General features: G+C 42.5%; 44 protein-coding genes, 1 pseudogene and 1 riboswitch (1 of these 46 running past the window's edge). Of the genes and pseudogenes, 28 read left to right on the forward strand and 17 right to left on the reverse strand.

The window, feature by feature from the left end:
* Positions 1-247: 247 nt before the first annotated feature.
* The 3 genes from Q4486_RS02565 to Q4486_RS02575 are packed head-to-tail and all read left to right on the forward strand — an operon-like array spanning position 248 to position 4,690.
* The gene (locus tag Q4486_RS02565) at positions 248-658 is read left to right on the forward strand and encodes a hypothetical protein (protein WP_303518124.1); all 411 of its coding nucleotides are present in this window, start codon (positions 248-250) and stop codon (positions 656-658) included.
* Positions 630-1,832: a hypothetical protein gene (locus tag Q4486_RS02570; protein ID WP_303518126.1), complete on the forward strand. Its 1,203-nt coding sequence runs from the start codon at positions 630-632 to the stop codon at positions 1,830-1,832. Before Q4486_RS02565 ends, Q4486_RS02570 begins: the two co-directional genes overlap by 29 nt.
* A 5-nt stretch (positions 1,833-1,837) precedes the next feature.
* Positions 1,838-4,690 carry a bifunctional diguanylate cyclase/phosphodiesterase gene (locus Q4486_RS02575; protein ID WP_303518128.1) on the forward strand — a complete coding sequence of 951 codons (2,853 nt, stop codon included), beginning with the start codon at positions 1,838-1,840 and terminating at the stop codon, positions 4,688-4,690.
* A 26-nt stretch (positions 4,691-4,716) separates the two neighbouring features.
* Here the strand turns inward: Q4486_RS02575 and Q4486_RS02580 are convergent, their stop codons facing one another.
* On the reverse strand, positions 4,717-5,112 hold the full coding sequence (locus Q4486_RS02580) for a PA2817 family protein (protein WP_303415552.1): 396 nt from the start codon (positions 5,110-5,112) through the stop codon (positions 4,717-4,719).
* 237 nt (positions 5,113-5,349) lie between these two features.
* Between Q4486_RS02580 and Q4486_RS02585 the strand changes: the two genes are divergently transcribed.
* The 6 genes from Q4486_RS02585 to Q4486_RS02610 all read left to right on the forward strand — a co-directional run bounded on the left by Q4486_RS02585 (position 5,350) and on the right by Q4486_RS02610 (position 11,269).
* Positions 5,350-6,282, forward strand: a complete 933-nt coding sequence (locus Q4486_RS02585; protein WP_303415551.1) for an ABC transporter ATP-binding protein — start codon at positions 5,350-5,352, stop codon at positions 6,280-6,282.
* Positions 6,279-7,052, forward strand: a complete 774-nt coding sequence (locus Q4486_RS02590; RefSeq protein ID WP_303518130.1) for an ABC transporter permease — start codon at positions 6,279-6,281, stop codon at positions 7,050-7,052. The genes Q4486_RS02585 and Q4486_RS02590 overlap by 4 nt, the downstream gene beginning before the upstream one ends.
* Positions 7,052-7,876 (forward strand): NADPH-dependent 7-cyano-7-deazaguanine reductase QueF, encoded by an 825-nt coding sequence (queF, locus tag Q4486_RS02595; RefSeq protein WP_303415549.1) that lies wholly within the window; start codon positions 7,052-7,054, stop codon positions 7,874-7,876. The genes Q4486_RS02590 and queF overlap by 1 nt, the downstream gene beginning before the upstream one ends.
* A gap of 12 nt (positions 7,877-7,888) precedes the next feature.
* Positions 7,889-8,446 (forward strand): nitroreductase family protein, encoded by a 558-nt coding sequence (locus Q4486_RS02600; protein WP_303415548.1) that lies wholly within the window; start codon positions 7,889-7,891, stop codon positions 8,444-8,446.
* Between the two features lie 18 nt (positions 8,447-8,464).
* Positions 8,465-8,929, forward strand: coding sequence for a YiiD C-terminal domain-containing protein (locus Q4486_RS02605; protein ID WP_303518132.1), 465 nt, complete (start codon positions 8,465-8,467; stop codon positions 8,927-8,929).
* 102 nt (positions 8,930-9,031) lie between these two features.
* Positions 9,032-11,269: a heavy metal translocating P-type ATPase gene (locus Q4486_RS02610; RefSeq protein WP_303518133.1), complete on the forward strand. Its 2,238-nt coding sequence runs from the start codon at positions 9,032-9,034 to the stop codon at positions 11,267-11,269.
* Between the two features lie 99 nt (positions 11,270-11,368).
* On the opposite strand, the gene Q4486_RS02615 is transcribed toward Q4486_RS02610, so the two are convergent.
* Positions 11,369-11,935, reverse strand: a complete 567-nt coding sequence (locus Q4486_RS02615) for a peptidylprolyl isomerase (RefSeq protein ID WP_303415545.1) — start codon at positions 11,933-11,935, stop codon at positions 11,369-11,371.
* 476 nt (positions 11,936-12,411) lie between these two features.
* Positions 12,412-12,852 carry a hypothetical protein gene (locus Q4486_RS02620; protein WP_303518134.1) on the reverse strand — a complete coding sequence of 147 codons (441 nt, stop codon included), beginning with the start codon at positions 12,850-12,852 and terminating at the stop codon, positions 12,412-12,414.
* Between the two features lie 207 nt (positions 12,853-13,059).
* On the opposite strand from Q4486_RS02620, the gene Q4486_RS02625 reads away from it, so the two are divergent.
* Positions 13,060-14,478, forward strand: a complete 1,419-nt coding sequence (locus Q4486_RS02625) for a PLP-dependent aminotransferase family protein (protein WP_303518136.1) — start codon at positions 13,060-13,062, stop codon at positions 14,476-14,478.
* A gap of 36 nt (positions 14,479-14,514) precedes the next feature.
* Here Q4486_RS02625 and Q4486_RS02630 read toward each other — a convergent pair whose 3' ends face one another.
* Positions 14,515-15,255: a spermidine synthase gene (locus Q4486_RS02630; RefSeq protein WP_303415542.1), complete on the reverse strand. Its 741-nt coding sequence runs from the start codon at positions 15,253-15,255 to the stop codon at positions 14,515-14,517.
* A 143-nt stretch (positions 15,256-15,398) separates the two neighbouring features.
* Between Q4486_RS02630 and Q4486_RS02635 the strand changes: the two genes are divergently transcribed.
* The 3 genes from Q4486_RS02635 to Q4486_RS02645 all read left to right on the forward strand — a co-directional run bounded on the left by Q4486_RS02635 (position 15,399) and on the right by Q4486_RS02645 (position 18,075).
* Entirely contained in the window at positions 15,399-16,718 is a 1,320-nt protein-coding gene (locus tag Q4486_RS02635; protein WP_303518138.1) for a deoxyguanosinetriphosphate triphosphohydrolase, read from the forward strand.
* Positions 16,719-16,795: 77 nt separating this feature from the next.
* Positions 16,796-17,170 carry a translation initiation factor Sui1 gene (locus Q4486_RS02640; protein ID WP_303518141.1) on the forward strand — a complete coding sequence of 125 codons (375 nt, stop codon included), beginning with the start codon at positions 16,796-16,798 and terminating at the stop codon, positions 17,168-17,170.
* Positions 17,171-17,319: 149 nt separating this feature from the next.
* The gene (locus Q4486_RS02645; protein ID WP_303518142.1) at positions 17,320-18,075 is read left to right on the forward strand and encodes a retropepsin-like aspartic protease; all 756 of its coding nucleotides are present in this window, start codon (positions 17,320-17,322) and stop codon (positions 18,073-18,075) included.
* Between the two features lie 16 nt (positions 18,076-18,091).
* Here Q4486_RS02645 and Q4486_RS02650 read toward each other — a convergent pair whose 3' ends face one another.
* The 5 genes from Q4486_RS02650 to Q4486_RS02670 all read right to left on the reverse strand — a co-directional run bounded on the left by Q4486_RS02650 (position 18,092) and on the right by Q4486_RS02670 (position 24,464).
* Positions 18,092-19,288 carry a hypothetical protein gene (locus Q4486_RS02650; protein ID WP_303518143.1) on the reverse strand — a complete coding sequence of 399 codons (1,197 nt, stop codon included), beginning with the start codon at positions 19,286-19,288 and terminating at the stop codon, positions 18,092-18,094.
* 1 nt (position 19,289) lies between these two features.
* Entirely contained in the window at positions 19,290-20,087 is a 798-nt protein-coding gene (locus Q4486_RS02655) for an outer membrane lipoprotein-sorting protein (RefSeq protein ID WP_303415537.1), read from the reverse strand.
* Positions 20,062-22,413 carry an RND family transporter gene (locus Q4486_RS02660; RefSeq protein ID WP_303518146.1) on the reverse strand — a complete coding sequence of 784 codons (2,352 nt, stop codon included), beginning with the start codon at positions 22,411-22,413 and terminating at the stop codon, positions 20,062-20,064. Before Q4486_RS02660 ends, Q4486_RS02655 begins: the two co-directional genes overlap by 26 nt.
* Before the next feature lie 134 nt (positions 22,414-22,547).
* The gene (locus tag Q4486_RS02665) at positions 22,548-23,291 is read right to left on the reverse strand and encodes a TetR/AcrR family transcriptional regulator (RefSeq protein WP_303518148.1); all 744 of its coding nucleotides are present in this window, start codon (positions 23,289-23,291) and stop codon (positions 22,548-22,550) included.
* A gap of 219 nt (positions 23,292-23,510) precedes the next feature.
* Positions 23,511-24,464, reverse strand: a complete 954-nt coding sequence (locus tag Q4486_RS02670; RefSeq protein WP_303518150.1) for a methylenetetrahydrofolate reductase — start codon at positions 24,462-24,464, stop codon at positions 23,511-23,513.
* A 182-nt stretch (positions 24,465-24,646) separates the two neighbouring features.
* Here Q4486_RS02670 and Q4486_RS02675 point away from each other — a divergent pair, with 182 nt between their 5' ends.
* Both Q4486_RS02675 and Q4486_RS02680 read left to right on the forward strand, forming a co-directional pair.
* Positions 24,647-25,171, forward strand: coding sequence for a DUF1285 domain-containing protein (locus Q4486_RS02675; RefSeq protein WP_368389428.1), 525 nt, complete (start codon positions 24,647-24,649; stop codon positions 25,169-25,171).
* 107 nt (positions 25,172-25,278) lie between these two features.
* Positions 25,279-26,448 (forward strand): response regulator, encoded by a 1,170-nt coding sequence (locus tag Q4486_RS02680; protein WP_303518152.1) that lies wholly within the window; start codon positions 25,279-25,281, stop codon positions 26,446-26,448.
* A gap of 172 nt (positions 26,449-26,620) precedes the next feature.
* Here Q4486_RS02680 and nirD read toward each other — a convergent pair whose 3' ends face one another.
* The 8 genes and pseudogenes from nirD to Q4486_RS02720 form a co-directional block, all read right to left on the reverse strand.
* Positions 26,621-26,968 carry a nitrite reductase small subunit NirD gene (gene nirD / locus Q4486_RS02685; RefSeq protein ID WP_303415531.1) on the reverse strand — a complete coding sequence of 116 codons (348 nt, stop codon included), beginning with the start codon at positions 26,966-26,968 and terminating at the stop codon, positions 26,621-26,623.
* Positions 26,969-26,998: 30 nt separating this feature from the next.
* Positions 26,999-29,521 (reverse strand): nitrite reductase large subunit NirB, encoded by a 2,523-nt coding sequence (gene nirB, locus Q4486_RS02690; RefSeq protein WP_303518374.1) that lies wholly within the window; start codon positions 29,519-29,521, stop codon positions 26,999-27,001.
* Between the two features lie 102 nt (positions 29,522-29,623).
* A pseudogene (locus tag Q4486_RS02695) lies at positions 29,624-30,814 on the reverse strand (NAD(P)/FAD-dependent oxidoreductase); the annotation flags it as partial.
* A gap of 373 nt (positions 30,815-31,187) precedes the next feature.
* Positions 31,188-32,078, reverse strand: coding sequence for an ABC transporter ATP-binding protein (locus tag Q4486_RS02700; RefSeq protein ID WP_303518154.1), 891 nt, complete (start codon positions 32,076-32,078; stop codon positions 31,188-31,190).
* A 29-nt stretch (positions 32,079-32,107) separates the two neighbouring features.
* On the reverse strand, positions 32,108-33,073 hold the full coding sequence (locus Q4486_RS02705) for an ABC transporter permease (RefSeq protein ID WP_303415726.1): 966 nt from the start codon (positions 33,071-33,073) through the stop codon (positions 32,108-32,110).
* An 83-nt stretch (positions 33,074-33,156) separates the two neighbouring features.
* The gene (locus Q4486_RS02710) at positions 33,157-34,536 is read right to left on the reverse strand and encodes a CmpA/NrtA family ABC transporter substrate-binding protein (RefSeq protein ID WP_303415529.1); all 1,380 of its coding nucleotides are present in this window, start codon (positions 34,534-34,536) and stop codon (positions 33,157-33,159) included.
* Positions 34,537-34,946: 410 nt separating this feature from the next.
* Positions 34,947-35,969, reverse strand: coding sequence for a CmpA/NrtA family ABC transporter substrate-binding protein (locus Q4486_RS02715; protein ID WP_303518157.1), 1,023 nt, complete (start codon positions 35,967-35,969; stop codon positions 34,947-34,949).
* A gap of 17 nt (positions 35,970-35,986) precedes the next feature.
* On the reverse strand, positions 35,987-36,583 hold the full coding sequence (locus Q4486_RS02720; RefSeq protein ID WP_303415527.1) for an ANTAR domain-containing response regulator: 597 nt from the start codon (positions 36,581-36,583) through the stop codon (positions 35,987-35,989).
* 358 nt (positions 36,584-36,941) lie between these two features.
* Between Q4486_RS02720 and Q4486_RS02725 the strand changes: the two genes are divergently transcribed.
* The 13 genes from Q4486_RS02725 to uca all read left to right on the forward strand — a co-directional run.
* Positions 36,942-39,581, forward strand: a complete 2,640-nt coding sequence (locus Q4486_RS02725; RefSeq protein ID WP_303518159.1) for a nitrate reductase — start codon at positions 36,942-36,944, stop codon at positions 39,579-39,581.
* Between the two features lie 159 nt (positions 39,582-39,740).
* On the forward strand, positions 39,741-40,127 hold the full coding sequence (locus tag Q4486_RS02730; RefSeq protein WP_303415525.1) for a YbaN family protein: 387 nt from the start codon (positions 39,741-39,743) through the stop codon (positions 40,125-40,127).
* A 403-nt stretch (positions 40,128-40,530) separates the two neighbouring features.
* Entirely contained in the window at positions 40,531-41,778 is a 1,248-nt protein-coding gene (locus Q4486_RS02735) for an HDOD domain-containing protein (RefSeq protein ID WP_303518160.1), read from the forward strand.
* Positions 41,779-41,964: 186 nt separating this feature from the next.
* Positions 41,965-42,957 (forward strand): 23S rRNA (adenine(1618)-N(6))-methyltransferase RlmF, encoded by a 993-nt coding sequence (rlmF, locus tag Q4486_RS02740; protein WP_303518162.1) that lies wholly within the window; start codon positions 41,965-41,967, stop codon positions 42,955-42,957.
* 117 nt (positions 42,958-43,074) lie between these two features.
* Positions 43,075-43,869 carry a gamma-glutamylcyclotransferase family protein gene (locus Q4486_RS02745; protein ID WP_303415522.1) on the forward strand — a complete coding sequence of 265 codons (795 nt, stop codon included), beginning with the start codon at positions 43,075-43,077 and terminating at the stop codon, positions 43,867-43,869.
* Between the two features lie 9 nt (positions 43,870-43,878).
* Entirely contained in the window at positions 43,879-44,592 is a 714-nt protein-coding gene (locus Q4486_RS02750; RefSeq protein ID WP_303518164.1) for a hypothetical protein, read from the forward strand.
* Positions 44,593-44,615: 23 nt separating this feature from the next.
* Complete coding sequence (locus tag Q4486_RS02755) at positions 44,616-49,679, forward strand: diguanylate cyclase (RefSeq protein ID WP_303518166.1); 5,064 nt, start codon at positions 44,616-44,618, stop codon at positions 49,677-49,679.
* A gap of 389 nt (positions 49,680-50,068) precedes the next feature.
* Positions 50,069-50,168: riboswitch (guanidine-I (ykkC/yxkD leader) on the forward strand.
* A gap of 62 nt (positions 50,169-50,230) precedes the next feature.
* Positions 50,231-51,310 (forward strand): putative urea ABC transporter substrate-binding protein, encoded by a 1,080-nt coding sequence (locus Q4486_RS02760; protein WP_303415725.1) that lies wholly within the window; start codon positions 50,231-50,233, stop codon positions 51,308-51,310.
* A gap of 48 nt (positions 51,311-51,358) precedes the next feature.
* Positions 51,359-52,189, forward strand: coding sequence for an ABC transporter permease (locus Q4486_RS02765; RefSeq protein WP_303415519.1), 831 nt, complete (start codon positions 51,359-51,361; stop codon positions 52,187-52,189).
* Positions 52,182-52,985: an ABC transporter ATP-binding protein gene (locus Q4486_RS02770; protein WP_303518168.1), complete on the forward strand. Its 804-nt coding sequence runs from the start codon at positions 52,182-52,184 to the stop codon at positions 52,983-52,985. The genes Q4486_RS02765 and Q4486_RS02770 overlap by 8 nt, the downstream gene beginning before the upstream one ends.
* 9 nt (positions 52,986-52,994) lie before the next feature.
* On the forward strand, positions 52,995-53,726 hold the full coding sequence (locus Q4486_RS02775) for an urea amidolyase associated protein UAAP1 (protein WP_303518170.1): 732 nt from the start codon (positions 52,995-52,997) through the stop codon (positions 53,724-53,726).
* Positions 53,727-53,738: 12 nt separating this feature from the next.
* Entirely contained in the window at positions 53,739-54,377 is a 639-nt protein-coding gene (locus Q4486_RS02780; RefSeq protein WP_067863480.1) for an urea amidolyase associated protein UAAP2, read from the forward strand.
* Between the two features lie 120 nt (positions 54,378-54,497).
* A protein-coding gene (gene uca / locus Q4486_RS02785) for an urea carboxylase (protein WP_303518173.1) crosses the window boundary here: on the forward strand, positions 54,498-57,671 show its 5' portion. Its footprint extends 459 nt past the window's final position; only the first 3,174 of its 3,633 coding nucleotides appear in the window; its start codon is at positions 54,498-54,500; its stop codon lies beyond the right edge, outside the window.

A 57,671-nucleotide genomic window follows, 5' to 3' on the forward strand; every position in this document is an offset into this window, starting at 1 on the left:
CCCATTCGTCTAGAGGTCTAGGACACCGCCCTTTCACGGCGGTAACAGGGGTTCGAACCCCCTATGGGACGCCATTTCCTTATTTTTCTTTGTTGTATCGCCCAATAAAATGAATTAATGCTTAGTTTTGAGAAAAATCTCTTTTCTTGAACTAGACTACTATGCGTTGTACCTTGTTTGTTCGAAATAAAGATTTTTTTCTTTCGAGTCTAGGTTATTTCACATAGGATGTGGTTGTATTCATTGTATGATCCGACTTCTGTTATTTTTATTATTGTTAGTGCTTCCTCGGATAGTTTCGTCTGAGGTTATCGTCAATTCAAGTGTTTCACTTGATAGCGTTAGCCGACAATACCTCCTCTCTATTTTCTCGATGCAAACTCGTGTTTGGCCCGATGGTCAGTCAGTTAGGGTTTATATTCTTCCTCCCCATAAAGCAGAACATCAAATGTTTGTTAAAAAAGAATTAAAACTCTTCCCTTATCAGTTAGTGAAAATCTGGGATCGATCTGTTTTTTCTGGCTCAGGACAGTCCCCAATGGTTGTAGAGTCCTTTGACGAGATGCTAGATAAAGTATCTAAAAATAAAGGAGCGATAGGGTATATATCCATGGATAAGGAGGGGAGCAGTGATGCTAAGACTTTACAGGTTAAATAGGTGGTTTAGTGCGCTTCTTTTCAGTCTGCTATGGGTGGATTTTGTTGCGGCAGATGATATTGATTGGGAAGTTAATGGTTTTGTTACCCAAGGGTTTTCCTTAACCGATGATAATAATTTCTATGGTAAGAGTGAGAGCGGAAGTTTTGATTTTAGAGAGCTTGGTATTAGTTCAACTACGCGCTTAAGTGAACGGTTTTTAGTCTCCGGGCAGTTGGTTTCTCGTCGGGCGGGGGAAGTGGATGATGGTAAATTAAGTGTTGATTATGCCTTAGTGGATTATCGTTTCTTAGAGCAGCAATGGGGACATGCAGGTATACAGGTAGGGCGGGTAAAAAATCCATTTGGTTTTTATAATACGACGCGTGATGTAGCGTTTACACGGCCTTCAATTATGCTGCCTCAATCGCTCTATTTTGACCGAGCCCGAAATCTAGAGCTATCTTCTGATGGCTTGATACTTTATGGAACGAAAATGTTGAGCGGTGGACGTATTAAGTCGGAGTTATTAGCCGGCGCCCCGCGCAAAGATAAAAATGTGGAATATGCGTATTTGAATGACGATTGGCCTGGTTCGTTTGATCAGACTCGAGGCTACCTTTGGCGTACAGAGTATAGTTTGAATGACTATAGTTTTATCGGCGCTTTTACTTATGGGAATTTTAAGTTGGACTTTGATCATCCCTCGACTCCGGCTCCAGGAGCACCTGGTGATGGTCGTCTCGATCTTGGCGTTATTGTTTTGTCATTACAATACAATTGGGATAAGTGGAGTTTGACGGGGGAGTATTTTCGGCAAGATGTTGATTGGGGTAGTTTAGGAGGCGTATTTGCACTTAAGCCTGAAACGGCCAGTGAATCTTTTTATCTGCAGTTAGAGCATAGGTTGACGTCTGAGTTATCTATGTTTGCTCGACGAGATGTGTTTTATATAGATAAAGACGATAAAGATGGTAAAAAAGCGGAAGCACTTTTGGGGGTGCCCGCCTATAACCAATATGCTTTCGATTGGACGCTTGGGGTTGGTTGGGAACCTTCGTCTCATTGGCTGTTTCGTGCCGAATGGCACAAAGTAGAAGGGACGGGTTGGTTGGCAACCCAAGATAATCCCGATCAGACCAAGAAAAAAGAGAATTGGGATCTATTTCTTCTCCAGGCAACCTATAGGTTTTAATAAAGATGGCTGATGTGCATGCGAGTAATCGCGCTTTTTTTAGCTTGCGCTGGAAGGTATTTATATACTTAGTTTTTGCATTGACTATGGTGCATCTTATTTATGGCTATTACTCCTATTTAAGCTTAGAAAAGAAAAGTGAGCAACAGCGTCTTGAATTTATAAAACGCGATGTGAATGTGCTAGAAGGGTTGGTCGCTACATCTTATGATCGATTACTCGATTTAGCAGAAATCATCCCCCTCGTAGTAAGTAAACAGTATGAGGGAAACGCTAGGTCGGAGGCATATACGGAGGTTATCGGAACACTCTTTCCTGATCTAGTTATGAGCGGTTCTATGGACGCTATCTATTTTTATGATAGTACTGGTGTGCTCAGTGTTAAAGACGGCATCTTTGTTGATTTTCCTATATCTATTATTACTCAAGTTCAAGCGGTTGAAGAACCTGTTAAGTTTTTTTATTGCGCCGAACAGTGTTTACGCTTTATTGCTATGCCCGTCACTTTGGAGAATAACCAAATTGGTGTCGTTGTGGTGGGGCGAGAGATGCGTGACATCATTCTTGAATTTAACCATCAAACAGGACGAGATATTGGTCTTGCCTTGCAGCCGGCTGAAAGTGTTGATGATGCTCGGTTACAAATGTTGGAGCTTAAGTATTTAACTCAAAAGTCTGAAAATGAAATGTTGTTAAATACATTAGTAAGCGAGCAGCATATCTCTGCCGAAGGTGGGGTGTATGAAGTTGATGCCAATAACCGTCATTACCAAATTCTTTTAAAGGCGCCTGAGGGAACTATTCCTGGGCAAGCTTATTGGATTCTTATAGAAGACCATACAAATACTTATATAGCGGCGAGGGATGATCTAATACAGAGCTTATTGGTTTCTGGGTCAGGACTTTTTGTGGCGGCTCTGTTTTTATTGACCGTTTTGCGCTCACCTTTGAGTGCACTCGCTAAAGTATCGTCGCTTCTACCGCTTCTCGCAAAAAGTTCCTATGAAGATATTCGTTTAGGTATACATACAATCAAACGCAGTAATATTTTTGAGGATGAGCTAGATCTCTTACAAAATAGTACCTTAGAGGTTTCACAACAGCTTGAGTATTTAGAAACGTCTTTACTTGAGCGAGCGGAAAACCTAACTGAGCGATCAGTCCAGCTTGAGGCGGAGCGTGATTTTGTTACTAGCCTTTTGAATACTGCTGAAGCAATTATTATGACCTTAGATGATGAGGGTAATATAGAGACAATTAACCGTTTTGGTTTAAGCATACTTGGGCTTAACGATGAGGAAGTGAAATCGCTTAGCTTTTTTGATCTGCAGCATAATCAGCAAGATTTAAAAAAGCATCAAGCGTTAATGGAGCGTTTGTTAAATAAGCAAGAAAATAAGATACAGATTTCAGCGGGGATTCGAGCTCAAAGTGGTCAAATATTACAGATTTCATGGTTGCATTCTGCATTAAATATCCCTGATTCAGATGTACAGGTTTTATCTATAGGCATGGATGTTACAGAACGACAGCACGCTGAAAAAAGACTTGAGTGGATTGCTAATCATGATCCGCTCACCGCTTTGCCTAATAGATTGATGTTTAATGATCAGGTGGAGCAAGCCCTTAAGAGGCATTCAGGTGGTGAGGATATTATCGCCGTACTTTTTTGTGATTTAGATTCCTTTAAAGATGTAAATGATTCCCTAGGTCATCCGGTGGGGGATGAGCTGTTAAAGCAAGCGGCAGAGCGTATTCAAAATGTCATTAGTACTAGTGACATTTTAGCCCGTTTAGGTGGAGATGAGTTTACTGTTCTGTTGGAAGCGTGTTCCTCAGTTCAAGAGATTGAAGAGGTTGCTGCGCATATTTTAACAGCATTTAGAGAGCCCTTTATCATTGATGGTTACGAAATATTTAGTACTTTGAGTATTGGTATTGCGATCTATCCTGAACATGCGGTCGATGTGACTACGCTTGTGCAGTATGCAGATGTGGCTATGTTTGATGCGAAAGAAAGAGGCAAAAATCAGTTACGTTTTTATCATGATGAACGGGGTAGTGAGCGCTACGAACGCTTCTCTTTAGTCAATGATCTACGCCGAGCATTAGAACGTGATGAGCTTAAGGTTTATTTTCAGCCTCAAATTGACACGAGTTCAGGTAGTGTCATGGGAGCGGAGGCGCTTCTGCGTTGGCAGCATAAAGAGCTTGGTATGATCTCTCCCGCCAAATTTATTCCTTTAGCTGAAGAACAAGGGTTGATTGTACCTATTGGCGAATGGGTGTTGCGCGAGGCTTGTAAGCAAGGGAAGATCTTGCATGATGAAGGTATGTATATTCGTATGGGGGTTAATGTTGCTGGCCAACAGATTATGCATGAAAGCTTATTGTCGACGGTGAAACAAGCAATAAATGAAACTGGTATAGACCCTAAACTAGTTGATTTGGAAGTGACTGAGAACTTTTTATTACGTCAGCCTGAAATCACGATTCCTAAACTGCAAAAAATTAGAGAGATGGGTATGTCTCTCTCCATGGATGATTTTGGTACAGGTTATTCCTCTCTTAGTTATTTGAAGAAATTACCGCTCAATACCTTAAAAATTGATCAAAGCTTTGTTCGCGATATAGGGGTTGACCCCGAAGGTGAAGCAATTGTTAAAGCGATTATTGTTTTGGCAAAAAGTTTAGGTTTAAAAGTACTTGCCGAAGGGGTGGAAACAAGTGAGCAACTTGCTTACCTTAGATTGCACGGTTGTCATTTAATCCAAGGGTATTATTTTAGTCGGCCACTGCCGGCCGCAGAACTTGTTAATTTTGTTGCTAACCAAGCAGTGGATATCACATTTGAATAAGAGTGCTGGGGATTTATACCTGTACGCTAGTTCTGGCCAAATATACTTGCGCGTTTGTTCAGGTAGTCAAACTCTTCATTATTTTCTTCAGCGCTGAACCGCAGTTCATCTAACTGTTGAAATTTCTCTATCTCGTCGTCGGCCATATTATGTAGACAGCTACCTCCAAAAAACCAGAGGAGATCCCTAGCGATTAAGTGAGCTAGGGCTGGGTACATTCTAAAAGCACGTTCTAGAATTTGTTCTCCAGTTATATAGATATTTTCGTTACCTGCTTCAAACTCTTCAATAAGTTGCTTCAGGCTAAGAATAAAGGTTTCGTCTTCTGGTGTGATCTCATCATGCGTAAAGGGCTCGCACTTTATCAAATTGTTATATGCAATTTTCAGGAAATTAAGATGGTGAATTTGGTAAGATGTCATTTCGGGCTCCGATATCATGGTGAAGCTATTTTATAAGGTGGAACTTAAGCCTGCTAGTTTGATCTGAATAAATAATCCATTGAAAGCAAAATAGAGTTACTTACAATGTACGGCCGTTGTTCGTTTATATAGTTTATGGATGATATGGCGGAACTGCGTCTATTTGGTGTAGATAGTAGAACCTATACTCTTTCAAAAATTCACGTTCACCCCCTTATTTTAAGTCGGGATAGCTAGATGACATTAGCGTTAACAGTTGAAAAGTTACATAAAGTATATGGCAATGGTTTTGAGGCGTTAAAAGAGATCTCTTTTGATGTGGCTGAGGGCGATTTTTTTGCACTACTTGGACCTAATGGTGCAGGTAAGTCCACGACCTTAGGTATTGTCTCCTCATTAGTTAATAAAACGTCCGGCAAGGTATCTATTTTTGGTATTGATATTGATGACAATCTGACGGGAGCAAAGCTTAACTTAGGTGTTGTTCCGCAAGAATTTAATTTCAATATGTTTGAAAATGTTAAAGATATCCTAGTGACGCAGGCTGGATATTATGGGATTAAGCGATCTATAGCTTCAGAGCGCGCTGATTACTATCTTAAAAAGTTAGGCCTATGGGAAAAGCGCAATGGCGCAGCTCGTATGTTGTCAGGAGGAATGAAGCGTCGCTTGATGATTGCACGTGCGTTAATGCATGATCCAAAATTACTGATATTGGATGAGCCAACGGCAGGTGTTGATATTGAGTTGCGCCGCTCGATGTGGGAGTTTCTTCGTGAGCTAAATGCATCGGGTACTACGATTATTTTAACGACACACTATCTGGAAGAAGCAGAAAGCTTATGTCGAAATATCGCTATTATCGATAAAGGTCAGATTATTAAAAATACCAGTATGCGTGCCTTACTGCAGCAGCTCACGACCGAGACGTTTATTTTAGATGTTGATGCCAGTTTGTCTGAAGCGCCGCAATTAGATGGGTACGTCGTTCGTTTGATTACAGATAATGTTTTGGAAGTGGACGTTGAAAAGGAGCAGGGCTTAAATAGCTTGTTTGAACGTTTACAAGATCATAATCTGTCAGTGCGAAGTATGCGAAATAAATCAAATAGGTTGGAAGAGTTATTTGTATCGCTTGTGGATAAAAACCTTAATCAGGATAAAGCATGAACGCCAACGATCTTTTTATCGCTTTTTGGACTATTTTTCGCCGTGAAGTGCGTCGTTTTACTCGTATTTGGGCGCAAACTTTACTTCCGCCCGCAATCACTATGACGCTGTATTTTATTATTTTCGGTAATTTAATCGGCAGTCGTATAGGAGAGATGGGCGGCTTTAATTATATGGAATATATTGTTCCAGGTTTAATTATGATGTCCGTTATTACCAACTCATACAGTAATGTGGTCTCCTCATTTTATAGTACTAAGTTCCAACGTAGTATTGAGGAGTTACTCGTATCGCCTGTTCCAAACTGGATTATTTTAAGTGGTTTTGTTCTTGGTGGCGTTGTACGAGGCTTAGGTGTGGGCTTGATCGTAACCTTGCTGTCCCTATTCTTTACGGATCTTCAGGTACAAAACCTATTAGTGACTATCGCAATCGTTTTCTTGACCGCTGTTTTGTTTGCTTTGGGAGGGTTCATTAATGCGGTGTTTGCCAACTCGTTTGATGATATCAGTATTATTCCTACCTTTGTTTTGACACCACTTACCTATTTAGGTGGCGTCTTCTATTCAATTCAGTTATTACCTGAATTTTGGCAGGGCGTATCTCAGCTGAACCCTATTCTTTATATGGTGAATACCTTCCGTTACGGTATTTTAGGGGTTAGTGATATAAATGTTGGGTTCGCTTTTATGATGATCTTGCTATTTATTGGCGGGCTCTTCTCTTATGCACTTTATCTGCTTCAAAATGGCAAAGGAATTCGTAGTTAATGAATACAAATGATGATGTAAAAAACTCGCCGCTTGGCCAAGACACTGAGTATATTAATAGTTACGATCCCTCAATATTATATCCAATAGCACGTGACCTAAATTGGAAAGAACAGGGCGTTGATCGCAGTACGTTACCCTTTAAAGGGGTCGATATTTGGAATGCTTATGAGCTTTCTTGGATAAATCAGCGAGGAAAGCCGGAGGTTCGTCTTGCTGAATTCCGCGTGTTTGCTGATAGTAAAAATATTATTGAATCTAAATCCTTTAAGCTTTATTTAAATTCACTGAATTTGAGTAAGTTTGAATCGCAGAAAGAGGTTGAGGCCTTATTGATTAAAGACCTTTCTGAAGCGGCGGGAGGACGAGTTAATGTAAGGATCTATCATCCTGATCAGGCGCCAGAGTTTGGCCAATTTACCGGCTTCTGTATTGATAACCAAGATGTTGAGATTACACAATACACACCAGATCCCGAGCTTCTATTTACTTGTGAAGATCAGGTTGAAGAGGTTCTATATAGCCATCTCTTAAAATCTAACTGTCCTGTAACAGGGCAGCCAGATTGGGCAACTTTAGGTATAAGCTACTCTGGTAAGGAGATTGATCGAGAGGGTTTACTTAAATATATAATTTCCTATCGTGAACATGGTGATTTCCATGAACAGTGTGTAGAAAATATCTTTATGCATATCTGGGAGCGTTGTAAACCAGATAGTTTAAACGTTTATGCTCGTTATGTGCGCCGTGGTGGATTGGATATAAACCCATTCAGAAGTAGTGAAATGGAAGATATCGATAATCTACGTTTAAGTCGACAATAACTGGAGCTGTTTATGGATGCATTAGAACTCTTACATAACCGTGTATCTTGTCCCGCCTTGGCTGAGCCAGGGCCAACTAAAGCGCAGCTCGATAATATCTACCAAGCGGCGCTTAGAGCACCGGATCATGGAGCGATTAGACCTTGGCGTTTTTTAACAATCACAGGGTCTTCTCGTGAACGTTTGGGCGAATTATTTTTACAAGCGGCTTTAGCTGACAACTCTGAGTTGGCGCCAGAGCGTCAAGAGAAAACACGTAAGATGCCGTTGCGTGCACCTACTTTGATTGTCGTTATAGCGGCGGTATGTGATCACCCTAAAGTTCCTCAGCTTGAACAAGAGGTTTCAGCAGGATGTGCAGCACAAAATATTATTTTAGCGGCCCATGCCCAAGGTGTTGGAGCAATGTGGCGTACCGGTGAGATGGCTTATCATCCGCTTGTAAAATCAGGATTAGGTGTCAAAGAAGAAGAAACGATTATTGGTTACATCTATTTAGGTACAGCTAAAAAATTACGTAATCCACCTCAACATGATCAGGAAACTTATGCCACTGATTGGCATGGGTAAAGTGAAAGGCAGCCGTTTTTGACAGATTATAATCAAATAGCAGAAGAGTTCCTTGTTAAATTGAAGGGACAAATTCCATTGATTAATCATTTGGGACTTTTTCCTCTCAAATGGGATGGGACAAGGCTAGAGATGAAGGCCTCCCTCGCACCTAATGTGAATGATAAAGGCACAGGTTTTGGTGGATCTTTAGCAACGGTCGCCACCTTGTGTGGTTGGAGCATCGTTACACTTTATCTTAAGTCTCAGGGGCGGAATGATGATGTTGTCATCCGTGATAGCCATATAGAGTATTTTCTGCCGATTACCACCGACTTTACAGCAAGTACCTCTTTGCCTGATGAGGGGGCTGTTAGCCTGTTTTATCAGAAAATGTTAGAGAAAGGACGCGCTAGAATGGATCTTATTATCGACATTAAGCAGGATGATAAGATCGCTATGCGTTTGACGGGTAGTTATATTGCTTTAGAAAAAAGACGTTAATACAAATAATATTCCTATCTAGTCTTGTCCTTTAATACAAACTAATCACTTAGTTTTGAGTGGTTAGTTCTTCTATTTAGTTTCTATTTATTGGATACCATCATGATATACCGCTTCTCGTTACAAGGTGTTAAATGTGCTGGCTGCGTCCGTTCTCTGGAAAAGGGTTTAACTGCGAGCAGAGTGATCGATGACTTTTCGGTGAATTTTGCGGATCGTAGTTTAACGGTTTCTTCTATGGAACCTGTTGAGCAGATCATCAGCACGGTAGAGGAGATTGGTTATGGTGCGATAGAGATAACGGACACGGATAGTTTAGAGAAAGTTCAGCTAGCTGAGCAGCAGCATTACCGAACAACGTTGATACGTAGCCTTGTTGCCTTAGGTTTTGGGGCTTTATTAATGGTTCAGATGTGGCTTGGGTGGGTGCCACCTATTAATCAAACCAGTGGGATTTTGTTGGGTGTTATCACCGGCTTATTATCACTTGTTATTATGTTTGTCTGTGCAAACCATATTTATAAAGGTGCTTGGCGGTCTGCACTTAAGTTAAATTTTAATATGGATAGTTTAATCGCACTGGGAACAGGTGCGGCTTGGTTTTATTCCACAGGTATTGTTTTAGTCTCCCTGTTTGGCGTGGTTCTTCCTGAACCTGCGACCCATCTTTATTACGAAGCTTCAGTGATGATTTTGGGGTTTATCTTATTAGGGCAAGCGCTCGAAGCAAAAGCGAGAAAGAAAACCGGTGATGCTGTGCGTAGTTTAATGCAGCTTCAACCGAGTACTGCATTACGGATACGTGGTGATGATGAGCAAGAGGTCGCCATTGAATTACTCTCGTTACAAGATTTAGTGCGAGTGCGTCCCGGTGAGAGCATTCCTGTTGATGGCGTAGTTGTATCGGGTGACAGCTACATCGATGAGTCGATGCTAACGGGAGAGTCAGAACCTGTACATAAAGTACAAGGTGAGATGTTGGTAGGAGGGACTCTGAATGGTTCAGGTAGTCTGCTTATGCAAGTTGAGCAGGTGGGTTCTCAAACAGTATTGGCACAAATTATTGAATCAGTCAGAGATGCACAAAACTGTAAGCCTGATATTGGTAAATTGGCGGATAAGATTGCCTCTGTTTTCGTCCCTTGTGTAATGTTTATTTCTGTTTTAACGGCGTCTATTTGGTTTGTTGTTGGTCCTGAGCCTCAATTCACCTACGCTGTCATTACGATGATGACCGTTTTGATTATTGCTTGTCCTTGCGCTTTGGGATTAGCAACACCTATGTCGGTCATGGTGGCGGTAGGACGGGCAGCGAGTGAAGGTGTCTTGATTCGAAATGCAGATGCGTTGCAATTGGCTGAACGAGTAACAACGGTCGTATTTGATAAAACAGGTACAGTGACAGAAGGTAAGCCTGTAGTTACTGACCAAGAGTATATTTGTGACAGTCAAAATATTAGCCAAGTCCATCAAGCAATTTTAGCGATACAGTCTCGCTCTGAACATCCTCTTGCCGCAGCCATATGTACTCATATGCAAATGACGTTAGATCATGGTGGTGAAAACCTCAGTGTTGAATCGTTTGAAAGCCTCTCTGGATTAGGGCTTTCTGCTTGTGTAGCGGATAAGCATTGGGTTATGGGGAATGCCGCTCTTATGGCTGAGCAGGGTGTTCGTTGTGAGGAGGTTTTACCTCAAGCTAAGCAATGGGCATCAGAAGCGAAATCCTTAGTATATGTTGCTTGTGATAAGGAATTGATCGCTTTATTGGCTATTGCTGATCAGGTCAAAAGTGATTCCAAATCGGCTATCGAAAAGCTAAAAAAAGCAGGGCTGAATATCATTCTATTATCAGGGGATAACCAACTTACTGCAGAAGCTATTGCTCTCGAAGTGGGAATCGAGCGAGTGATTGCAGATGTTAAACCTGAGCAAAAGCAGGAGGTTATTAAAGACCTTCAAGCACAGGGAGAGGTTGTTGCTATGGTTGGAGATGGTGTTAATGATGCTCCTGCATTAGCCCAAGCTGATTTGGGCTATGCGATTGGTACTGGGTCTGATATAGCGATTGCGAGCGCGGATGTAACGTTGATTTCAGGGTCTATATCGAGTGTCTCTAAAGCGATGTCAATCTCTAAAGCCACAGTGAAAAATATCAAACAGAATTTGTTTGGTGCGTTTGTTTACAATGCGGTAGCGATTCCTATCGCTGCAGGCGTGCTATTTCCTTTTATCGGAGTGTTATTAAATCCGGCGATTGCTGGAGCTGCGATGGCGATGTCGTCCATTACCGTTGTCAGTAATGCCAATCGACTTAGGTGGCTTAAGATAGATGGTTAAAGCTAGATAGCTAAAGGGGATTGAGTCTTACTATAAAAAAATCTGCTATCAGAATAAGCGAAAGCATAGGATCTTAGTAAGACTCAATACAGCGCTTGTTTATTCGCTGATGCGGCTAATTTTTTCTATTATAATAGGTGTTTTTGGTACGTCTCTGTGGCCGCTTTTTTCTGTTCTAGGTGCACGACTTATTTGAATCGCTAAGTCCATACCATCGGTTACTTTACCAAAAACGGTATAGCCAAAGCGGTTGCCTCTTGCATCTAAATTTCTATTGTTGACTGTGTTTATAAAAAATTGGGAAGTTGCGCTATGAGGGTAGTTTGTACGTGCCATCGCAATGGTTCCGGTGGTGTTGCTTAGGCCATTTTTAGATTCATTCTTGACCGCTTCTTGGGTCTCCTTCTTTTCCATATCTTGTGTAAAACCGCCACCTTGAATCATAAACCCTGCGATAACACGGTGAAAAATCGTGCCTTCGTAATAGCCACTATCCACATAGTTTAGGAAGTTTGCGACCGTTTCAGGAGACTCATTAGGAAATAGCTCAATGGTTATATTACCTAAATTGGTTTGCATAATAACCTTAGGATTGTCACCTTCGGCGAATGCAGGTGAGATCAATAAGATAGGTAAAAGGATGGTTAGCAAAATCTTTTTAAACATAAGAGGTCCATTAGTTTTTATTTATACGTATAGACGCTAAATCTACCGTTTATTCTTTGTCCTGGGTAGGGAAATTTTTGTGATTGCATAAATCACTTTAAGTGAGTGATTAGGGTTCCTTATCTAAGTGTATAAAGGCAATCAATGAGATGTTTAAACTAGAGACTCGTTTGAGTTCTTCTGTCAGGAAGCTCAAAGTGTAAGCTGATTGCTTACAAGGTTAAAAGTGGACATGTAGTTTGCTTTTTATCTATTTTGGTTGAGAGGTAAATTTTTCGATTATGGCAAAACCAAATAAAAAGGGCCCATCAACAACGGTTAATGTGTATTGCAGTCAGTGTCGAACGCGCCTTTTTAATTACCGAAAGGGAGGAAAAGGTGCACTGGTAAAATGCTTCAAAGAAAGGATTAATGAAGATTGCACCAGTACCCCTTGTGTTTGCCCTACATGTGATCGACTGTTTGCCCGTGAAGTATTAATTCGTGGCACGCCCGCTTATAAACTGATCGGTGGTAAGGTGTTTGCTAAGTAAACTATTCTCTTTAGAAGCTGTTTGTTCAGCGTAGTTTGGCGCCAAGCAGTTTACCTCTCCCTCGAGTAAGTAGTAATTATCATCTTTCGGTAGAAAGTTACTATTGAGGTTTGAAGTGTTTATGTTTTTGCGTTTTGTTGGCGTCAGAAAAGCATGTTTATAAGCCGCTCCTTTACACAGTTCCCGAGCTTTATGATGCCACATAGTGGTTACATCGTTTAAGCTGCTTTCTTCATTACCGTAGTATTGGATTGTGAAGCGACTAGGATTGATCGTTGCAAATTTATACCCTGATAGACCATCAAATAAATGGTAGTTACTATCACAACCATTCAGTAGGCAGCTTCCTACTATAAGTAATACCCCTTTTTTAAATCTAAACATGATTCTGCTCCGTATCTAAATCGTCAATGCTTGTTTTTTAGCATTACAGATTGGTTTTTATCCCGATATTTAGAATAAATTAGGTTGATTTTTCATTACAGATCTAGAATTATTTAATTACTTGTATACAGATGCGATTTATTAGAACTGTAATGTTTAAAAAATCTATATCTGTATTACTTAGGCGATGTGTAATGGTGTTTTACTATGAAACTGTATGAACAGTTGTTGGAAGCGTTAAGTGTGCGTATTGAGCAGGGGTATTATCCGGTCGGCAGTAAAATGCCTTCTATTCGCACGCTAAGTAAGGAACGGAGCGTTAGTATTTCAACGGTTCAAGAAGCCTATCAGCGATTAGAAGAGCGTGGGCTTGTCGAGGTAAGACCTAAATCCGGATATTACGTGCTGGGTCGTTCAACAACGCCTACATTGCCAGAGGTGAGCCGTCCGGCACAAAGGCCGTTAGAGGTCTCACATTGGGAGCAGGTCTATCACCTATTAAATACAGAGAAAGGTGTGGGTCATTTATCCTTAGGTACAGCCATGCCTGATGTCAGTTCGCCGACGCTTAAGTTATTGAAAAAGGCTTTAGTGGATTCTGCGAAAAGAACTGAAGATCCTTTTATCAACTATTGTGATCTTCGCGGTTCTGAGAAATTGAGAAAACAGATCGCTCGTTTGGCCTTAGATTCCGGATGCAAACTTCACCCTGATGAGATCATTATTACATCAGGTTGCCAGGAAGCGCTGGTTTGTAGCTTAAGAGCGACGACCAGCCCTGGTGATGTGGTTGCAACGGATTCACCTAGTTTTTATGGTTCTACGCAAGCGATTAAAGCACTTGGCTTAAAAGCACTAGAAATTCCAACTCATCCCGAAACTGGTATCAGTCTTGAGGCGTTAGAACTCGCTTTAGATCAATGGCCGATAAAGGCGATCCAAGTAACACCTACCTGTAATAACCCTTTGGGATACACAATGCCGGAGGATCGACGTAAAGCTTTATTACGCTTAGCGCAGCAATTTGATCTACCGATTATCGAGGATGATATTTATGGTGATCTATTTTATACATCACCTCGACCAAGGACGATCAAATCATTTGATGAAGAGGGCCGTGTACTTTTATGCTCCTCATTCTCTAAGACACTGGCATATGGTTTACGGCTAGGTTGGGTAGCCCCTGGGCAATGTACTGAAAGGGTACTGCATAAAAAGTTTGTATCGACCGTGAGTAATCCACCGATCCAGCAAGCCGCTGTAGCAGAGTTTATTGCGCAAGGAGGCTATGAGCGCCATATGAGAATTATGCGAGCTCAGTATCAACAGGCACGAGACTTGATGATTGATCTTGTTGAAAGAAATTTCCCCGAAGGGACGCGTATTAGTTATCCAGAGGGTGGTTATTTGCTGTGGGTTGAGTTACCTATTGAGGTCGATACTATTAAGCTCAATAAATGTTTAGAAGAACATAACATTAGTATTGCGCCTGGGGTGATTTTTTCTGCTTCAGGTAAATATAGAAACTGTATGCGTTTAAGTTTTGCTAAAAAACCAGATGAGGCTGTTAATCAAGCAATCAAACTTATGGCAAAACAGATCTATCAATTATTGGCTGAGGCTTGATCTGTTTTGGCATGAGGCTAGTCGACTTGTTTCTATTTAATACTGCTTTAGGCGGCTTAATGATGATGATAGTGAAAAACCTAGCTTTAGATTAAGCTCTTTAGCATGTTGCTTTAGCTGTTTGCTGGTCAGTGTGTTTTCTGCTTTACCGGCAAATACAACCCAGTTGCCACAGCTCGTGCTGCAGCCTCTTATATCGGTAAATAATCCTCTTAGAATATCCAAGCAATCGCTAGATTGATGCTCTTTCCAACAATTCAGCACCAGCCAACCGTTCTCTTTTAGTAACGAGTGGGCAGCAGTTAAATACTCTGGAGAGAGTTGTTTAGCATCTAAGCCTTCTTCGCTGTATATATCGCTAAAGATTATATCAACTTTGCGTTTGTGCTCATCATGCAAAAAGTCGTAAGCATCCATATTAATAAGTTCTAAACGCTTACTTCTTGGTAATTGGAAATACTTATAAGCGGTGTGTATGACATCGGCTCGTAGCTCAACAATCTGCTGCTTTAATTCTGGGTAATGATGATGTAAACAGCTATTTAGCGCACCTGCACCTAAGCCCAAAGTGATACAACGTTTTGGCTCGGTCATTAGCAGTGCAATTAACATCGCCCGCGCATATTCATGTTGGGGTACTAAAGGTTCGCTTTTAAGCCAGCAACTTTGTTCATCGGTATCACCAAATGCAAGGTAGCGTTTGTTACCATCATCAATGACGCGTATTGCACCATATTCATCATAGCTACGATGTATCTCTTTCCCGGGTATGAACATTTGGCTACCTTGCTTGATTAGAGTAGAGCGGGCATTCTATAGCGGTCTTATACTATTATGCTACTTCAGTTTTGTCTTTGAAGATCGACAGAATAGGCTGCAGCGAACTAATTTATATTAAAAATTCTTTTGGAGAGTTGTGCATGGAGATGCAATGGCCACGTTTATTAACGACTAAGCGTTATGGACATGCTGAGCTTGCAGATGAAGAGATCGGCCGTAGTCATTTTCATAAAGATCAAGATCGCATTATTTTCTCTAGTGCTTTTCGGCGCTTAGGACGAAAAACACAAGTGCATCCGATGGCTTTGAATGACCATATTCATACACGTTTGACTCACTCTATTGAGGTTGGCAGTTTAGGTCGTAGTTTAGGCATCCGTGTCGGTGAACAGATTCAGGATCAGTTACCCGAGTGGGCGACCGCTTATGATATTGGAATGATTGTACAGTCAGCCTGTCTTGCCCATGATATTGGTAATCCACCTTTTGGTCATGCGGGTGAGTATGCAATAAGGGATTGGTTTAAGCGTCGCGGTGATAGTGAGCTACTCAAGAGTTTAAGTCAGGAGGAGCGACTAGATCTGATGACGTTTGAGGGTAATGCTCAAGGATTTAGAGTCGTCACGCGGATTGAAAATCACCTGTTTGATGGCGGTTTACGTTTAACTTACCCAACATTAGGTGCCTTACTTAAATATCCGTGGAGTGCACAATATTCCGGCTCAAAGGGGAAGTTTAGTGCGTACTTAACAGAGCTAGAAATCTTGAATAAGCTAGGGCAGGAATTAGGTCTAGTCTCTTTGGGAGAAAACCGTTGGTGCCGTCACCCTTTAGCTTATTTAATGGAAGCCGCTGATGATATTTGTTATGCCATTGTAGATCTAGAAGATGCGATAGAACTTAATATACTGAGTTTTAATGAGATCAAACCTATACTTCTTCAACTTTGTGGTGATACCTCATTTGATGATGAGATTTTTACCTCTCAAGCATCTGCGCGGCGTAAAATTTCTGCCTTAAGAGGTAAGGCGATGGAGTTTATGGTCTCTTCTGCAGTGCAGGCTTATATGGATAATCAGAAACAGATTATGCGTGGTGAGTATCAAGGTGAATTACTGAGTGATGGAGACCCTGATGTCCGTGATGGTCTTTATGCCGCTAAAGCCTTAGCAAAAGAACGCGTGTTTCCAGATACACGGAAAGCTGAGCTTGAAGTTGGGGCTTACACGACTTTAGGTATTCTACTTGAAGCGTTTTGTCATGCGGTCTATGACAACCATTATCTCGAAGGTGAAAAGCTTAGCTATCGTAGTGAAAGAATTATCAGCTTAATGGGGATACATGCTCCCAAACCAGAGCTCCCACTTTATAAGGCTTATATGCGGGCATTAGATTTTATTAGTGGTATGACTGACAATTATGCGACTTATCTGGCTCGCCAGATTGGCGGTTTGAGTTAGAAGTTTACTCAAGTAGTTGAGCTCAGGTTAGGTAACTAGCTTATAATGAGCATTTAATAAAGATTAGGGAAAGTTACGTGGCTTCGTTAAAAGATCAGTTGAGTGGTTTGGTGTATTCAACAGAAAAAGGTGATCTATGCCCTGGTTGTTCTGAGGCGGTAGATGCATGTATCTGTGCTTCGTTAGATGATCAGCAGCGTTTGGCTAGTTTGGATGGTATTGTGAGAATCCGTCGTGAAACTTCTGGTCGAAAAGGCAAAGGTGTTACGACAATTACAGGTGTCCCATTGGCGGATGCTGAGCTAAAAGTCTTGGCGAAAAAACTGAAGAAAATTTGCGGTACCGGCGGGGCGCTTAAAGAGAGTGTGATAGAGATTCAAGGGGACCACCGCGAAAAATTAAAAACTGTTTTGGAGAAAGATGGTTTTAGCGTCAAGTTGGCGGGGGGCTAATATGGCGAAGAAAAAGCTATGTACTCGGTGTATCGCTTTACGTTTTGCTTTGCTGTTTATGGCTGTAGTGGTTTTATTTATGCTTAATGGACTTTCCCATTTTTTCTCATAATCTGTAGTGATACTAGAGTTACAACGAGGTGGACTCCATGTTTGGCCTGTTGAATAAACGATCTGTACTGCTTTTACTTTTATTTACACCTACGCTTAGTGATGCAAAAATCTATCAGTACAAAGATGATTCAGGCCGTAATGTCTATGTAGATCGACTTTCCAAGGTGCCTGCAGAATATAGAGATCAGCTAGACGCTCGGGATGAAACAAAAGATCGCCTATCGAGTCAAGCATTGCAGCAGTTATCGAAAGAAAGGGATATTAAAAATCTACAGCTTAAAATCACTACTGAGCGCTCTAGAATAAAAGAGGCGATGAAAAAGTGGGTTACTCCCTTTACCTTTCACTCTAACCGTATTCAGTTACCGATTAAGTTTGTTTATGGCGCACGCTCAGTCATACTTAATTTAGTGATGGATACGGGCGCGTCATTCACCGTTGTACATAAATCTGCTATTGGTTCATTGGGTGCGCAATTGATTGATGCTGGTGCGGCTCGCGTTGCTGATGGCGGCATTGTGCAAACGCAACGGGTCAACTTTGATCGAGTCGATATAGGACCCTATCAAATACCCCATGTGTCTGCGGCGGTTATCGATTATCAAGGGAATTCAGGCGGTAGCCATGGTTTACTAGGTATGGACTTCCTATATAACGCGCAGTATGAGTTAGATAGAGAGAATCAACAGATTATTTGGGCACCAGTTAAGTATCAAAAACTACAAGGTGATCTGTTGGAGTTAGATAAACTAGAGGAGCGGCTTCTGAATGAAACCGCTGCTTCAGAGTAAGCATGGCTGGCTGTTATTAAAAGTAATGTTCAACCGTTAATTGCAGATGATCATCTTGCTTAATGCTATAGCTTAGATCCATAGGATCGTTGCTACTAAAAAAGCGTCCATCTAAACTTAGTTTCCAGTTATCACCATATCGACGACTCGCTTCAATGATGAGGCTATGGCTGTGATAGTCAAAGTCGTGGCTAATGCCCGCAAGCATTTCGGTACTACTTGCATCGTTGAGTGTTAAGCGTGCGCCTAAAAACAGATCGTTTTGTCCCGCAGCATCGGCATCTTCTCCACGCTCATCCCAACCATATTCCATTAATACGCCGAGATCAGCGGCACTCTCTTGGATGCCGTAAAAGGTATACTCAAATCCACCTTGGGCAGCCCAGTAGTTTTCGCTACTAGTATCACGGTTAATGGTTTCTAGTTTCCATAGCCAGCTATCTATAGTGGCTTGTAGATCAAATCCTATTTGATCCATCTGCTCATAATAGGGCGCTAGGTAGGTTGTACCTTCACTATTCTTGAGTAGAAATTTTGGGTCACGATTGGTTCCGTGGAACCAGTAAGCACCTAGATCAAAGTCGCCTAAGGTGTGGCTCCAGCGTATAGCAGTGTCTAAATGATGCTCGCCTGCTGAGGATTCGTAGCTGGCAAGGTCTCTGTTGACAACAATACCTGAGCGAACTCTGCCATCTTCACCGACAAAAGTTCTTTCTCTAAAACCTGGTAATAGATAAAGATCGACAATACCCCAGTCTCTGACGAGGGAGAGGTTAATCATCTGTTGGCCTAGTTTATCTTCGCCATCAAAATCTTCTACGCTATCGGTTTGGTTTATAACATCCACTAAGTGCTGAAACTCAGTAACACCCCAAAATACTTTGCGTAGGCCTGTGCGTAGTTCCCAATCTTCACCAATATGGATCCAACTCAGCTCGCGTATATCGCCGTGAGTACGTTCGTTATCGTTCTCGTCGACACGAAGGTAGGGGGTGAAGGTAAGATTGTCTATGCCATCATTCCACTCCCAATAGAACTCGGGCTCTACAGTGAAAGAGAGGTTGGAGCTATAATCCTGATTTTGGAATTGCGCATCTTGAGTAAAGTAACGTGCTTCTGCCGTTATTTTGCCCGACATCTCATAATATGTTTCAGCTTGAGCGGGTAGGGCGGTTATCAGCCCCGCCGCTAGCAGTAATCTTTTACTGTTCATCTTAACGCGCCCGTTTAAGGGTGTTTTTATTGAAATCGTTTTCGCCTAAGCCTGTTTTAAAGGTGTAATCGCTATAGGTTAAATCTGTGCTTTTCCCCGATTGATGGTTAACCATTTTCATTAGGTTAGGACGCCAATGCTTACCTTCGTACTCATTGTACTCATGGTAAGTGAGAGTTTTTAAAAGTGAGTCTTTACGATCAAAGAATTCAATCTTCCAAGGACGATATTCTGTTTGATCTAACCAAGCGATACGGCGTGTATAACCTGAGTTTTTATCAACAGGGTATTGCTCAACAACATAGCAAGTGCCCCCTTCACAGGCCTCATCACGTAAAAATTTATAGGTATATTTCTCTACTTCGAATGATGATAAATCTTCGTAGGAGAACTCAGAGCCCATAAACGGGCCGGACTTGTTACGTGAGGCGATACGTTTAACACGCTTTAATTTAGGCAGATATAACCACTGCTCATCAGCACCTACCGCATGGGAGAAACTGAGGAACGCTGTACCTTTCACATCTTTTGGTTTGTCAAAAACCGATAAACTTTTGTCACCATCGTTTTCAATTTCTAGAGATTTAAGGCGAATATCACGGACACTCTCCTGTCCTTGCTTGTTGCGAAGGATCATATTCATGCTGGTTTGCATATCTTGCCAACCTTTATCGCTTGCTTTTGCTTCTACCGCGATGCGGGTGCCTTTCTCTTCAGCGGTTTCTGCTGAAGCGATCAATGGTGCCGTCATTAGGCCTAATACGACTAACGAATTAAGCGATTTTTTTAACACAATCATTGTTGTCTCCTTCAGCAAGGTTGCTAGTATTTTCGGTGGTTGGATGATCATTTTTATCCAGCTTCATTAATAAAGCCGGTAGGAATAAGAAATCTACAATTAGTGCGATAAGAATAGTAATGGCTGTGAGTAAACCCATATCTGCATTTAATTTAAAGCTAGATTGGGCGAGTACCATAAAGCCAGCCACCAGCACAAAAGTAGTGACCCATAATGCCCGGCCTACACTGGCAAATGCATACTCTACAGCGGCTTTAGGGTCTTTATTTCGATCGCGACGGGCATGTAGGTATTTACTTAAAAAGTGAACGGTATCATCGACAATAATCCCTAATGTCATACCGGCGACTACAGATAAGGCTAAACCAATTTGGCCATCAATAAAGTACCAAATGCCGAACCCCATCGCTGCGGGAGCAATATTGGGAATAAGGCTGATCAGGCCAAATTTTATGGACTTTAAAGCGAACCCTAAAATGAGGGAGATTAAGATCAAAGCAACCGTTGTACCGAGCAGCATGCTTTTGATATTGCGTTGTCCGATATGGGCAAACATTAAGTTAGGGCTGGCAATTTCTACTTGATAGTCTGGAGCATTGTCTGTAAACCAGCTGTAGATACGCTCTTCAATTTCAATTTGTTCTGTACTGGTTAAGTTACGAAAAGTGGCTATAACGCGAGCGGATGACTTATCCACATTCAATTGGTTATTAAGATCTAATCCGTACGGCAATGACATCTCATACAGTAGTAAATATTGTGCGGATAGCTCGCGGTCTCCGGGGAGAGTGTAATAGCTAGGGTCATCGCCATGCATGTTTTTATTAAGGCGTTTTATAATGTCTGACAGTGAGCTGACATGGTCTGTTTCAGATTGTGTACGCAGCCATTCGGTTAAGTCACCTACTGCTTGAAGGAACTTAGGGTCATTGATACCACTAGCTTCGCCGGTTTCAATAGAGATCTCCATAGTGGACAGGCCAGATATATTTTCTTGCATGTAATCTGTGGCTTGTCTAAATGGTACGCTGGTATCAAAGTATTTAACAAAATCATCATTTAGGGTGTTTTGCGGCATAAAGACGATCACGCTGATCATAATAGCGGACATGCCTGGCAGTAGAACTTTACGGTTCTTAACTACAAAACCCGCAAATCGGTGCATAAAGTCATGCTTACCGTCCTTCGTCGCTTTCACACGCAGGGGTAACAAACTTAACATCGCAGGGAATAAGGTTATGGAAAAAATAAACGCAAGCATTACGCCGGCCGCTACCATATTACCTAGATCTCGAAAGGGTGGAGAGTCGGAGAAGTTTAAACTTAAGAAGCCTATCGCTGTTGTGACACTGGTTAGAAATATAGGTTGGAAGTTTATACGCAGACTGTCGAGTATAGCTTTTCTTTTTTCAACACCTTGGCGCATCTCATAGAACATAGTGGTCAAGATATGGATGCAATCCGCCACCGCTAATGTGAGAACCATAATGGGAGTTGTTGAAGAAGGGCCTGTTAAGAAGAAGCCCGTGTGTCCCGCTAATCCCATAGTTGAAACTATAGTGAAGATGATGATTATTACAGTAGCAAATGTACCGCTGAAGGTACGTAGCAAAAAGATCATCCCTAGTAGTACAACAGCAAACATAATAGGCACTAGCACCGCATTATCGCTTAAGGAAGATTCAGCAAAGCTGTTATTCATCATCACCATGCCGGATAAGCGAACGCTAATATCTGGATTTTTTTCAATAAATTGAGCTTGCATCTCCCGTATTTTGGAGACAACTTGTGGGATCTCTTCTACAGGATTAATGCCTGGTAGTTGTACCGTCACATTAACTAAAGTGACATGAGCTTGTGGTGAGATAAGTTTGTGGAGTAAGAGTGGTTCATTAATCGCAATCTCTTTGAGACGGGGCATATCCGCATCGGTTACCGTCTCAGCATCTAATACTAGATCTTCCACAAACATATCGTCTTCTTCAGACCATGTATGCTGAAAGTTAGTAATTGAATCAACACGGGTAGAGAAGGGCACTTGCCAAGATTCAGTGGTTAGCTCTTGAATTGCTTTAAGTGTTTTAGGTGTAAACACTTGGCCATCATTAGGTGAGATGATAAACGCAACATTATCACTTTTACTGTAGATCTTTTGCATCGATTCGAATGCAGTTAGCTGAGGGTTTTCCTCACTAAAAAACACTCTATAGTCGCTTTTAAAGACTAAGTTTTTAGCACCATAGGCAGAACCAAATACGAACAGCATAGTGAGTAAGATGACCCAGACTGGATGATCCAGCACAAATCGGAAAATACGGTCTTTCATTTTCCTTCTCCAGTTTCCCTTATCAGGGTTATGTTGCTCTGATTGGCAACTTTAAGGTTATTTTAATTATTCATAATGACGAAACGTCATTTCTGAGTTTTAAAAAAACGATGAGCACATCGTTTTCTGTTGTCTTAACTTGTTTGCTGTAACTTTAACTGCCGCACTTCATTTGGATACAGTTCGGTTTTATATTTTTTAATGGTTTCAGCCCAGTCATGTTCTTGTGTATAGGGCTTCCAGTTCAAACCATCTAGTAGCAAATTTGAATGGTTAATTAATTCTCTTTCTAGCTTCATTTCAGTTCGAACGCTACAGCGGTCTAAACTTTCATGTAATAGAACAATTGTCCCAAAGCACATAGACCAGAGGGAGAAGGCCACTTGGGCCGGACTTAAATGATTTTGCAGCTTAAACTCACCGTTGCTGAGACCTTCTGATATAACCTGTAAAAGACTATCGAGTAGTTTGCCTTCAAGTATTAGATGTTCTTCGCGCCGTTTTTCAGAAGATTTTTCAAAGATAGAGGGGGTTTTAGCGGAAATAACCAGCATAAACTCGGTGGGACTTAGTAGTGAATGGAGCATGTAGGCATAGCCTATGGCAAGAATCTTTTCTCGGCTAGAACCATTGAATGACATTGCGTGGCAGAAAAGATCATATAGATTTTGGATGCTGCGGTTACATAAGGCCGTTAGTAGATCTTCTTTACAGGTAAAGTGGTTATAGATAGTGCCTTTTGAATAGGGAACTTTAGCCGCTAGCTTATCCATGGTTAGCCCCGCCACGCCTTTAGATGCCATCATCTCTAAGGCAGTATTCATGATATTTTCTTCGCGCGCTTTTAATGCACTGTCGTGAGTATTCTTGGGGCTCATTTGATCTTTTTCGATAATTGACGAATCGTCAAAATATATTGGATGCATATTTTTTTCAAGGATTAAAAATGCAACAAACTATCTTATAAGTTGTTCTGAAGCGGCGGATGAGCTGTTATTTAGCCGTCTTAGCTGTAAATGGAAGGGTATTATCAGTTCACTGGACTGCCTCGCTTAGGTATAAACGAAGGCAGTCGGAACAAGATGGGAGAGAAAGGGTTATAAATTGGCTTCAGCTAGTTTTAGATCCACTATGGATTTAAGTAGCTTAAATAAACGAATAGATGCATCAATTTCCTCTTTTCGGTTAGTTAAACTTTCAATATTTAAACCGATGGGAATATTAAGTGGCATTACCGCTTCTAATATCTGCTCCAAATTATTACGGCAGATTTGGGTTGATTCCTGTAATGGGTTTTCAGCATCAATAATGCGGAATTTAGTTGCTTCAGGTACAGAAATACCAAGCCACTCCATAAATTCTAGTGTTTTAGCGCTTCCGCATGGGGTGAATGTGAGAATAACTCGTTTCGGCGTTATATTATCTTGACGACATTTACGCGCATAGCTGCTTAGCATATCAATGGTTGCTTGCGCGTTGTAAACCGCTTGCGAAACAAAAAACTCACAGCCGTTTGCTGATTTATTTATTAAACGTTCATGCTCATTTCCTTTTACGGCATGGCGTTCTGCAATAGTAACGCCACCTAGCTGGAAGTTAGCAGGATGTTCTGAGATGGCAGCGTAAGCATCATTTAAGCTGAGTTGTATCTCCCCTTCAGAGGATGGGCTGCCAACCAATACGGTATCGCGTACACCATAGGTATTCCAAGCGCTATCGAGCCATTTAATAAAAGTGCTTTTATCTCGCTGCGAGACGCTTTTATAAGTGATAACAGGTTTTTCTGCTTTTTCACGCAATAGCTTTGAATAGGCAAGTGGATCTAAGGTGCGCATATATGGAAAGGGTCTAGGTATATCAATGCGACTACTTTCATCTTGAATGTCATAAACAATCAGACCGTCAAATTCTACATGCTGAAGACGATTAAGTAATTTGTCTGCGATCTCTGATGCTGCCTCATCAGTTGTTGTCGCTTTAGGTGGAGTGGTGCCAAAGAGATAAACTCCGCGACTAATGTCAGCAAACTTGCTTCTTAAATCCTGTTTCATGGTATTTTTTACTTTTATCACTAAGCTTTAATTGCTGGCTATTCTAACAATTAATCATTTTCATGTAGTTAGCTAAGAGCATGAAAGTTTTTCTAATAGTGATGAGTAAATTTAATAACAGATTTAAATGGAGCAAGTATTTGTCGGATACTAATTTTGATTTAGTAAAAGTAAGCAAGACTATTGAGGGTGCGTCAGATGAAATTCCACCGTTAGAGCGCTGGAACCCTACGTTCTGCGGTGATATTGATATGCGTATTGCCCGAGATGGTCGTTGGTTTTATATGGGGACACCGATAGGTCGCCCAGCGATGGTCAAACTATTTTCTAAAGTGCTATGGATGGAGGAGGGTAAGTACTTTCTTAAAACACCGGTAGAAAAAGTTGGGATTGAGGTAGAAGACGCCCCTTTTCTTTTCATCTCTGTTGAGCAAAAAGAGGGGAATAAAGGGACCGAGCTGATCTTTAAGAGTGTAACGGATGATGTTGTGACTGTGGGGGCTGAGCATAAACTGTGGGTTGAGCAGTGCCCTGAAACAGGTGAGCCTTCACCTTATATTCATGTGCGATTTGGTATGAAGGGGCTATTACATCGTAATGTTTTTTATGAGCTGGTGGATAAAGCTCAGGAGGTTATAAGGGCGGGAGAAACAACATTGGTCGTGACTAGCCAAGGTATTGAGTTTGCTTTAGGTTCATTCCGTTAATTTTTTAGTTATTAAGTAACTTAATTAAGTGATTTTAAAGAAATTTTTTCAGATTGTATTAAACTTAAGGGATCAATATGACGTATGTGCCGCCAGGGGATGAGTAGATGAGTTCAGGAAAAAGGTTTTCTGTGCTTTTAATTATTAATTCAACAGAAGAGATTAAATCTCTTTGTAATATGGTTAAAAGGCATTTTCCTCGCTTCTATACAGCTTCTACCGAAGAGGAAGCACTTCGTCTTATTGCTAAGCATCAGATCGATGTGCTTCTTTTAGGCCTTGACGGAATTCAAAAGAATGAAGTGTTTTATCTACATCTTCTCAGCGCTAAACAGGATGTAGATAAGATTATTTTTAAGAAAATGGTTTTTTGCAGTAGGGATGAACTGAAAGAAGCGTTTGGCATCTGTAACAAAGATGTTTTTGATGATTACTTTATTATTCGGCCTCTTTACGATCCTTACCACCTATTACTCCGCTTGCGATTTATACGTCGTGAAATGACAGAAAGAGATGATAGAGGCCTTTTAGGGGCTGGAGATTGTAGTGTCGAAAATTTATGTGGATATTTTGATCAGATCATTAACTGTGATAGTGAAATAGCTGATCTCAATGAAGATAACTACGCTAAATTGATGGAGCTTGTCTCTTATTCAATGAAGCATATGAAAGATAAAATCATTGATGATGGCAATATTACGGAACAATCCCGCCAAAATATTAGCAGCCTGATTGATACGCACGCTAAAGAGCATATACAGGAAGTGGGTGTGCATCAGAAAAGTGCTAATGGGCAGATGCAAAGTAAATTGAATGCTGTTGCTGAAGAAGCGAAACAGAAAAAAGCACGTTTAGACGCTGAAAAAGATAATCCTATCGTCTTTGATGATAGCAATATCCTTTTGCTAGAAGATGAAGTTGAAGAGCGCGATAAAATTAAAATGATTTTAGAGGACGCTGGATATAAAGCTCAGATATCAGGTAGTGCAATTCATACAATGAAGTTATTAAAGAATTGGAAGCCGGATATTATCTTGCTGGATTTAACGCTGCCAGATATGAGTGCGTTATTTGTTATTGATCAGATAAAGCAAGATCCTGAGATGAGTCATACTCGGATTATGGTCTTGGCTAAACCGGGTGACACCCAAAATGCTCGAGAAGCGATGAAGCAGGGTGTACATGAGGTCATGTTAAAACCAGTAGATAAAGATATGCTGCTCTTTAAAATGGGTCATAACTTAGAAGCGATTAAACTCGAAGCTAAATCATCTTAATCTTGTGGTTATAAAAAAAACCGCAGGGTAAAACCTGCGGCAAAAACTCGGATGGAGTTGTAGTTAGTACAATGCAGTAATGGCAATCTAGTTAATCAGATTCTATTACTTAATCTTAAATTTCAGCTTATTGTAGAGCGCAGTTACACATCCTTGTGTACAAAAATCACGTTTATGATTGCATAATCTCTACACTCTCACCTTGTAAGCGTATAGGCCAAACGGGTACTTTAATCTCTGTATCTTCTAAGCAGCTACCAGTATTTAAAGAGAAATGTTGCTTATATAGAGGTGATGCCACCATAAGCTCTCCCTTTATATCGCCGACTAAGCCACGAGCTAATACATTGGCACCACTAAATGGATCTTGGTTGCCTATGGCAAAGACTTCCTCTTTATATTCAGGAATATAGAAGATAGCGATCTGTTGGTCTTGGTATAAAGCAGCAACACCTGTATTAGGTACTAAGTCGCTTTTGTTACAGAGTTTGAGCCATTCTGTATTTGGATTCGTTGTCATAACTTTGTCCTCTATTTTCAGCGTACTTAATTAAGCGGGTCTAACTTGATTGCGCTCGATAATGTGCACAATTTGTGGGTCAGTTTGTTCTTCTGTATTCACAAGAGTTCTAAACTGTTTTAGTTTCTCTTCATCTTCAAGTGTGGTTTTCCACTCACACTGATAAGTATCTACAACATGCTGCATCTGGGCTTCTAGCTCTGTAGCAATATTTAACTTATCGTTTAGAACCACTTCTTTGAGATAATCCAAGCCACCTTCTAAGTTTTCCATCCATACGGATGTGCGCTGTAGGCGGTCGGCTGTTTTTACGTAGAACATTAGAACCCGGTCGATATATTTAACGAGAGTTTCATCATCTAGGTCGGTAGCAAATAGATCCCCGTGGCGAGGTTTCATGCCTCCATTACCGCAAACATAAAGGTTCCAGCCATTTTCCGTAGCGATAACACCAATATCTTTGCTTTGTGCCTCTGCGCATTCACGGGTACAACCAGAAACAGCAAATTTGATCTTATGGGGAGAGCGTAAGCCCTTGTAGCGATTCTCAAGCTCGATCGCCATGCTTGCGCTGTCCTTCACACCGAAACGACACCAAGTACTACCGACACAAGATTTAACTGTACGAAGAGACTTGCCATAGGCATGACCGGTTTCAAAACCTGCATCAATTAACTCTTTCCAGATAAGTGGAAGTTCATGCAATTTTGCACCAAATAGGTCGACACGTTGTCCACCCGTAATCTTGGTGTATAAGTTGTATTTTTTACCGACTTGGCCTAATACGATTAGTTTGTCAGGCGTAATCTCACCACCGGCGATACGGGGGACAATAGAGTAAGTGCCATCTTTTTGTATATTGGCCATGAAGCGATCATTGGTGTCTTGTAAGCCTACATGGGGTTCATCCAATACATGTTCGTTCCAGCAAGATGCGAGAATAGAACCGGCCGTTGGTTTACATATTTCACAACCTAAACCTTTACCATGCTTGGCAAGTAGATCGGAGAAGCTACGAATCCCTTCAACACGAATAATGTGGTAAAGCTCTTCGCGGGTGTAGGCAAAGTGTTCACAGAGATCTGTACATACCTCTACACCCCGTTTTTCTAATTCATGGTCAACGATGGTTTTCAACATCGCTGCGCAACCACCACAACCTGATGCTGCTTTGGTAACCTCTTTAACATCGGCAACGCTCATAGCGCCGTCATCTATGGAGCAACAGATTTGGCCTTTAGTAACATTTAGACATGAGCAAATGGTTGCTGTGTCTGGCAAAGCATCGGGACCTAGTACGGGCGCTGACGATCCGTCTAATGATGGTAGGATAAGAGCTTGCGGTTTGTCTGGTAGATCTATGCCATTGAGTGCATATTGAATCAGCGTATCGTATTTACTGTTGTCACCTACTAAAACAGCACCGAGCAGTTTTTTACGATCTTCAGATACAACGATACGGTAGTAAACCTGTGTGTCTTCATCTAAATAACGGTAGCTAATACTACCTGGCGTTTTACCATGGGCATCGCCAATAGAGCCAACATCTACGCCGAGAAGTTTAAGCTTAGTGCTCATATCCGCGCCGGTAAATGTAGCCTCGTTTTCTAGATCGCCGACAATGGCTGCAACGGCTGTTTTCGCCATAGTGTAACCGGGCGCCACTAAACCAAAGATTTGATTGTTCCATAATGCACATTCGCCGACGGCATAAATGTTTTTATCAGAAGTTTGGCAGTAGTTGTCAACAATGATGCCACCGCGCTCGCCAATTGCTAGAGCGCTACTACGAGCTAGGGCGTCTTGAGGACGGATACCCGCAGAGAATAGGATTAGGTCTGTTTCTAAGAAAGTGCCATCACTGAAGTTCATACGGTAGGTATGCTCTTCACCTGGGACAATTTCGGAAGTTGCTTTATTGCAATGAACGTCTACATCTAAGGCTTCTATTTTTTTCTTTAAAAGCTCGCCCCCATCTTCGTCTAGCTGTACTGGCATTAAGCGCGGAGCAAACTCAACAACATGGGCTTTTAAACCTAGAGATTTAAGCGCGTTAGCCGCTTCTAGCCCCAGTAAACCACCACCAACAACAACGCCGACGGAGGCCGCTTTTGCACACTCTTGGATTTTATCTAAATCTTCCAAGGTGCGATAAACAAAGCAGGCATCACCATCATTTCCCGGAATGGGGGGGACAAAAGGGTATGAACCGGTAGCGAGTACTAGCTTGTCATAGGGATAGCTAGCTTGCTCGGTGATCACCTGCTTTGTATCGCGATCGATCTGCGTAGCACCTTCGCTTAAGTGAAGCTGCACGCCATGTGTTTCATAAAAGTTATCTTCTACTAGGCAGAGGTCTTGGTAGGTTGAATCACCAAAGTACTCTGAAAGGTGGACGCGGTCGTAAGCTGCACGTGATTCTTCGGCCAATATATGAATTTCATATTCGCCTGCAACTTCGTTAGCGACAAAGTTTTCAATAAAGTGGTGGCCCACCATACCGTTACCGATAACGACCAACTGCTTTTTGTTTGAGTCCGTTGAAGTAGTCATAGAAGATATACCCATGTCTTGTGTTTGAGTGTCTTGAGAGCAGAACGGACTGCCAAATAGCAGTTGTTGTCTGTTCGCACTCAAATCGATGTTTTGTTTTAGCTGATCGAAATACCACTGCCCCTCACGGACATCACCGTATAAAACGGCGCCGACTATTCGGTTATCTTTCAGCCAAAGTTTTCTGTATTCATTGTGTTGAATATCGTGATAAGTCAGTGTTTCTGTCTCAGGAGAATCCTGAAGCGAACCACATGAAAAAAGGTCCACACCGCTGATTTTTAACTGAGTCGCCACCGGTGCTTCTTGATAAAATTTGGTTTCGTTGAGAAGGCTAGAGACAAGAACATCCGCCTGCTGCCAGATAGGGGCGACTAAACCATAAGTGAATGATTCAAACTGGCAGCACTCCCCTAACGCATAAATAGATGAATCTTTAGTGCGCATTTGGGCATCGACCAATATGCCGCGCTGGTAATCAAGTCCTGCTGTTTCGGCTAATGCCTTATTCGGTGTTACACCTATAGCGGTGACTACAAGGTCGGCGGGTAGCGTTTCGCCTGTTGCTAGTGCTACCGACTCTACCGAATCATTGCCTTGGATCGCTTGAGTGTTAGCTTTAAGGCGGAATTTCAGGCCTCGCTCTTCAAGCGCGTTTTGCAACATTTTTCCGGCGGTTTCGTCCAGTTGATGATCTAGTAGGTACTTGCCACGATGAAGAAGCGTTACATCCATACCTTGCACACGTAGGCCTTCTGCCGCTTCAAGGCCTAAGAAACCACCGCCAATAACAACGGCACGTTTCTTTTCTTTGGCAATACGTTGCATCTGCTCAACATCTTTAAATGTCCTAAAGCTCATAACCCCGTTTAGATGTGCGCCTTCTACAGGTAGAGGGGTTGGGTATGAGCCGGTCGCAATAACCAGTAGATCGTAATCTACTTGGACGCCTTGCTCGCTAATGATTAATTTATTAGCGCGATCAATCTGTATAGCGGGATCTTGGCTGTGTAATTTCACACCATGTTCTGCGTACCACTCTGTGGGTAGGGTGATCACTTTATCTTTATCCAGTTCACCGCTGAGTAAGTTGGATAGCAAAACACGGTTATAGCTACCGCCCGGCTCTTCACCAAAAACAGTTACATCAAGCGAGTGCTCTGCACGCTCAAATAAGCGTTGCAGTAACCGGCCTGTTGCCATTCCGTTTCCAATGATGACCAAACGTTTTTTCATAAAAATCCTAAATCCCAAAAATAAAAAAAGGCGTTCACATTCAACATGTATGAGCATGTTGATGTAGAACGCCTTTGTTCTCAGAGCTTGTTGTAGATAACAAATACATTAATATTTGTTACATGTTTTTATCAAAGCATTTAGTGTGCCATTTATTTTTATCTATTGTTTTTCAATATGTTAGGTTTTTTTAATCAGTATTGCCAGGTTTTAATTCAGCAATCTGGCTTTGTTTTGATGCGGATTAGGCTGGTGGTGAGCGGTTTTGGTGCGATTGTTGGGAGTGATAGGGGTGTCGAGATGGTTTGGGTCTAGATAGGCTGTGATTGGTCGTTCAGGTTAGTGCTTGTAGAAGATAAATAGGCGTTCATACCTTTCCCTATGCAATCGGGAAGGGTGTAGAACGCCTATTATAAAGTGCTGTTAGTAACTAGGCGGCTTTATCTTCGCCCTTTGCTTTTGGTTTGTGCTCATCAGTGGCTACTTTAAGCGTTGCTTCATCCTTTTTTTTACTGCTAAGACCGCTATCAGGAGTCCGTTGTTTTTCATAAAGAAAGGTCAGTACTTCGTGACGATAGTGGTTATATTGAGGGTCATCGGCTAAGGCGATGCGATCGCGAGGACGGGGCAGATCTATATGTAAGATCTCACCTACTGTCGCGGCTGGACCATTGGTCATCATAACGATGCGATCAGAAAGTAATACAGCTTCGTCGACATCATGGGTAATCATAATTACGGTGTTATTCAGGTCTTTTTGGATCTCCATTAAGGAATCTTGCAGGTGGGCTCTTGTTAGGGCGTCTAAGGCACCAAAGGGCTCATCCATCAACATAACGGTAGGCTCCATTGCTAACGCACGTGCAATACCTACACGCTGCTTCATACCACCTGATATCTCATCTGGGCGCTTGTCCATTGCGTGATCCATATGAACAAGTGATAGATTATGTTCTATCCATTCGCGCATTTCGGCTTTGCTTTTTGATTTGCCAAATACTTGTTTTACGGCAAGCTCGACATTTTCATAGGCCGTTAACCAAGGCAGTAATGAGTGGTTTTGAAATACAACCGCTCGTTCTGGACCTGGAGCGTTTACCTCTTTTCCATCGAGTAGGCAGCCGCCATTGGTGGCTTGATAGAGGCCGGCTACTATATTCAATACAGTCGATTTACCGCAACCTGAGTGACCGATCAAAGAGACAAACTCCCCTTTGTTAATCGTCAGATTAATATCCTGAAGCGCTTTAAAAGGGCCATTAGGTGTAGGGAAGTCTATATCGACTTTAGTTAGCTCTAAATGCTGAGGAGGCTGACTCATGATAATTATCCTTTTTCTAAGACCACTAATTAACGAAGTACTACTGTTTTGTCCCAAGACATTTTGCGCTGTAGAAACAACATGCAACGGTCTAATAGGAATCCGATAAATCCAATAACGAGTACGGCGACCATAATACGACCAAGAGAGTTGGAGCTACCGTTTTGGAATTCATCCCAGACAAACTTACCTAGTCCAGGGTTTTGAGCCAGCATTTCTGCTGCGATTAATACCATCCAAGCGATACCAAGGGATAAACGTAATCCGGTAAACATCATTGGAATGGCTGATGGTAGGACGATCTTAACAATATGAGTGAACCAGTTAAGACGGAGTACTTGTGATACGTTTTGTAGATCTTTACTTATTGATGATACGCCCACTGCTGTATTCAACAGTGTTGGCCATAAGCTACAAAGAGATACAGTGATCAATGAGGTAATAAATGATTTAGCAAACATTGGATCTTTGCTGACATAAACCGCACTTACAATCATTGTTACTAAGGGTAGCCAAGCAAGGGGCGACACTGGCTTGAATAGCTGGATGAGCGGATTAAACGCTGAATAGAGTGTGCTATTTAAACCTATAAGTATGCCCGCAGGTATGGCGATAAGTGAAGCGATCACAAAGCCAGCTAATACGGTAATAAGGCTTGTAATGATCTGATCAAAAAACGTGGGTTTGCCTGTATATGGGCGCACTTTTATTTTAGCATCAGGGTTTTTAGCCAATTTTTTCTCGTTGCGCACATCTTGGCGTTCGTAGAATTTGACCTCTTTTATGCGTTCAGCTTTATGCTCTTCTATTAATGTTAGGGATTGCTGGTAGACAGCCGCAGGGCCTGGGAATGTACCCAAAGATGTGTGAACATTTTTTGCGCCGATCTCCCAAATAAACAAGAAAATTAACAGGCCAATAAGAGGTATAAGTAAAGACTTTCCCAACTGACTGAAATTTGTTTTAGGGTTCTCAATAAAGCGACTAAGACCCATGGTGGCTAAAATATTACTCATAATGTATTCCTCTCGTTGATCTGTAGCCCCTCCCGTTTAGGGGAGGGGCCTTTATTGTTAGATCAAAGTTTCTGATCTGGCTTCAGACCGATTGAGAATTTTTCTAGGTATGCGTTTGGTTGTTTACCATCAAAGGTGATGTTGTCGATAAAGTGTGTCTGTGGTGCTTTGTAGCCATCTTCGGAGACAAAGTCAGGGAACATATCAGTTGTCATTTTCCCTTCTTCGATAAGCTCTTTGGCAGCAACTGCATAGATATCTGGGCGATATACTTTTTTAGCTATGTCCATAAACCACTGATCTGATTTAGGTTCAGCAATTTGACCCCAGCGACGCATCTGAGTTAAGTACCAGATCGCATCAGAGTAGTATGGGTAAGTTGCGTTATAGCGGAAGAATACGTTGAAATCAGGCACTTCACGTTTATCGCCTTTTTCGTACTCAAAAGTACCCGTCATTGAGTTAGCGATAACATCGTAATCCGCACCGACATAATCAGACTTTGATAAAATCTTCACCGCTTCTGGGCGGTTAGCATTATTGTTGTCATCTAACCATTTAGCGGCACGAATCATCGCTTTAACAACACGGATATGGGTATTAGGGTTTTCGTCCGCCCATGTTTTAGATACCCCGAAAACTTTCTCTGGGTTGTTTTTCCAGATCTCATAATCGGTTACGACTGGAACACCAATACCTTTAAACACGGCTTGCTGATTCCAAGGTTCGCCAACACAGTAACCATAGATAGTGCCTGCTTCCATTGTTGCAGGCATTTGAGGTGGCGGAGTCACGGATAAAAGCGCATCTGCATCGATTGTGCCTGATGTATCACCGTTATGAGGCGCGTAATAACCAGGGTGAATACCGCCTGCCGCTAACCAATAACGTAGTTCATAGTTATGGGTAGAAACAGGGAACACCATACCCATGTTGAAAGGTTTACCTTCATCTTTATATTTTTCAACAATTGGCTTTAAGGCGTCTGCTTTAATTGGGTGAACTGGTTTTCCATCAGGCCCTTTAGGTACGTACTGTTTCATCTGATCCCAAATGTCATTGGATACAGTGATAGCGTTACCATTTAGATCCATGCTGAATGCAGTAATAATGTGGGACTGAGTACCAAACCCTATTGTTGCGCCTAAAGGTTGTCCTGCAAGCATATGGGCGCCATCAAGTTCTCCATCAATAACGCGGTCTAAAAGAACCTTCCAATTAGCTTGGGCTTCTAGTGTTACGTATAGGCCTTCATCTTCAAAGAAGCCTTTTTCGTAAGCGATCGCCAAAGGCGCCATATCCGTTAACTTAATAAAACCAAATTTAAGGTCTTCTTTTTCGGGCTCGCCTGTTACTGCCCATGCAGGGGTAGTAATCAAGGCGGCGGCCAAAACCGTACTACTGATGATTTTGCTGAGTAGAGCCGTTTTCTTATTAAGCATGGATCGCTTCTCCAATCTTGAAAAACAAAAAGGCGCCTAACGTAACCACAAATTCGTGATTCGTTAAGGCGCCTTTGCCATAAAATAAACTGTCGGGTTTTTAGGCCCTTGTAATCTTTTGAGAGTGCCCATCATTGAGCAATTCTTTGTGGATTAATAAAGCATGTGCTGTGCCATTAATTATAAATTCTTTTATAAACAGATAGTTAGTTTTAATTTCTTGGTTTTTTGTAAGATTAAACAGAGCTGCCGCGCTGCACAATAGTGCGTGAGTGGTCATAAGAGGTGCGTATTGATGCAAAAAGGGTGTAAGGTTTGTTTCTGACATTATGGGTAGGTTTTCGCTCTTACTGTCGATAAAGCCTAATCAAGAAAAAGGTAAGGCAGAAGATGTGCTTCTGCCTTTAATTTCAGCTGATCCAGCGCTGAAAAAGATCATGGCGGTAGACTGAGAGGCTAATCTCGGAGAAATCAGCTTCTTGGTTTGATAGTTGTCCACACTGCTTCATCTGCTCCAGTATAAAAATACCCTGTTTAGGATCTGGAATGTTAACCGTCGCGCCAGCGAAATGCTGCTCCATTGCCAAGGGTGGTGTGTAGTCAGAAAGCTTAGTGGCGGCTTGATCTAGGTATGGAGGTAGCGCAAGGAGTTGGTAGAGCTCCTCTTTATTGTTGATATCTTCAACCCATTGGCAAGCTTCATATAACGCTTTTACTAATGCTTGGTGGGTATTAGGGTAGGCCGCTGCCCACTCTTGAGTCACACCAAGAACCTTTTCTGTATGGGCTCCCCATATTTTGTGCCCGGTCGTCAGTAAGCCGCCGATCTTCTGAATGAGCGCTAAACTGTTCCAAGGTTCACCTACGCAATAACCATCTATAGCGCCATTAGATAAGCTTGGTATCATCTGGGTTGGTGGAACAGCGATTAATTGCACATCATGTTCTGCATCAATCCCATGTTGTTCAAGCCAGTAACGAAGCTGATAATAATGGTTTGAGTATGGATATACCGTTGCCATGACCGGTTTGACTGAGCTGCTCTTTACCTGTTTTTTAAATTGCTCACCGACTAGTTTGTCGTCTTCCCAGTTATCAATTGTTTTGGATAAGAGGGTATGGCACTCTTTAGATAAAGTGATTGCCGTACCGTTTTGGCTGAGGGATAGGGCGGTTAACATTGCTGTTTTATTGCCATTTAAGCCCAGTGTAGCGGCTAATGGCATAGGTGCGAGCATGTGGGCGCCATCGTAAAGACCGAAACTGACTTTATCCCGTATCGAAGCCCAGGAGGCTTCCTTACACAAAACAACGTTGAGATTATACTTCTCGAAAAAGCCTTTTTCCCTAGCAACAACTAAAGGTGCACAATCTAATAGCGCGACAAAACCGAGCTTTAGTTTGTTTTTTTCAACTGTCAGTAATTCTGACATAAATTATCCTCTCATCTCTACTTGCGCAGGCCGTTCGTTAGTTCCAGAACATCAATAACACTCTGAGCGACATCAGGTAGTTTTTGACCTCGATCCATGGCTAATTTTCGAAGCGTTTCAAATGCTTGTTTCTCATCGCACCCTTGATGCTTCATTAGCATGCCTTTGGCTTTTTCAATAACTTTCCTATCCGCTAATTGAGTTTTAGCTTTTTCGAGTTCTGCGCGTAGTGAACTGTGAGCATCGAAATGAGCAATAGCGGTATCCATAATGGCTTTAACTCGCTCGGGTTGTAATCCGTCTGCGATATAAGCACTGACACCGGCATTGATAGCATCACACATGGTTTTGCGATCGTTTTGCTGCTCAGCGAAAAAAATGATGGGTCTTGGATTGTTCTTACTCATCGTAGACATACTTTCGAGCGTGTCTCGATTAGGCGAATCCATATCTATAATCACGATATCAGGATGAGTATCCTCTACGCGTTTATTGAGATGGGTAGTATTTGGTAGTTGGCAGACGACATAATGGCCTAATGAGTGTAGCGCTTCTTTGAGCGCTTGGACTCTTTCCGGTTCGTCATCTATCAATAAAACATTTAAACGATTCACGTTACTTATTAATCCATATCCGGAGTTGGATAGGAATTAAATAAGCAATAAATGTTCCATTATGGGGCGGTTTTAAGTTTTCTCTATTTTCGCTGCCCATTTGTCTACTTTTAACAGTTAATTGGGCGGCTGTGAAATGAGTTGAGCTTAGCCTGTATTATCAATTGGCACATTGCTTGCTGAGTCACTCATCATATTTATTGATAAAAATGTACAGCATGTTTAGTACATAAAAAATTATAGTAGCGCAACGGAGCGCACTTATCTGGCAACTAGCAGATATGTGGCTCCGTGCCGTGTACGCTGTAAACTGGAAAGTGCATCTGGATTTGTGTGTTACAAAGCAGTGGAGGTTTAGATGCACAAAATGACAACGTGTCCATACTGCGGTGTGGGCTGTGGTGTTGATGCTGATATTCTGGATTCCGGTTCAATCGGTGTTAAAGGCGATAAATCTCATCCGGCTAATTTTGGCAGGTTATGCGTTAAAGGCTCAGCCCTGCATGAGGTATTAGGTGCGGGTGGTCGTCTACTTTCCCCTCTTATAAATAATGTCCCTGTTTCTTGGGATAGCGCACTAGATGAGGTCTCTTCTAAATTTCTTCGCACTATATCGGAGCACGGGCCTGACTCTGTAGCTTTTTACTTATCCGGTCAATTGCTCACAGAAGATTATTATGTAGCCAATAAACTGATGAAAGGTTTTATTGGTAGTGCCAATGTGGATACGAATTCACGTCTTTGTATGTCGTCCGCTGTAGCGGGTTATAAACGTGCCTTTGGTAGCGATACAGTGCCATGTTCCTATGAAGACTTGGAAAAAGCGGAACTATTGGTGCTGGTCGGCAGTAATACCGCGTGGAACCACCCTGTTTTATATCAACGTATGCAGGCTGCTAAGAAAAAGAACCCCTCCCTTAAAGTAGTAGTGGTTGATCCTCGCCGAACAGCAACCTGTGATTTAGCGGATCTTCATTTAGCGCTTAAGCCAAGTACCGATAGTGAGTTATTTTCAGGATTATTGAGCTATCTGGCTGATCAGGATTGTTTAAATCATGATTACATTGAGCAATACACAGAAGGTTTTGAGCTTGCTTTAACTTCAGCCCAGCAGCAGTTTGACTCAGTTTCAGCGGTAGCTAAGTATTGTGACCTAGAGAGTGATATTTTAACAACGTTTTATGAGTGGTTTGCCCAGACTGAAAAAGTTGTGACCTTTTATTCTCAAGGAGTAAACCAGTCTTTTAGTGGCACTGATAATTCCAATGCGATTATTAATAGCCACCTTGCTACCGGTCGTATAGGTTTTGAAGGAGCGGGCCCGTTTTCTATTACTGGACAGCCTAATGCTATGGGTGGGCGTGAGGTTGGCGGTTTAGCAAATCAGCTAGCCGCGCATTTGGACTTCTCTTCGCCTGAGTATATAGATCTTGTCTCGCGTTTTTGGAATGCACCGAATATTGCTCAAACCGAAGGTTTAAAGGCGGTTGAGCTTTTTCAAGCTATTGAAGAGGGTAAAGTTAAAGCGGTTTGGATTATGGGGACAAATCCTGCAGTGAGTTTACCTAATACCCATCAAGTGACACGGGCGTTGGAAAAGTGTCCCTTAGTGGTTGTTTCTGATTGTATGGCGAGTACTGAAACCCTTAAATATGCTGATGTTTGCTTACCCGCAACAGGATGGAGTGAGAAAGATGGCACAGTCACTAATGCAGAGAGAAGAATTTCACGTCAGCGTAGTCTCTTAGCACCTACGGGGGAGGCTAAACATGATTGGTGGATTATTAGTGAAGTGGCCAAGAAAATGGGTTTTGAAGATGCATTTTCTTATCAACATCCAGCAGAAATTTTTGCAGAGCATGCTGCGCTCTCTGGTTTTGAGAATGACGGCAACAGAGATTTTGATATTAGTCTGTATCAAGATATAGATATTGATACTTATAATTCTTTTAAACCGGTTCAGTGGCCGGTGACTCAGGAAGCACCTTACGGGACTGCGCGTATGTTTTCCGATGGCCGCTTTTTTACGCCATCAAAACGGGCAAGGTTTATACCTATTCAGGCTTCAAGCCCTATTCAGCAAGTCACCCCTGAACTGCCTTATATCTTAAATACAGGCCGTATTAGAGATCAATGGCATACCATGGCAATGAGTGGACGTGCGCGCCGCTTGTTTCAACATAGGGATGAACCTTTTGTGGAGCTTAATCAGGCCGATGCGCTAAAAGAGCAGATCTCTGATGGCGAGTTGGTTAAGCTGAGCCATCCTCAAGGGGATTATATTGGCCGTGCTCGAGTTATGGTATCGGAGCAGCGTAGGGGCGAGCTGTTTGTGCCTATGCATTGGAATAATGAATTTAGTTCCTTGGCTAAAATGGGCGCTTTACTGGAACCCGTGACGGACCCTATTTCAGGGCAGCCTGAGTCTAAACATGGACGAGTCAGTCTTTCTAAACTTAATCCGAGTTGGCAAGGGTGGCTAATGTGTCGCTCTGATTTGGAAATCAATTTACCCGTTGAATACTGGTCCAAAGTACCTAAAGGTGATGTTACTTTTTATTATCTTGCTGATAGTGTTGAGTTGGTTGACGGTATTGCTTGGTGCAAAGAGCATTTAGGGGATGTGTCTATCTGGTTAGAAGATCCGAATAGCCAAAACTTTAGAGCAGCGGGGCTAAAAGGCGAAGCACTTGAATGGACTTTTTTTGTTATGCCTTATGGAGAGATACCTTCTACACGTTGGTTGGAGGAGATGTTTTCTGAAGCGGAATTGTCGATTGATCAACGCCGTTTTATCTTGAGTGTAACCGGATGTGAAATTGAAAATCCCGGTGAGATGATCTGTAGTTGTTATCAAGTAGGTAGTAATGCCATAGTAGAAGCGATAGGGTTAGGTTCTAGGACGGTTGATATGCTAGGGGATAAGCTTAAGTGTGGAACTAACTGTGGATCCTGTATTCCTGAATTGAATGCTATATTGGCAAAAGAGCTGAAATAAACAATGATAACCAGAGAGGGGCCATTGCACTGAGTGTAGAGCTTTTCCAGAGTAGAGATAATTATAGGCATCGTTAGGTGCCTTTTTTTTACTGACTATCTTATTAGATAGGTTAAGTATCTACTTAGGCTTTAGGTTTATGCTGTTAAAGGAGGAATAGTGAAAGCTAAAATTATACGTTCTATATACCTCATAGTCGGTTGCTTATGTGTCGTTCTTGGATTTATTGGCGTAATCCTACCGCTTCTTCCTACAACACCTTTCTTGCTTGTCGCTACTTTCTGTTTTTCACGTAGTTCTGAACGCCTGCATCAGGCTTTATTAAATAATCGGTATTTCGGTCAATATATACGAGATTGGGAAAATGGCGGTGTTATCCCAACAAAAATGAAGATTCTGGCTACGACAATGATGTTGTTAATGGTTATTTATCCTCTGTTTTTTAAATCATTTCACTTAGGTTTAAAAGCGGGAGTTGTTGCTACGATTATTATTGCGCTGCTGTATATCTGGTCGCGCCCTTCAAAGTTAGAGTTACAAGAGTAGTGCTTCTTTTATTTTGTATAGAGTTCGTTTTATGGGTACTTTTTATATGCTCAAGAGCAGCTTTTTTCTATAAAAATAAATATGGAATAATTAGTAAAAAACACTTTGTTTTTACAAAGTTTAATGGATGTTTATTGAATTGTTTTTTTATATTTTGATCTTATTTAGTGATTTTAAAATGAAATATACTCATTAAAAGTTCGATAAAATTTTAATCAAAACAAATGAGTAATTAATAACCTTTGTTTTGTGGGTGGTTTGCCCTGTTTTTCAAACAGCTTTTATTTTATTCGTTTTAATTAGCTAAAATTTTAATAAAAACAGACTTTTAAAACGCCTTATACTCACTATTTTACAGGTACAAGGTTTGTAATGATTAACTCAATAATTGTGAGTAAAGGCCATGAGCACGATCACTAATAGTTCTTTACATAATTTCAAAGTAGTCATGTTGGATGCTGAATGCCGATATACTAATTGGACTAGAGATGTCACGGCGTCTAATCTTGCGTGGGATTTTGTTCGCTTTGATTCTAAAGACAGTTTGCTTTTATGCTTAGATGAGCAGATTTGTGATGCGGTGATTATCCCTTGCTCTATGCGTGCTCAAGTTGATATTGAGTTGATGGCTCAAATAGCTAAACGCCATCCTACGTCTGTTCGAGTGTTTATGGGGGCAGAATATTGGAATGCTGCTCAAAAAGCGAAAGCGGCGGATGTGGCACACCGAATTTATCCTAGCGCTGTAACGATTGAAGACTTAGGGGCGTCGCTTGAATATCAAATTAAATTACTCCACTTACTTAATCGAAGCTCCTTACAAGCTTATGTAGGGTCTGTTGGTTGCTTGCCGTCACCCCCTAGTATCTATCGTCAACTTACTGATGCTATTAATTCTGATCGAGCAGATTTGGCTGATATTGGTGAAATTGTTGAGCAAGATCCCGCCGTTGTCGCGCAAATCATGAAGCAGGTAAATTCTGCTTTCTTTGGTTTTGAACGCACTATCATTGATTTAAAAGAAGCGATCTCTATGTTAGGTGTTCGTAACTTACGTAGTCTTGCCTTGAGTAGCCAGTTAAATAACCAGTTTAAAAGCCCAGATGATTGGAAGGCATTTTCATTTGAGCAGATGAATGCGCGCTCCTTAGTTGTGGCTCGTTTGGCACAGACCATCTGTCGTCGAGCAGGTGCCAGCAAAGTGATGCAGGATCAAGCCTTTTTGGCGGGTTTACTGCATGATTTGGGTATATTGATAATGGCATCTCATAATCCAGAGCAATATAAAAAACTATTAAATTATGCGGTTAAAAAAAGTAAACCTATTTATTTGGTAGAGAAGGCCGCTTTTGGCTTTTTCCATGGTGAGGTGGCGGGCGCTTTGCTTGCTTTATGGAACTTACCTCCTCAAGTGATAGAGGCGGTGATGTTACATCATGTCCCACATCTATCTAAAGATCATGATTTTAAAGTACTAACTGCCGTGCATGTTGCTGATGCAATGATACCCTCAGTGCATGTGGAAGGAGAGTGTAATCTCGCGAGTAATTTATCACTACGTTATTTAGATCAAGTGGGCGTTATGGATGAAGTCCCACAATGGCGGATTGTCGCCAATGAATACCGTGTTCGCATGGTATCCAACTTATAAGAGAGGATCTCATAAAATCGCTGGTAACTTTGGCCAAGTCTTGCAGGAAACATACGTTTGGGGTCTGTAGTCGGTAAGACTTGGCGATTTTTTTAGCCTAGCAGGGGTAACTTTCTTAAACCCTTTTCACTTATCTTGCTACAATCTCACTGATAAATATGAGCTGATATTAGAATGTGAGGATGTGTGAGTAAACCTTTGAAAAGTAGCAGTGATCGATCTGTAGTTAAAACCTCACTGCACGCTCGCAATCTCCATCGCTCACGTTATGATTTTGATCAGCTGTGCAAAGCATCTCCAGAGCTGCTATCCCACGTATATCAAACGCCTAATGGGCAAGATTCCATTAACTTTTCTGACCCGCAATCGGTTAAATTACTTAACCAAGCTCTTTTGAAAGTATTCTATCAGATAGCATTTTGGGATCTTCCTCAAGGTTATCTTTGCCCACCTATCCCAGGACGAGCAGATTACATACATCATATAGCGGACCTGCTAGCGGAGAGTAACGGAGGTCGTGTACCTGTAGGTACAAAGGTGCGTGGTTTAGATGTGGGCGTGGGGGCTAACTGTATCTATCCCATTATTGGTAGTCAGAGCTATGGGTGGCAGTTTGTTGGCTCTGATATAGATCCTATCTCCATTGCTGCGGTGGGTGAGATTGTTAGATCAAACAAGGTGATGAAGAATAAATTGCAGTGCCGATTGCAGCCCTCGTCTGATCGAATCTTTGAAAATATTATTCAGCCGAAAGAGTTCTTCCATTTCTCTATCTGCAATCCCCCCTTTCATGCTTCGCTTGCAGAAGCTAGCGCGGGAAATAAGCGTAAAGTGAGAAACTTAAATCGAGCTAATGGAAATGCGGATAAGGCTAAAGAGAAACTCAATTTTGGCGGGCAGGGCGCTGAATTGTGGTGTAAAGGTGGTGAGATCGCTTTTGTACGCCAAATGATTAAAGAGAGTAAACACTTTGCAGATAATGTGCTTTGGTTTACGACGTTAATATCTAAAAAAGATAATCTTCCGGCTGTTTATCAGGTACTTAAGCAGGTGAATGCTAAAAAAGTTAAAACGGTTGAGATGGCGCAAGGGCAAAAAGTTAGCCGCTTTGTTGCTTGGAGTTTTTATACTGCATCGGATCGTGAGCTTTCCTTTCTTGATCCTTCTTCTGCTTCCTAAGCTATTGATTTTGAGTCCTATCTCTGTATTGTAAAGGTCTTGCTGTCAGCTAAATAACGTCGATTTAGGTTAAGTGCTGGCTTAGTGTATTGCCCCTAATAAGGTGGTTTATATCACATGTTTCGTTATTTCGGTTTTGGCTCCAATATGAATCAGCTCTCCCTACGAGCTAAAGGTGTTGAGCCTTTAACATCACAGCGAGCGGTTTTGCGCGGTTGGCGTTTGCGCTTTAATGTGCAGCACTTCTTCCGGCAGGAGGGCGGTGTTGGGAATATTGAATGTACCGGTAATCTGAGTGATTGTGTTTGGGGTGTGCTTTATGAGTGTCCAGATGAAGCGCTTGCACCTTTAGATGCGGTAGAAGCTTGCGGCCATGGTTATGACCGAGTCAATGTTGATGTGGAAACAGAAAGTGGAACTATCACGGCGTTTGCCTATATTGGCATAGCTGAGTTTATCAATGAGATGTGTTTACCTAGCCAGCGCTACCTTAATATTATTGTTGAGGGTGCCCGATCAGCAGGACTTGATGCTGAATATGTAACAGCGCTTGCACGTCACCCTGTGCATGACCCCGGCGTATACCCTCCTTTTCAGCCTCCCCAAGGTGATTATCCTCAATTTAATAGAACTTCTTTAGCTCAGTATCCATTGTATACGGTGTTGGATGGGTCTGTTTTTGATATGTCGGAGGCGCGACGACAGCATGAATATTTAAAAGGTTTCTTCGGGGGTAAAGATATGACATTGTTTCATCTAAAAAGGCTAGATTGTAGCGATCATAGTGAAACTATGGATGATGTGAGGCACAGGCGCTTTAATCAGGCCCAGCGGCAATATTTAGACGCGTTTCTACACGAATATGCTCGCGAGTACCGTTATGTTGGACGCTTTGATTACAGCGAAGAGTAAGGAGTATTAATGAATCATTTTCCCCCAGCGCTTGCCCATGGTGCATTAGAAGAGGTATTTCCAGACCTGTTTTTTGTTAGTGGTGCTATGGAGACCGTTTTACAGGAGATGGACTGGGCGTTTAGTCGTAATATGACGGTGGTTCGGGATGGTGAGCGCCTGATCCTTGTTAATAGTGTACGTTTAGACGAAGAAGGGCTTGCGGCATTAGAGCGTCTAGGGAAGGTGACAGATGTTATCCGTCTAGGATGTTTACATGGGCGTGATGATGAGTTTTATGTGGATCGGTATGATGCTGACTACTGGACTTTACCTGGTATGGAAAGCGATAAAAGTGTGAAGGACGCACGTGTGCTTACAACAGAAAACCTACCTATCTCAGATGCTTCGCTATTTATCTTTGAGACTACAAAAATACCCGAAGGCATTTTACACATTGATCGAGCAGGTGGTGTTCTTATCGCCTGCGACGCACTACAAAACTGGTTAGAGCCAGATCAATATTTTTCCGATGCCTCTAAAGAACTGATGCAAAATATGAACTTTTTTGTGCCCGCCAATATAGGCCCTGTATGGGCGCAAGCGGCTGAACCTTTAGGGGATGACTTTAAACGCCTGTTAGCCTTGCCATTTAAACATGCTCTATGTGGTCATGGTGCCCCTGTCTCTGATACCGCGTTCGATGATTATAATGCGACATTTCAACGAATGTTCTCCCTTTAGTGCCCAGTGCTAGGGAGCATGGAGTGAGGGGCGTCGGCTTAAAATTACCCGGTTATATCATCGGTTCAGTACTATGGCGGGCTGATGGGCGGGTCGTTTACCGTGCGCGCTGCTTATCCAATGATCTTCCTGTTGCTATTGAGACACTCGATACTGAATTTCCAGAACGTCATCAAGTGGCAGGTATTCGTCGAGAGGGATTAATCGGCCAACATCTATCGGAGGTTGTAGGGGTTCGAAAAGTCCATGAAGTGCTACCCCATGGCAGCGGTAATTTAGCCTTAGTCGGCGAGTTGTTTGATAACACCCTTAAAACATTGCTCATTCGTGAAGGGCGATGGGGATTGCCTGTAACTGATGTGCTCAATATAGCTTTGAGTATAGTTCGAGCTTTGGGCGGTATACATGAGAAGGATATAGTCCATAAAGCATTAACGCCGGGCCATATATTGTTCGATACCTTAACAAAAGGTGTTTCTATTGCCGGTTTTGGTATTGCCTCCGAATTAGATCAAGAGCGTCAAGCGGTGCAGATGTCTCGTCGTCTCGAAGGGCCTTTGCCCTATATCTCCCCTGAACAGACAGGGCGGATGAACCGTGATGTAGATTATAGGTCGGATTACTACTCGCTGGGTGTGCTGCTGTTTGAGTTATTGACAGGTAGGCTGCCCTTTCAAGCGGATACCCTGCTGGAGTGGGTTTATAGCCATATGAGCTGTTTGCCGCCTGCTCCAGACGAGCTAAGACCTCAGATCCCTAAAGCTGTATCAGCGATTGTTCTTAAATTACTCTCAAAAGAACCTGAAACGCGTTATCAAAGTACCGAAGGTCTTATCTATGATCTCGAACGTTGCGCGGAGAAACTATCGATTGAAGATCACAGCATCGAGCCTTTCGAGTTGGGAAAGAATGATGTAGTACAGAAGTTTCTAATACCGCAAAATTTATATGGCCGCGAAGCTGAATTGGCTCAATTATTTGAGTTATTTGAAAGTGCAGTGATGGGACGAACTGAGTTTTGTTTAGTTCATGGTTATTCTGGGGTTGGAAAATCCGCGCTTGTTAATGAGATTGATCGTCCGCTGGTACGCGAACGAGGCTTCCTTGTTCAAGGTAAATTTGAACAGTTTCAGCAAGGGGAGGCTTATACCGCTTTAATAACGGCCTATCGAGGCTTAGTACAACAGCTATTAGCTGAACAAGAAGTGGGACTGGGTGAGTGGCGGAAGAAGTTGCTTGACGCTTTAGGGCCTAATGCTCGTTTAGTGACAGATTTGGTACCCGAATTAGAAATTATTATTGGTCATCAGCCTGAGGTAGCGGCACTTCCTCCCGCTGAAGAGCGCAACCGTTTACAGATTCTATTAACTGCGTTTCTCCGAGTATTTGCAGGAGAAGGGCACCCAGTTGTTCTGTTTCTTGATGATTTACAGTGGAGTGATGTGCCCACGTTGGCGCTGTTGAAACGCTTAGTTACCTCAAGAGAGATGAGCCATTTATTGTTAATTGGATCATATAGAAGTAACGAAATTGGTAGCGGTCATCCTTTAGGTTTGTTGCTTGATGATTTGAGCAATCAGCATAATATTCGTCAACTTCCTTTAGGGGCGCTCGATCAACATTCCGTAAGGCAGTTAGTGGCTGATGCATTGTGTGGTGAGCTGGATGAAACTTATATATTGAGTGATATGCTTTTTTATAAAACACTCGGCAACCCTTTTTTTATCAATGAGCTATTGAGGCAGCTGCATAAAGAGGGGGCTATTACAGCAGATAAACAGAGTGGCAAGTGGTGTTGGGATCTTGATGCCGCCCGTTGGTCAAATGTAAGTACAGATGTTGTTGAATTTATGGTGGGTAACCTCCGTCAGCTTCAGCCTGAGACTCAGAATGTTTTACAGTTAGCCGCGTGCATTGGAAGTACGTTTGATCTTCAAACCTTAGCGGCTATTTCTGAACAAAGTATTGATGATACGGCTATAGCACTTTTACCTGCATTGAAACTTCATACAGTGCTGCCTTTGCATAGTGATTATCGTTTGGTCGGGCGAAATTCGGAGGCGTTAGGGTTTAATCCAATTTATAGGTTCCAGCATGACCGTATACAGCAAGCTGCTTATACGCTTATCGACGTTCAGCGTTTACCTGAAGTACATCTTTCTGTAGGGCGTCGCATGTTACGTCATGCTGGTGAAACTGTACCTAATGATCGCTTAATTGATATTGTGGAGCATTTAAACGAAGGGCGTTTGCTGATTGAGTCGGAAGCGGAACGTTTATATCTTGCTGAACTTAATCTACGTTCCGCTGTGCGAGCGAAACACACTTCGGCTTATGAGGTGGCACTGAATTATCTACAAATAGCTATTGGTTTATTACCTGCTAATCCTTGGTGTAGCGCGCCAAAGTTAATGCAACCTTTAGCTATAGAGATCCAACAATGTACTTATCTCACAGCTCGAACGGAGCAGGCAGAAGAGTGGATCGAAATTTTATTAGAGCATGCGCATACTGGTTTGCAGAAAAGTGACATTCTGGCCACACGAACACGACAGTATTCGACCCTTGGAAAGATGGAGGCATCGATTCTCTCTGCTATTCAAGGCCTTGCGCTTTTAGGTGTGGAATTTACCGATAATCCAACAGATGAAGAGGTTGCCGAGGAGCGGCAGAGGGTTAAGATTAACTTAGGTGAACGCCAAGTTGCGGAGCTTGTGGATGCTCCGTTAGTTAAAGATGAGGCTGTTTTAACCGCGATACGTCTTATGATGGAAATTTTTCCAGCCACGTTTCTTTCGGGTTGTGGGAATCTATTTCCGTATCTGGTCTTAAAGGCAGTCAATCTTTCGTTACGGCATGGAAATAGCCCTGAATCCGCTTTTGCATATGCCGCTTACGGCATGCTCTTGTGTGGTGATATTGACGAGCCCGAAGAGGGTTATCAATATGGGAAAGTTGGTTTAGCCTTGAATGACCGTTTTGATGATCAGGCGCTACGGACACGCGTGATTTATGTTTACGCAATGTTTGTTCATCACTGGAGTAATCATTGGTCTACGTTGACCCCTTTATTTCGTAAAGGTATTGAATCGGGTTATCAATCCGGAGATCTGCTTTACCTTGCATACAGTGCTCAAGACTGTGTGATTTGGGATCCTACTCTTGATTTAGAAACGGCCCATCGTCTACATGCGGAAAATTTAGAGATTGTTCGAGAGTGTGCTTATCAGGACTCATTAGATTCTGGCACCTTATTTTTGCAGTTACAGCGTAATTTGCTGGGACTGACGCATACACCGTTTACCTTAAGTGATGATGACTTTGATGAGCAGCGCTGCTTAGAGGGTATGCGTGAACGTCAGTTTATGACAGGGATTGCCAATTATCAGATCTATACTGCGGAGATCTGCTTTTTGTATGGCGATTATGATCGTGCGTTGAGCTTTGTTCGTGCACAGGATTTGATGATCAAATCTTCCATGTCACTACCACAGTTAGTGCGTTTTTATATTGTATCTTTTCTGACGCTTGTAACACATTTTCCATCAATGGGAACTGACGATCAGGCTGAAACAGGTCAACGTTTAGAGCGTGATCTTGCCCGTATGCGGCGTTTAGCAGATAACTGTGCTGAGAACTTCCGTCACCTTCAATTTTTAATGGAAGCAGAATTAGAAAAGATCTATGGCTGCCCGGAAAGCACCTTAGAACTTTATGATGTGGCGATTGATGCAGCTAGAGAAAGTGGCTTTTTGCGTGATGAGGCGACAGCATGCGAACGTGCTGCCCGTTTTCTTATCGGCCTTGGCCGTAGACGATCAGCGGAAGGTTATTTGAGAGCGGCCCATCGTATTTATGATCGCTGGGGGGCACACCGTAAGGTGGAATTACTTGAGCAGGAGTTCTCTATATTAACTGAGTGCTCCGCTAGTGCTTATCTGTCAACGGCCAAGCAGGAGGTGACAGATCTTGATTTAGCCTCAGTTATGAAAGCGTCTCGTGACATATCTGGCGAAATTTTATTAGACCGATTACTCAAAACCAGTATGAGCATTTTACTAGAAAATGCAGGTGCTCAATGGGGTTGCCTCGTGGTTAAGCACGAGGGGGAATTAGTGGTGGAAGCGGTAAAACTGCCAGATCATTTGTCGGCAGAGGGATTAGCAAATCATTCACTTATTTCAACGGTTGCTGGTGAGAAAATACCTTTACCTGTCACTTTGCTAAGCCAAGTATTTCACAATGGTTCTGCGATCGTACTTCATAATGCACTAGACGATGGCTGTTTTATCCATGATCCCTATATACAGACATTTAAGCCTTTATCTGTGTTGTGTGTACCTATTCAAAGAGAGCGCTTTGAGGCTGTGCTTTATATGGAAAATAATCTTGCAAGCGGCGTTTTTAGACATGATCGTGTTGAGGTTATTCGCCTTTTAGCTGCTCAAGCATCTGTGGCCATTGAGAATGCACGCCTTTATGAGCAAGTGCAGGAGCACTCTAAAACCTTGGAAGATAGAGTCGCTGAACGAACGGCTCGTTTAGAACAAGTCAATCAAGAGCTACAAGGGCTAGCTGATCGGGATGGTTTGACGGGGGTAGCCAATAGACGCAGAGGTGATGCTTATCTAGCTGAAGTTTGGGAGCGTTTACGCAGAGAAGCACACCCACTCACGATTATTATGCTTGATGTTGATAATTTTAAGGCCTTCAATGATAACTATGGACATCAAGGCGGAGATGATTGTTTGATTGCCGTTGCCAAAGCGGTGCAATCTCAACTTCTTAGACCTACTGATTTAGTGGCACGTTATGGGGGAGAGGAGTTTATGCTCATTCTTCCGGATACCGATTATAAAGGCGCAGCACTTATTGGTGAGAAGGTTCGTTGTGCTGTGCAGGATATGACGATTGAGCATGCTCATTCATCAGCCAGTCATGTAGTGACGGTCAGTGTAGGTACCGCCACTATGATTCCGGTAATAGAGCAGGGGGCTGATAGCTTGCTTCGTGAAGCGGATATTGCTTTATATCGTGCGAAAAGGATGGGGCGAAATCAATTACAACAAGCCTCTAATATTAGTTAATTAATAGCACTAAATAACGTTCTATTAGCAACGACCGAGGACAGCATCACTTAACTTTGTAAGCTTCATCCCAGTAAACCCTATCGGTTTTTCTCTTAATCTCTAGTCAAAGTTCATTCACCCTATATAGTTCGAGTCGTCTAGCTGCTTGCGGCTCAGTACAGGTAAGTTTGTAAGGATAATTTGCCTTTTTTTGGGGCGTGGATGCTATTTTTGTTTTCTTTTGGGGCAGGCCAAGTGTTCTTTGAGTCGATTTTATATTTTTAACTTTTTGTTTTTAAAGAATTTAGTTTGTTTGGCCCTTATTTTGCTTTTGTATAAAGCAATATGCACAAGAGCATACTTAGGTTGGTATTAATTATGGTTAATACCGCTTATGACAATTTGATCAAATGGGTATCTAGGGTTCCGACTACAAAGATGTAGTGTCTGGACCGAGAGTTACCAACCTCACCTGAGGTCACACGGAGGGATAAAAGCCCGGGAGAACAAAACCTATTGGTGATGTCTCTTGTGCTTAATTTTCGTGAAACTACAAAGGTGAAGTTATGATGAATACCATTCGATCTTTCATGCGAACGCTGCTGATGTGCGCTTCAGTGTTCTCCCTTCTACTAAGTTTTTCCTCAACTCTTCAAGCTGAAGAAAAAAGCGAATTTAAAGTTGCTTGGACGATCTACGTCGGTTGGATGCCATGGGATTATGGCGCAGCGACAGGGATTGTGGATAAGTGGGCTGATAAATACGGCATTAAAATCGACGTTGTTCAGGTCAATGACTATGTTGAGTCTATTAACCAGTTCACGGCAGGCCAGTTTGATGCCACTGTAATGACTAACATGGATGCATTAACTATCCCTGCAGCGAGTGGTGTTGATTCAACAGCGCTTATCGTTGGGGATTTCTCAAACGGTAACGATGGTGTTGTACTTAAAGACGCTAAAACATTGGCAGATATTAAAGGCCAGCAAGTTAACCTAGTTGAATTAAGTGTTTCCCATTATTTACTAGCACGCGGCCTTGAAACAGTTGGCATGACAGAGCAAGACGTTAAAGTGGTTAATACCTCTGATGCCGATCTTGTTGCTGCTTTTAGTGCTGACGATGTGACAGCAGTTACCACTTGGAACCCTTTGCTAAGTGAAATAACGGCTATGCCGAATGCAAGCAAAGTATTTGATTCCTCTATGATCCCAGGTGAAATTATTGACCTGATGGTTGTTAATACTGAAACCCTTGAAGCGAATCCAAAACTGGGTAAAGCCTTAGTCGGTGCTTGGTATGAGATCATGACAACCATTGCGGCTAATGATGAAGGCTCAATTAAAGCGAAAAGCTTTATGGCTGAAGCATCAGGTACTGATCTAGCGGGTTATGAAGCTCAGCTTGCCTCTACAAAAATGTTCTATACCGCTGCCTCCGCCCTAGAATTCACAAATAGTGACAGCCTTACAAAAACGATGCAGAAAGTGAGTGAATTCTCATTTGAACATGGTCTTTTGGGTGAAGGTGCACCGGATGCGAAGTTCATAGGTATTGAAACACCCGCAGGTGTTTACGGTAACGCAGCGAATATCAAACTTCGTTTTAACCCAGCGTATATGAAAATGGCTGCCGACGGCTCTCTGTAATCTCTTAATACATTAATTGCTTAATCCAATAGAGAACTGGAGCCTAGAATGACACGCCTTATAAACCGTCAACCCAGCCGCTATTCGCGGTTGGTACTTGGGTTGCTGCCCTTTATCATTCTGTTTGTCATATATCTTGTGACATCAGATGCACGATTGGCTGAAAACCCAAGTGATAAATTGCTCCCATCGATGGGAAGTTTCGCGGATGCGATTATTCGTATGGGGTTTGAGCCTAGTAAACGAACAGGTGAATATCTGTTGTGGCAAGATACTTTCGCCAGTTTACAACGGTTAGGTATCGCTGTTGGGTTAAGCGCTATGATCGGTTTAGTGATTGGCGTATTTAACGGCATGATTCCCTATATCCGATCTCCTTTATCGCCTCTAGTGACTGCATTATCACTGATTCCCCCCATGGCTATTTTACCGATCCTCTTTATCACATTTGGGTTAGGTGAGCTGTCCAAGGTGGTGTTGATTGTGATTGGCATAACGCCGGTGATTATTCGAGATATTCAGTTACGTACCGATGCGCTGCCATCAGAACAGTTGATTAAAGCGCAAACCTTAGGTGGCAATAGCTGGCAGATTATTCTTAGGGTGGTTTTACCACAGACGATGCCGCGTTTAATTGATGCGGTACGTCTGACCTTAGGGAGTGCTTGGCTCTTTCTTATTGCCGCTGAAGCGATTGCAGCGACAGAAGGGTTGGGTTACCGCATCTTCTTGGTACGACGCTACTTAGCCATGGATGTGATTTTGCCCTACGTTTTTTGGATTACAACACTCGCGTTTGCGATGGATTGGTCTTTAAAACGCATCTCTATATTAGCTTTCCCTTGGTACCACTCAGCGCAAGGAGCTCGCAATGACTAAAACTGAGCCCCCCATTATACAGATCAATAATCTGTGGAAAGAGTACGGCGATAACGTTGTGTTAGAGCGCGTAAACCTTAGTGTTCAAGCCGGCGAATTTGTCAGTATTGTCGGAGCCTCAGGGTGTGGGAAAACAACCTTTCTAAACCTGCTATTAGGCATTGAACAACCGAGCCAAGGCGAGATTCTACTGGACGGCGAACCTTTAGATCCTGAACCGAGTGTCGAACGTGGCATTGTCTTTCAGAAATACTCCGTCTTTCCCCATATGACGGCACTGGAAAATGTGATGTTAGGCCAAGAGTTTAGCGAAAGCTCTCTGAGCAGTCGCTTACTCGGTCGCTTATTTGGTTCGGCGCGCCGTGCTGCAAAAGCGGAAGCGCTGGATATTTTAGAAAAAGTAGGTTTAGGACCCGCCGCAGATAAATACCCTAGTGAACTATCAGGTGGGATGCAGCAGCGTTTAGCTATAGCTCAAGCGTTAATTCGTAAACCAAGAATTTTATTACTTGATGAGCCTTTTGGCGCTCTAGATCCTGGTATTCGTAAAGATATGCACAAGCTTACCCATAGTTTGTGGGAGGAACAGAAACTAACTGTTTTTATGATTACTCATGACCTAAGTGAAGGATTTGAGCTAGGGAGCCGCTTATGGGTGTTTGATAAAACTCGCCATGACCAACAGGCTCCAGAACGCTTTGGTGCCAATGTGACTTTTGATATTCCATTGAGTACAGGACAAGAAAACCCAGAACAACTCGCTAAATTACAGGCTGTTAAACCGAACGCAGCTTGAGGAGGAAATATGAACGAAGCAATCTTTACTGATCGTATACCGGGGGCCAGCCATTGGTCCTTGGTTGTACCTGCCGGTCATAGCTTAAAACTGACCGATTTAGAAGGTGGGGCGAATGTCAGTATGTTGTTTTATAACCCGCAAAATCTACTAGAACGCTATAACGCACCGGACTCACTTAAGTGCCAACACACGTTTAAATTAACCACAGGTAACTGCCTCTACTCTGATATGGGGCGGATCTTCTGCTCTATTGTACGTGATGATACTCAGTGGATTGATACAGTGGGTGGTGTGGCCAATAAAAGCAAAGTGGCCGAAAAGTGGGGCGCACGTGATTATCAGAAAGACCGTAATGCATGGTTGCAAAACGGTTATGACAGCTTGTTGGTAGAAGTCGCTAAATATGGTTTAGGTAAACGGGATTTAGCCGCGAATCTAAACCTTTTTAGTAAGGTCTTTACTGATGACGAAGGCAACTTAAGTTTTGCCGAAGAACACAGTAAAGCAGGCGACGTGATTGAACTACGTTTTGAGATAGACACTTTAGTGGTGTTTACAACCTGTCCCCATCCTATGAATCCTGCGGCTGAATACCCTAATCATCCTATTGAAGTAAGCATGTATAAAGCGGCGCCGTTGACGTCAGACGATACCTGTTTAAATCATCGTCCAGAAAATGCACGCGGATTTGAAAACAATCAGCGTTATTTAGCAACGCCTCATGCTTGTTCGCACTAAGGGAGAAATATCATGATTAAAGAGAGTTCATTAGCTGCTGAACAGGCGAGTCAACGGGAAACTATTGATGCCGGTGACTACTACATGAAAGTGGTTAAAGCGGGTCAGGTTTTGCGCATCTTGGATTTAGAGGGTAACCAAGCCGCAGATACCTTGTTTTACAACGCAGATGATCCTTCTGAGCGATACAGTGCAATAGATACGGTGCGAGAGCAGGGTAATGTTTACCTTACCGCAGGCAGTAAGCTGTTATCTAATGAAGGCAATCTAATGCTGGAAATTGTTGCTGATACCTGTGGTCGTCACGATACCTTAGGTGGTGCTTGCGCAACAGAAAGTAACACGGTCCGTTATGATCTAAATAAAAAATGCATGCATGCTTGCCGCGATAGTTGGTTATTAGCGGTTGCTGAAAATGAGCAGTTTGGCATGAGTAAACGTGACATTACTCACAACATTAACTTCTTTATGAATGTACCTGTGACAGCCGATGGCGGATTGAGCTTTGCGGACGGGATCAGTGGTGCTGGTAAGTATGTTGAGATGAAGGCTGCCATGGATGTGATTGTACTGATCTCCAACTGTCCACAATTGAATAACCCTTGTAATGCTTACAACCCAACGCCGGTCGAAGTACTGATTTGGGATTAGTTTTTCGCTTTGTGTAGAACAAAGTGCTGTCTACTTATTGGCAGATAAAATGGGCGGGGACGACCCCAATTAAGCCCTTAGAGTGTTGCTGGGACGACCCAGACATTCAGGTGAATACATATGTTTTCTAAAGTGCTAATTGCTAATCGTGGTGCCATTGCTTGTCGTATTATTCGCACACTTCGCAAAATGGGTGTTACTAGTGTTGCCATTTATAGTGAAGCAGATGCGGATAGCTTACATGTACTTCAAGCGGATGAGGCCTATTCCTTAGGTGAAGGGGCTGCCACCCAAACTTACCTTGATCAAGATAAAATTATCGCCATAGCTAAACAGAGCGGTGCTGAAGCAGTACACCCCGGTTATGGTTTTTTAAGTGAAAACCCAAATTTTGTTGCGCGCTGTGAAAGTGAAGAGATTACCTTTTTAGGGCCAACACCTGAACAGATGAATGACTTTGGTCTTAAGCATTCAGCTCGTGAGTTAGCCGAGCAAGCGAAAGTACCCCTTCTACCGGGTACAGGTCTATTAGATAGTTTAGAGCAGTCGTTAGAAGAAGCAGAGCGGGTTGGTTATCCTGTTATGTTGAAAAGCACAGCCGGTGGCGGCGGTATTGGTATGCAACGTTGTGATACTGCCCAAGAACTAACTGATGCGTACGACTCAGTGCGCCGCTTAAGTGAGAATAACTTCAGTAATAGTGGTTTATTTATTGAAAAATTTATCCAGCATGCACGCCATATAGAGGTTCAGATTTTTGGTGATGGCGCAGGAAATGTTGTAGCGCTAGGAGAGAGGGATTGTTCCGCTCAGCGTCGCAACCAAAAAGTGATTGAGGAAACGCCAGCACCTAATCTAAGTGATGAAACACGTACAGCGTTACAAAATACAGCGGTACGTTTAGCAGAGCAGGTTAACTACCGAAATGCAGGTACGGTTGAATTTGTACTGGATCAGACCACTGAGCGTTTCTACTTCCTTGAGGTCAATACACGCCTCCAGGTTGAGCACGGGGTAACAGAAGAGGTTTTTGGTGTCGACCTTGTTGAATGGATGGTGAAGCAGGGGGCTAATGAACTCGATCTTGTTAAAGAGGGAGCAGGATTAAGCCTTAAAGGTCATGCGATTCAGGTGCGTTTGTATGCTGAAGATGCAAATAAAGAGTTCCAACCTTGCGCCGGTTTATTAAGCCATGTGGAGTGGCCGGAGATCGACGGTCTACGAGTTGAACACTGGATTGAGGCAGGCGTCGAAGTCTCCCCATTTTTTGATCCTATGTTAGCAAAAGTGATCTTCCATGCGCCTACGCGTCAGCAAGCCTTAACGGGTTTAATGCAGGCGCTATCGGAATCAACGATTTATGGTATTGAGCATAATTTAGGTTATCTACATCAGCTATTAGGTAGCGAGGTTGTACAGAGCGGCCAAGTATTAACACGCTCTCTTAATGACTTTAATTATCAGCCGTTCACGTTTGATGTACTTAATGCCGGTACACAAACAACGATCCAAGATTACCCTGGTCGTGAAGGTTATTGGGATATTGGTGTACCACCTTCAGGTCCTATGGATTCTGTTAGTTTTAGGTTAGCAAATCAGCTGCTTAATAACCCTGTGGATGCCGCTGGGCTCGAGATTATTATTAGCGGGCCAACACTGCGCTTTAACCAAGCGACTCAAGTGGTGATTACGGGGGCTGAACTTGCTGCAACCTTAGAAGGTCAGGCGGTACCTATGGGCACCGTGCTAGCTATTAAAGCCGGTCAAACCTTAGCGTTGGGTGCGACAAAAGGAGATGGCGCGCGTGCTTACCTCGCGGTTGCCGGTGGTATTAAATGCCCTGATTATCTAGGCAGTAAATCGACCTTCACCTTAGGACAGTTTGGTGGGCATGCGGGTAGAGCGCTACGTTCTGGTGATGTACTCCAGCTTGATAGTCGTTTCCAAATCTCTGCTGAGGCCGGTGCACAAGTAAAATCTGCGCCTAAGTTAACAAATGATTGGCAGATTCGTGTTATTTACGGCCCTCATGGCGCACCGGACTTTTTCACAGATAAAGATATTTCTGAGTTTTTTGCCGCAGATTGGCAGGTTCATTTCAATTCGAGCCGCACTGGGGTTCGCCTGATTGGGCCTAAACCTGAATGGGCGAGAACTGATGGTGGTGAAGCAGGTCTGCATCCATCTAATATTCATGATAATGCGTATGCTGTAGGTACGATCGATTTTACCGGTGATATGCCAGTGATCTTAGGTCCTGATGGTCCAAGTTTAGGTGGTTTTGTTTGCCCTGCTACGATTATCAAAGCGGATCTGTGGAAGATGGGTCAGCTAAAAGCGGGTGATACTGTACGATTTTTACCTGTATCTATTGCCGATGCTGCCGATGCTGAACGTGAGCAGTTACAACAAGTATCCTCTGTTGCTATTCAGGAGAGTGAGCTGCCCCAAGCGGTTATCGACTCACCGATTGTTAAAGTGTTGCCTAAAGAAACCTATGGCGAAAACGTTGTTTATCGTCCAAGTGGTGAAGACTTTCTGCTGGTGGAGTACGGCCCGCAGCGTCTTGATATTAAATTACGCTTCCGTGTTCATGCATTAATGCTGAAACTCCAAGCGCTGAATATTACAGGCATTAAAGAGCTCACACCGGGTATTCGTTCGCTACAAGTACATTACGATAATTTACAGCTACCTATAGCCAAGCTGATTGAGCTGTTAGAGCACGCTGAAGCTGATCTGGGTGATATAGATAAGCTAACGGTGCCTGCACGTATAGTTTCGTTACCACTTTCTTGGGATGACGAAGCAACGCGCTTAGCGATTAAAAAATACGATGAAGTAGTACGTAAAGATGCCCCTTGGTGCCCTGACAATATTGAGTTTATCCGTCGAATTAATGGCTTAGATTCCGTCGAAGATGTTAAGAAAATTGTCTTTGATGCTAGCTACCTTGTGATGGGGTTAGGGGATGTGTATTTAGGTGCGCCGGTGGCAACACCTATGGATCCAAGACATCGCCTAGTCACGACAAAATACAACCCAGCACGTACATGGACACCGGAAAATGCGGTCGGCATTGGGGGGGCCTACATGTGTGTTTACGGTATGGAAGGGCCGGGTGGTTATCAGTTTATTGGTCGTACCTTACAGATGTGGAACCGCTACCGTAAAACTGAGGCGTTTACGCAGCCTTGGTTACTGCGCTTTTTTGATCAGATCCGTTTCTATGAGGTGAGTGCAGAGGAGCTGAAGGAGATTCGACGTGATCACCCTCGGGGTAAATACCCTGTC

It is taken from the genome of Neptuniibacter sp. 2_MG-2023 (assembly GCF_030547495.1).
Lineage (GTDB): Bacteria > Pseudomonadota > Gammaproteobacteria > Pseudomonadales > Balneatricaceae > Neptuniibacter.

Bases quoted from the DNA above. Each gene is read 5' to 3' on its own strand.
- Q4486_RS02700 (WP_303518154.1), bottom strand. From the start codon at position 32,078: ATGAGTCAGCCTCCTCAGCATTTAGAGCTAACTAAAGTCGATATAGAC.
- Q4486_RS02650 (WP_303518143.1), bottom strand. From the start codon at position 19,288: ATGAACAGTAAAAGATTACTGCTAGCGGCGGGGCTGATAACCGCCCTA.
- queF (WP_303415549.1), top strand. From the start codon at position 7,052: ATGAATACAAATGATGATGTAAAAAACTCGCCGCTTGGCCAAGACACT.
- Q4486_RS02615 (WP_303415545.1), bottom strand. From the start codon at position 11,935: ATGTTTAAAAAGATTTTGCTAACCATCCTTTTACCTATCTTATTGATC.
- Q4486_RS02660 (WP_303518146.1), bottom strand. From the start codon at position 22,413: ATGAAAGACCGTATTTTCCGATTTGTGCTGGATCATCCAGTCTGGGTC.
- Q4486_RS02760 (WP_303415725.1), top strand. From the start codon at position 50,231: ATGAATACCATTCGATCTTTCATGCGAACGCTGCTGATGTGCGCTTCA.
- Q4486_RS02735 (WP_303518160.1), top strand. From the start codon at position 40,531: ATGAGCACGATCACTAATAGTTCTTTACATAATTTCAAAGTAGTCATG.
- Q4486_RS02710 (WP_303415529.1), bottom strand. From the start codon at position 34,536: ATGCTTAATAAGAAAACGGCTCTACTCAGCAAAATCATCAGTAGTACG.
- Q4486_RS02575 (WP_303518128.1), top strand. From the start codon at position 1,838: ATGGCTGATGTGCATGCGAGTAATCGCGCTTTTTTTAGCTTGCGCTGG.
- Q4486_RS02725 (WP_303518159.1), top strand. From the start codon at position 36,942: ATGCACAAAATGACAACGTGTCCATACTGCGGTGTGGGCTGTGGTGTT.
- Q4486_RS02645 (WP_303518142.1), top strand. From the start codon at position 17,320: ATGTTTGGCCTGTTGAATAAACGATCTGTACTGCTTTTACTTTTATTT.
- Q4486_RS02780 (WP_067863480.1), top strand. From the start codon at position 53,739: ATGATTAAAGAGAGTTCATTAGCTGCTGAACAGGCGAGTCAACGGGAA.
- Q4486_RS02630 (WP_303415542.1), bottom strand. From the start codon at position 15,255: ATGTTCATACCCGGGAAAGAGATACATCGTAGCTATGATGAATATGGT.
- Q4486_RS02590 (WP_303518130.1), top strand. From the start codon at position 6,279: ATGAACGCCAACGATCTTTTTATCGCTTTTTGGACTATTTTTCGCCGT.
- nirB (WP_303518374.1), bottom strand. From the start codon at position 29,521: ATGACTACTTCAACGGACTCAAACAAAAAGCAGTTGGTCGTTATCGGT.
- Q4486_RS02585 (WP_303415551.1), top strand. From the start codon at position 5,350: ATGACATTAGCGTTAACAGTTGAAAAGTTACATAAAGTATATGGCAAT.
- Q4486_RS02580 (WP_303415552.1), bottom strand. From the start codon at position 5,112: ATGACATCTTACCAAATTCACCATCTTAATTTCCTGAAAATTGCATAT.
- Q4486_RS02620 (WP_303518134.1), bottom strand. From the start codon at position 12,852: ATGTTTAGATTTAAAAAAGGGGTATTACTTATAGTAGGAAGCTGCCTA.
- Q4486_RS02715 (WP_303518157.1), bottom strand. From the start codon at position 35,969: ATGTCAGAATTACTGACAGTTGAAAAAAACAAACTAAAGCTCGGTTTT.
- Q4486_RS02600 (WP_303415548.1), top strand. From the start codon at position 7,889: ATGGATGCATTAGAACTCTTACATAACCGTGTATCTTGTCCCGCCTTG.
- Q4486_RS02765 (WP_303415519.1), top strand. From the start codon at position 51,359: ATGACACGCCTTATAAACCGTCAACCCAGCCGCTATTCGCGGTTGGTA.
- Q4486_RS02625 (WP_303518136.1), top strand. From the start codon at position 13,060: ATGAAACTGTATGAACAGTTGTTGGAAGCGTTAAGTGTGCGTATTGAG.
- Q4486_RS02750 (WP_303518164.1), top strand. From the start codon at position 43,879: ATGAATCATTTTCCCCCAGCGCTTGCCCATGGTGCATTAGAAGAGGTA.
- Q4486_RS02680 (WP_303518152.1), top strand. From the start codon at position 25,279: ATGAGTTCAGGAAAAAGGTTTTCTGTGCTTTTAATTATTAATTCAACA.
- Q4486_RS02770 (WP_303518168.1), top strand. From the start codon at position 52,182: ATGACTAAAACTGAGCCCCCCATTATACAGATCAATAATCTGTGGAAA.
- Q4486_RS02565 (WP_303518124.1), top strand. From the start codon at position 248: ATGATCCGACTTCTGTTATTTTTATTATTGTTAGTGCTTCCTCGGATA.
- Q4486_RS02745 (WP_303415522.1), top strand. From the start codon at position 43,075: ATGTTTCGTTATTTCGGTTTTGGCTCCAATATGAATCAGCTCTCCCTA.
- Q4486_RS02610 (WP_303518133.1), top strand. From the start codon at position 9,032: ATGATATACCGCTTCTCGTTACAAGGTGTTAAATGTGCTGGCTGCGTC.
- Q4486_RS02665 (WP_303518148.1), bottom strand. From the start codon at position 23,291: ATGAGCCCCAAGAATACTCACGACAGTGCATTAAAAGCGCGCGAAGAA.
- Q4486_RS02705 (WP_303415726.1), bottom strand. From the start codon at position 33,073: ATGGGTCTTAGTCGCTTTATTGAGAACCCTAAAACAAATTTCAGTCAG.
- Q4486_RS02655 (WP_303415537.1), bottom strand. From the start codon at position 20,087: ATGATTGTGTTAAAAAAATCGCTTAATTCGTTAGTCGTATTAGGCCTA.
- nirD (WP_303415531.1), bottom strand. From the start codon at position 26,968: ATGACAACGAATCCAAATACAGAATGGCTCAAACTCTGTAACAAAAGC.
- Q4486_RS02775 (WP_303518170.1), top strand. From the start codon at position 52,995: ATGAACGAAGCAATCTTTACTGATCGTATACCGGGGGCCAGCCATTGG.
- Q4486_RS02635 (WP_303518138.1), top strand. From the start codon at position 15,399: ATGGAGATGCAATGGCCACGTTTATTAACGACTAAGCGTTATGGACAT.
- Q4486_RS02670 (WP_303518150.1), bottom strand. From the start codon at position 24,464: ATGAAACAGGATTTAAGAAGCAAGTTTGCTGACATTAGTCGCGGAGTT.